The 57,671-nt window shown below is 70.6% G+C and carries 45 protein-coding genes and 1 pseudogene (1 of these 46 only partly in view); 30 read left to right on the top strand and 16 right to left on the bottom strand.

Annotated features, from left to right (window positions below; all coding sequences use genetic code 11):
• Positions 1-422, top strand: the final stretch of a protein-coding gene (locus tag ACH4YP_RS30840; RefSeq protein WP_361058064.1) for a hypothetical protein. The gene continues 589 nt to the left of window position 1, outside the view; 422 of the gene's 1,011 nt are visible here — the last part of the coding sequence; its start codon lies beyond the left edge, outside the window; its stop codon occupies positions 420-422.
• A gap of 76 nt (positions 423-498) precedes the next feature.
• On the opposite strand, the gene ACH4YP_RS30845 is transcribed toward ACH4YP_RS30840, so the two are convergent.
• The 5 genes and pseudogenes from ACH4YP_RS30845 to ACH4YP_RS30865 all read right to left on the bottom strand — a co-directional run bounded on the left by ACH4YP_RS30845 (position 499) and on the right by ACH4YP_RS30865 (position 6,659).
• Positions 499-2,010, bottom strand: a complete 1,512-nt coding sequence (locus tag ACH4YP_RS30845; RefSeq protein ID WP_398493893.1) for a phytoene desaturase family protein — start codon at positions 2,008-2,010, stop codon at positions 499-501.
• Positions 2,011-2,101: 91 nt separating this feature from the next.
• Positions 2,102-2,716 (bottom strand): DUF4126 domain-containing protein, encoded by a 615-nt coding sequence (locus ACH4YP_RS30850; protein ID WP_398493895.1) that lies wholly within the window; start codon positions 2,714-2,716, stop codon positions 2,102-2,104.
• Positions 2,717-3,088: 372 nt separating this feature from the next.
• The gene (locus ACH4YP_RS30855; protein ID WP_398493897.1) at positions 3,089-3,730 is read right to left on the bottom strand and encodes a TetR/AcrR family transcriptional regulator; all 642 of its coding nucleotides are present in this window, start codon (positions 3,728-3,730) and stop codon (positions 3,089-3,091) included.
• Between the two features lie 11 nt (positions 3,731-3,741).
• Positions 3,742-5,826 (bottom strand): YhgE/Pip family protein, encoded by a 2,085-nt coding sequence (locus tag ACH4YP_RS30860; RefSeq protein ID WP_398493899.1) that lies wholly within the window; start codon positions 5,824-5,826, stop codon positions 3,742-3,744.
• Positions 5,798-6,659: pseudogene (locus ACH4YP_RS30865) on the bottom strand (ATP-binding cassette domain-containing protein). The gene ACH4YP_RS30860 and the pseudogene ACH4YP_RS30865 overlap by 29 nt, the downstream one beginning before the upstream one ends.
• Before the next feature lie 180 nt (positions 6,660-6,839).
• Here ACH4YP_RS30865 and ACH4YP_RS30870 point away from each other — a divergent pair.
• The 3 genes from ACH4YP_RS30870 (at position 6,840) to ACH4YP_RS30880 (ending at position 9,486) form a co-directional block, all read left to right on the top strand.
• Positions 6,840-7,448 carry an SAV_6107 family HEPN domain-containing protein gene (locus tag ACH4YP_RS30870; protein ID WP_398493900.1) on the top strand — a complete coding sequence of 203 codons (609 nt, stop codon included), beginning with the start codon at positions 6,840-6,842 and terminating at the stop codon, positions 7,446-7,448.
• 519 nt (positions 7,449-7,967) lie between these two features.
• Positions 7,968-8,795, top strand: coding sequence for a class I SAM-dependent methyltransferase (locus ACH4YP_RS30875; protein WP_398493902.1), 828 nt, complete (start codon positions 7,968-7,970; stop codon positions 8,793-8,795).
• Positions 8,796-9,084: 289 nt separating this feature from the next.
• The gene (locus ACH4YP_RS30880) at positions 9,085-9,486 is read left to right on the top strand and encodes a DUF3040 domain-containing protein (RefSeq protein ID WP_361058079.1); all 402 of its coding nucleotides are present in this window, start codon (positions 9,085-9,087) and stop codon (positions 9,484-9,486) included.
• Between the two features lie 291 nt (positions 9,487-9,777).
• Here the strand turns inward: ACH4YP_RS30880 and ACH4YP_RS30885 are convergent, their stop codons facing one another.
• From ACH4YP_RS30885 to ACH4YP_RS30900, 4 genes are all read right to left on the bottom strand, one after another.
• Complete coding sequence (locus ACH4YP_RS30885; protein WP_398493904.1) at positions 9,778-12,189, bottom strand: DUF3488 and DUF4129 domain-containing transglutaminase family protein; 2,412 nt, start codon at positions 12,187-12,189, stop codon at positions 9,778-9,780.
• Positions 12,186-13,535 (bottom strand): DUF58 domain-containing protein, encoded by a 1,350-nt coding sequence (locus ACH4YP_RS30890; RefSeq protein WP_361058083.1) that lies wholly within the window; start codon positions 13,533-13,535, stop codon positions 12,186-12,188. The genes ACH4YP_RS30885 and ACH4YP_RS30890 overlap by 4 nt, the downstream gene beginning before the upstream one ends.
• Positions 13,535-14,572 carry a MoxR family ATPase gene (locus tag ACH4YP_RS30895; protein ID WP_361058085.1) on the bottom strand — a complete coding sequence of 346 codons (1,038 nt, stop codon included), beginning with the start codon at positions 14,570-14,572 and terminating at the stop codon, positions 13,535-13,537. Before ACH4YP_RS30895 ends, ACH4YP_RS30890 begins: the two co-directional genes overlap by 1 nt.
• Positions 14,573-14,776: 204 nt before the next feature.
• Complete coding sequence (locus ACH4YP_RS30900; protein WP_398493906.1) at positions 14,777-15,325, bottom strand: beta-class carbonic anhydrase; 549 nt, start codon at positions 15,323-15,325, stop codon at positions 14,777-14,779.
• 424 nt (positions 15,326-15,749) lie between these two features.
• Between ACH4YP_RS30900 and rsmH the strand changes: the two genes are divergently transcribed.
• The 16 genes from rsmH (at position 15,750) to ACH4YP_RS30980 (ending at position 33,805) form a co-directional block, all read left to right on the top strand.
• Positions 15,750-16,706 carry a 16S rRNA (cytosine(1402)-N(4))-methyltransferase RsmH gene (rsmH, locus tag ACH4YP_RS30905; protein WP_398493908.1) on the top strand — a complete coding sequence of 319 codons (957 nt, stop codon included), beginning with the start codon at positions 15,750-15,752 and terminating at the stop codon, positions 16,704-16,706.
• Between the two features lie 96 nt (positions 16,707-16,802).
• The gene (locus ACH4YP_RS30910) at positions 16,803-17,393 is read left to right on the top strand and encodes a hypothetical protein (protein WP_398493910.1); all 591 of its coding nucleotides are present in this window, start codon (positions 16,803-16,805) and stop codon (positions 17,391-17,393) included.
• A gap of 5 nt (positions 17,394-17,398) precedes the next feature.
• Positions 17,399-19,351: a penicillin-binding transpeptidase domain-containing protein gene (locus ACH4YP_RS30915; protein WP_398493912.1), complete on the top strand. Its 1,953-nt coding sequence runs from the start codon at positions 17,399-17,401 to the stop codon at positions 19,349-19,351.
• Positions 19,352-19,440: 89 nt separating this feature from the next.
• On the top strand, positions 19,441-21,129 hold the full coding sequence (locus ACH4YP_RS30920; protein WP_361058094.1) for a UDP-N-acetylmuramoyl-L-alanyl-D-glutamate--2,6-diaminopimelate ligase: 1,689 nt from the start codon (positions 19,441-19,443) through the stop codon (positions 21,127-21,129).
• Positions 21,130-21,133: 4 nt separating this feature from the next.
• Positions 21,134-22,546: a UDP-N-acetylmuramoyl-tripeptide--D-alanyl-D-alanine ligase gene (gene murF / locus ACH4YP_RS30925; protein ID WP_361058096.1), complete on the top strand. Its 1,413-nt coding sequence runs from the start codon at positions 21,134-21,136 to the stop codon at positions 22,544-22,546.
• The gene (gene mraY / locus ACH4YP_RS30930; protein WP_361058098.1) at positions 22,543-23,613 is read left to right on the top strand and encodes a phospho-N-acetylmuramoyl-pentapeptide-transferase; all 1,071 of its coding nucleotides are present in this window, start codon (positions 22,543-22,545) and stop codon (positions 23,611-23,613) included. The genes murF and mraY overlap by 4 nt, the downstream gene beginning before the upstream one ends.
• The gene (gene murD / locus ACH4YP_RS30935) at positions 23,595-25,034 is read left to right on the top strand and encodes a UDP-N-acetylmuramoyl-L-alanine--D-glutamate ligase (protein ID WP_361058100.1); all 1,440 of its coding nucleotides are present in this window, start codon (positions 23,595-23,597) and stop codon (positions 25,032-25,034) included. Before mraY ends, murD begins: the two co-directional genes overlap by 19 nt.
• Positions 25,035-25,224: 190 nt before the next feature.
• Positions 25,225-26,589 carry a putative lipid II flippase FtsW gene (gene ftsW, locus ACH4YP_RS30940; RefSeq protein WP_361058102.1) on the top strand — a complete coding sequence of 455 codons (1,365 nt, stop codon included), beginning with the start codon at positions 25,225-25,227 and terminating at the stop codon, positions 26,587-26,589.
• Positions 26,590-26,595: 6 nt separating this feature from the next.
• Positions 26,596-27,684: an undecaprenyldiphospho-muramoylpentapeptide beta-N-acetylglucosaminyltransferase gene (gene murG, locus ACH4YP_RS30945; RefSeq protein ID WP_266740692.1), complete on the top strand. Its 1,089-nt coding sequence runs from the start codon at positions 26,596-26,598 to the stop codon at positions 27,682-27,684.
• Between the two features lie 23 nt (positions 27,685-27,707).
• Entirely contained in the window at positions 27,708-28,502 is a 795-nt protein-coding gene (locus ACH4YP_RS30950) for an FtsQ-type POTRA domain-containing protein (RefSeq protein WP_361058105.1), read from the top strand.
• A 274-nt stretch (positions 28,503-28,776) separates the two neighbouring features.
• The gene (ftsZ, locus tag ACH4YP_RS30955) at positions 28,777-29,973 is read left to right on the top strand and encodes a cell division protein FtsZ (RefSeq protein ID WP_055612099.1); all 1,197 of its coding nucleotides are present in this window, start codon (positions 28,777-28,779) and stop codon (positions 29,971-29,973) included.
• Positions 29,970-30,707: a peptidoglycan editing factor PgeF gene (gene pgeF, locus ACH4YP_RS30960; RefSeq protein WP_361058107.1), complete on the top strand. Its 738-nt coding sequence runs from the start codon at positions 29,970-29,972 to the stop codon at positions 30,705-30,707. The genes ftsZ and pgeF overlap by 4 nt, the downstream gene beginning before the upstream one ends.
• Positions 30,708-30,713: 6 nt before the next feature.
• Positions 30,714-31,448 (top strand): YggS family pyridoxal phosphate-dependent enzyme, encoded by a 735-nt coding sequence (locus ACH4YP_RS30965; protein ID WP_398493916.1) that lies wholly within the window; start codon positions 30,714-30,716, stop codon positions 31,446-31,448.
• Positions 31,449-31,576: 128 nt separating this feature from the next.
• Complete coding sequence (locus tag ACH4YP_RS30970; RefSeq protein WP_361058111.1) at positions 31,577-32,218, top strand: cell division protein SepF; 642 nt, start codon at positions 31,577-31,579, stop codon at positions 32,216-32,218.
• A 50-nt stretch (positions 32,219-32,268) separates the two neighbouring features.
• The gene (locus ACH4YP_RS30975) at positions 32,269-32,553 is read left to right on the top strand and encodes a YggT family protein (protein ID WP_055612103.1); all 285 of its coding nucleotides are present in this window, start codon (positions 32,269-32,271) and stop codon (positions 32,551-32,553) included.
• 55 nt (positions 32,554-32,608) lie between these two features.
• Complete coding sequence (locus ACH4YP_RS30980) at positions 32,609-33,805, top strand: DivIVA domain-containing protein (protein WP_398493918.1); 1,197 nt, start codon at positions 32,609-32,611, stop codon at positions 33,803-33,805.
• Between the two features lie 171 nt (positions 33,806-33,976).
• Here the strand turns inward: ACH4YP_RS30980 and ileS are convergent, their stop codons facing one another.
• Complete coding sequence (gene ileS / locus ACH4YP_RS30985) at positions 33,977-37,138, bottom strand: isoleucine--tRNA ligase (protein WP_361062744.1); 3,162 nt, start codon at positions 37,136-37,138, stop codon at positions 33,977-33,979.
• 621 nt (positions 37,139-37,759) lie between these two features.
• On the opposite strand from ileS, the gene ACH4YP_RS30990 reads away from it, so the two are divergent.
• The 5 genes from ACH4YP_RS30990 (at position 37,760) to ACH4YP_RS31010 (ending at position 43,194) form a co-directional block, all read left to right on the top strand.
• Positions 37,760-39,076 carry a TraR/DksA family transcriptional regulator gene (locus ACH4YP_RS30990; RefSeq protein WP_398493920.1) on the top strand — a complete coding sequence of 439 codons (1,317 nt, stop codon included), beginning with the start codon at positions 37,760-37,762 and terminating at the stop codon, positions 39,074-39,076.
• 110 nt (positions 39,077-39,186) lie between these two features.
• The gene (gene lspA / locus ACH4YP_RS30995) at positions 39,187-39,861 is read left to right on the top strand and encodes a signal peptidase II (RefSeq protein WP_361062738.1); all 675 of its coding nucleotides are present in this window, start codon (positions 39,187-39,189) and stop codon (positions 39,859-39,861) included.
• Between the two features lie 103 nt (positions 39,862-39,964).
• Positions 39,965-40,909, top strand: a complete 945-nt coding sequence (locus ACH4YP_RS31000; protein WP_361062735.1) for an RluA family pseudouridine synthase — start codon at positions 39,965-39,967, stop codon at positions 40,907-40,909.
• Positions 40,906-41,376 carry a GNAT family N-acetyltransferase gene (locus tag ACH4YP_RS31005; protein ID WP_361062732.1) on the top strand — a complete coding sequence of 157 codons (471 nt, stop codon included), beginning with the start codon at positions 40,906-40,908 and terminating at the stop codon, positions 41,374-41,376. Before ACH4YP_RS31000 ends, ACH4YP_RS31005 begins: the two co-directional genes overlap by 4 nt.
• 231 nt (positions 41,377-41,607) lie before the next feature.
• Positions 41,608-43,194 carry a Na+/H+ antiporter gene (locus ACH4YP_RS31010; protein ID WP_361062729.1) on the top strand — a complete coding sequence of 529 codons (1,587 nt, stop codon included), beginning with the start codon at positions 41,608-41,610 and terminating at the stop codon, positions 43,192-43,194.
• Positions 43,195-43,373: 179 nt separating this feature from the next.
• On the opposite strand, the gene ACH4YP_RS31015 is transcribed toward ACH4YP_RS31010, so the two are convergent.
• Complete coding sequence (locus ACH4YP_RS31015) at positions 43,374-44,495, bottom strand: mechanosensitive ion channel domain-containing protein (RefSeq protein ID WP_361062726.1); 1,122 nt, start codon at positions 44,493-44,495, stop codon at positions 43,374-43,376.
• 123 nt (positions 44,496-44,618) lie between these two features.
• On the opposite strand from ACH4YP_RS31015, the gene ACH4YP_RS31020 reads away from it, so the two are divergent.
• Complete coding sequence (locus ACH4YP_RS31020; protein ID WP_361062723.1) at positions 44,619-45,188, top strand: dienelactone hydrolase family protein; 570 nt, start codon at positions 44,619-44,621, stop codon at positions 45,186-45,188.
• A gap of 79 nt (positions 45,189-45,267) precedes the next feature.
• Here ACH4YP_RS31020 and ACH4YP_RS31025 read toward each other — a convergent pair whose 3' ends face one another.
• The 4 genes from ACH4YP_RS31025 to ACH4YP_RS31040 all read right to left on the bottom strand — a co-directional run bounded on the left by ACH4YP_RS31025 (position 45,268) and on the right by ACH4YP_RS31040 (position 50,002).
• Positions 45,268-46,926, bottom strand: coding sequence for an alkaline phosphatase D family protein (locus tag ACH4YP_RS31025; RefSeq protein ID WP_398493923.1), 1,659 nt, complete (start codon positions 46,924-46,926; stop codon positions 45,268-45,270).
• Positions 46,927-47,050: 124 nt separating this feature from the next.
• The gene (locus ACH4YP_RS31030) at positions 47,051-47,851 is read right to left on the bottom strand and encodes a DsbA family protein (protein WP_398493924.1); all 801 of its coding nucleotides are present in this window, start codon (positions 47,849-47,851) and stop codon (positions 47,051-47,053) included.
• A gap of 46 nt (positions 47,852-47,897) precedes the next feature.
• Entirely contained in the window at positions 47,898-48,581 is a 684-nt protein-coding gene (locus ACH4YP_RS31035; protein ID WP_361062714.1) for a hypothetical protein, read from the bottom strand.
• A gap of 68 nt (positions 48,582-48,649) precedes the next feature.
• A complete protein-coding gene (locus tag ACH4YP_RS31040; protein ID WP_361062711.1) occupies positions 48,650-50,002 on the bottom strand; it encodes a DUF2252 domain-containing protein in 1,353 nt (450 codons plus the stop codon).
• A 249-nt stretch (positions 50,003-50,251) separates the two neighbouring features.
• Here ACH4YP_RS31040 and dnaE point away from each other — a divergent pair, with 249 nt between their 5' ends.
• Positions 50,252-53,791 carry a DNA polymerase III subunit alpha gene (gene dnaE, locus ACH4YP_RS31045; RefSeq protein WP_398493927.1) on the top strand — a complete coding sequence of 1,180 codons (3,540 nt, stop codon included), beginning with the start codon at positions 50,252-50,254 and terminating at the stop codon, positions 53,789-53,791.
• A gap of 146 nt (positions 53,792-53,937) precedes the next feature.
• On the opposite strand, the gene ACH4YP_RS31050 is transcribed toward dnaE, so the two are convergent.
• Positions 53,938-54,117 (bottom strand): hypothetical protein, encoded by a 180-nt coding sequence (locus tag ACH4YP_RS31050; RefSeq protein WP_361062705.1) that lies wholly within the window; start codon positions 54,115-54,117, stop codon positions 53,938-53,940.
• Positions 54,118-54,341: 224 nt separating this feature from the next.
• On the opposite strand from ACH4YP_RS31050, the gene ACH4YP_RS31055 reads away from it, so the two are divergent.
• From ACH4YP_RS31055 to ACH4YP_RS31065, 3 genes are all read left to right on the top strand, one after another.
• Positions 54,342-55,565: an NYN domain-containing protein gene (locus ACH4YP_RS31055; RefSeq protein ID WP_361062702.1), complete on the top strand. Its 1,224-nt coding sequence runs from the start codon at positions 54,342-54,344 to the stop codon at positions 55,563-55,565.
• 155 nt (positions 55,566-55,720) lie between these two features.
• Complete coding sequence (locus tag ACH4YP_RS31060; protein WP_361062699.1) at positions 55,721-56,752, top strand: ABC transporter ATP-binding protein; 1,032 nt, start codon at positions 55,721-55,723, stop codon at positions 56,750-56,752.
• Between the two features lie 70 nt (positions 56,753-56,822).
• On the top strand, positions 56,823-57,665 hold the full coding sequence (locus tag ACH4YP_RS31065) for an ABC transporter permease (RefSeq protein WP_361062696.1): 843 nt from the start codon (positions 56,823-56,825) through the stop codon (positions 57,663-57,665).
• Positions 57,666-57,671 lie beyond the last annotated feature (6 nt).

Genomic DNA, 57,671 nt, shown 5'->3' on the forward strand with positions numbered 1-57,671 from the left:
GACAGCAGGGCCAGGGACAGCAGGGCCAGGACCCGCAGAACTACGGGTACGACGGCTACTCCGGTTACGACCAGCAGCAGTACGGCTACGACGCCGGGCAGCAGCAGTACGCCGCCTACTCCGACCCGTACATCGGCACGCAGGCCTATGATGCCGCGTCGTACGGCCAGCCCTACGACGCCTCGCAGCAGCAGTACGCGCAGCAGGGCTACACCCAGGACCCGTACGCCACCAATGGCGGTTACGGCGGCGAGACCCCGGCCGGTGGTGTCTGGGTGCCGCAGCAGCGCAACACCGAGGACCCGTACGGCGGCGAACTCCCGCCGGAGCAGCAGTATCCGTACGACAGCAACGGGAATAACGGGAACAATGGCGGCAACGGACAGCAGGGCGGCGGGTACGACGAGCAGTACCGGTTCTGAGTCAGTACCGGTTCTCTGAGCGAGCCGGTGCCGGCCGGGGCTCAACGTGCCCCGGTCGCCGCCCCGTCACCGTCACTCACTGCGAGCCCCTGAAGTCCGGCCCCTCCACGACGAGTCCGGCGACCAGTGCGCCGGACATGCCCGCGTGCGGCAGTCCGCCGCCGGGGTGCGCCCAGCCGCCGACCGCGAACAGGCCCGGTATGCGGGTGCTGTTGGCGGGCCGCAGCAGCGTGCCGCCCACACCGGCCAGCGCGGGAGCGGGCACGGCGCCGCCCCCGGCACCGGTCTCCCGCTCCGTGTCCACGGGGGTGCGGACCTCGCGCCACAGCAGGCGCTCGCGCAGGCCCGGTACGGCCCGCTCGGCGGCCGTGACCATGCGGTCGGCGAAGGCGTCGGCGGCACCCTCGGCCGTCCAGTCGTGGTGCGCCAGGGACGGCACCGTCGCCGTGAGGACCACGGACTCGTGGTCGTCGTCCGGACGCAGCAGCGCGTCGTCCGGCCGGTCCACCCACACGGTGGGCCGCTCGGCCGGCTTGCCGGCCCCGAAGACGTTCCGCTCGTCGGCGGGGTCCGTCGTGTGCACCACCGTGCGGTGTACGGCGCCGGGCTCGCGCGGGCCGCGCAGGGCGAGGCAGACGACGACCTTTCCACAGGTCAGGGACGCGGGGTGCGACTCGGGCACGTCACCCTCGTACAGGCTGTCGCGACCCGTCAGGGCCTCCAGCAGCTCCGGCGGGCCGCCCACCACGAAGTCCGCCTCGGCGACCGTCCCGTCGCGCAGCTCCACGCCCGCGGCCCGGCCGTCCTTCTCCGTGACCGAGACGACCTCGGCGTCGAAGACGAACTCCACCCGGCGGGCCAGGCACCGCTCGTGCACGGCGCGCGCCAACTCCCGGATGCCGCCGCGCAGATACCAGGCGCCGAAGGCGTGCTCCATGTACGGCAGGACCGCCGCGCTCGCCGGGGCGGTGTGCGGATCGAGGCCGTACGCGAGCGCGTGGCTCTCCAGGAGGGTGGCGAGGCGCGGGTCGGCCAGCTCCCACGCGCCGACCTCCGCGAGGGTCCCTGCCGTGCGGGTGCGCAGCAGTCGGCGCTGCCGCGGCGCGGGGTAGGGCTCGCGCTCGGCCAGCACCTGCCAGTTCGGCCACAGCGGTTCCTCCAGGAGCGGGCGGCGCGTCCGGTCCCAGGCCTCGCGCGCCCGGACCAGGAAGTCGCCCCAGCGCTTGCCGGCGCCCGCCCCGAGGGCCTCGTCCAGGGCCGAGACGACCCCCGCGCGGGAGGCGTTGGGCAGCGAGACCTCCGTGCCGTCGGCGAAGACGTGCCGTGCCGCCGGGTCGACCTGGACCAGGTCGACGCAGGCCTCCAGGGGCTCCTTGCCCGTCTTGACGAACAGGTCGCGGTAGACCGCGGGCAGTTGGAGCAGCCCCGGGCCGGTGTCGAAGGCGAAGCCGTCACGCTCGAAGCGGCCCACCGCCCCGCCGTACGTCGCCGCGCGCTCGTACACCACCACCCGGTGGCCCGCGACGGCCAGCCGGGCGGCGGCCGCCATCGCGCCCATGCCTGCGCCGATCACCGCAATTCGTGCCATGCCAGGGACTTTATCGGCCGCCACTGACAGCCGGTCTCCGGGCCTGTGCGGCGGAGGCCGACCCCAGGGCCGGCCGGAGGTCGGTCCCGGGTCAGCCCGGTGGGCGTCCCACCCGTTCCGCGAGCCGTTTCTCCTCGCGGCGCTGGGCCCTGCGGCGCAGGAACCGTCTGATCCGCGAGACCAGGAAGTAGAGCACCACCAGACCGGTCACCAGCAGGACGGCCGCGATGATCGCCGCGGCCTGCGGGTTGAACATCGCGAAGGTGATGATCCCGGCGACCCCGAGATCCTCGGCGGTGCTCAGCACGAAGTTGCTGAACGGCTCCGGTGAGGTGTTGACCGCCATCCGCGTCCCGGCCTTGACGACGTGGCTGGCAAGCGCCGACGAGCCGCCGATCGCCCCGGCCGCCAGCTCGGACAGCGAACCGCTCTGCCCGGCGAGCAGCGCCGCGACGACGGCCCCGGACACCGGACGGATCACGGTGTGGACGCTGTCCCACACCGAGTCCACGTACGGGATCTTGTCGGCGACGGCCTCGCAGGCGAACAGGACACCCGCCGCGATGAGGACCTCGGGGCGCTGCAGCGACTCGGGCACCTCGTCGGTCAGCCCGGTCGCGCCGAAGAGGCCGAGGAGCAGCACCACCGCGTACGCGTTGACGCCGCTGGCCCAGCCGCTGGTGAAGACCAGGGGGAGTACGGACACGGAGGCGATCGTAACCAGTCGGCAACGGCGCGTCCTGGGCATGAGTGCGTACGGCTGAGTATCCGTACCTAGGGAGTGAGTTGAGTACGCGCGCGGATGGGTGCCGACCTGCGTGAACGAGAGAGTGGAGGCACGGAAAGGGGCGCGGCTCCGGTACCGCCGACACGGGGCGGCGGAACGGTGCAGCGCCCTTGTCCGCTCCTTCCGCCGAGAAACTCGGCGGGAGCGAGGCACGGGGGGACCCGGGGGAGACCGGAACGGGGGAACCAACGGGGAGTACGGGGAAACACGGGGGAGCACAAGAGGGGCGCCGGTCCGGCGTGGCCCGCGGGGGACGCGGCCACTTCGGACCGGCGCTCTACTTGTGCGCGATCACTTGCGTCCGAGTCCGTCCCCGCCGACCCTTCCCTGGAGCAGCCGGGACAGCGCCGAGTGGACGTCGTCCAGGGAGCGCTCCGGCTGGAACGCCTGCCAGTCCAGGGCTGCCACCAGCACCATGCCGACCAGCGCCGACGCCGTCAGCGGGGTGTCGATCTCGTCGCTCAGCTCGCCGTTCGCGATCCCGTCGCGCAGGACGTTCTCGACGACCGCGACGGCCTCCTGACGGACCACCATCAGGGTGGACTGCCAGGCCCGGTTGGTGCGCCACAGCTCCGCCACGTACAGCTGTGTGAAGGCCGGGTAGCGGTCGATGAAGACGAGGCCCGCCCGGATCATCGCGTCCAGTGCGTCGACCTTGCTGCCGCCGTCCCGGGCGGTCCCCTCCGCCGCCTCCCGGAGGGAGGCGGTGAGGAGTCCCACTCCGTGCCGGAGGAGCTCTTCGAAGAGGACGGACTTGCTCGCGAAGTTGTAGTAGACGGTGCCCTTGGCCACACCGGCCCGTTCGGCGATCTCGTCGACGGTCGTGGCCGAGAAGCCCTGTTCCGCGATGAGGGTCACCGCCGCCTCGTAGAGCTTCTGCCGGGTCGCCTGTCTCCGGCCGCCGCCGCTGTCCACCGTCCTGCTGCTTTCCATGGCTCCGATTGTCACAGGCTCAGCTCCGGGTGCAGCCGGTCGAGGGTCCACACCTGCCGTCGCCGCGCGGACACCGCGGTCAGCGCGAGGGCGCCGACGGTGAACGCGGCGAGGACCGCGCACGCCTGCCAGACCGGCCCGAGGCCGCCGCCCGTGATGAGCCTCCTGAGGGCGTCGACCACGTAACTCATCGGCATGAAGGGGTGGATCGCGTTGAAGAACCCCGGACTGGTCTGCACGGGATACGTGCCGCCCGCCGACGTCAGCTGCAGCATCAGGAAGGCGAGGACGAGGATCCGGCCGGCCGCTCCGAAGCGGGCGTTCAGCCACTGCACGATCGCCGCGAAGCAGGCCGTCACCAGGAACAGGAAGCCCACCGTCCCGGCCGTGCGTGCCATCTCCAGGCCGATTCCCCAGTGCAGTACGGACATCAGCGCGACCGTCTGGAGCGCCCCCAGGGCGGCCACCGGCAGCCAGCCCGCCAGCGCGATGCGCCAGGCGGAGGAGCCCGCCGCGAGTGCGCGCCGGTTGAGCGGCGGGATCAGCATGTAGGCCACCATCGCGCCCACCCACAGGGAGAGCGGAATGAAGTACGGGGCGAAACCGGTGCCGTAGTTGGGCGCCTTGTGCAGGTCCTTCGAGGCGAGCTGTACGGGGTCGGCCATGACCTCTGTGCGTTGGTCGCGGTCGCTCTTGTCGTAGTCGGGGATCCGGCCGGCGCCGTCGTGCAGTCCGCCGGCGAGCTTTCCCGAGCCGTCGACGAGCTTGTACATGCCCCCTTCGAGGTCGCCCGCGCCCGTACTGAGCTCGCCGACACCGCTGTCCAGGTCGGCCGCGCCCGACTTGGCTGTGCCGAGCCCCGTGTGCAGCGTCTTCGCCCCCTTGGCGACCTTTCCGGCCCCCTTGTTGAGCGCGTTGACCTTGGCGACGGTCGTGGCGAGGTCCTCGGAGAGGTGCGGCGAGCGGTCGGCCAGCGCCTGGGCCTGCTTCTCCAGGGCGGCCAGATGCCTGTCGAGCGTGTCCAGGTCGCCGTCCTGGCCGGCCACCAGCGTGTTGACGTCGTCGGCGACCTTCGCCACGTCGGCGGCGGCCTCCTTCGCCCTCTTCAGCTCGGGGCAGGCGGCGTCGGGCAGCGGCAGGGTCTCGCAGCGCGCCTTGTAGACGCCGTTCAGCGCGTCGGAGGCCGTGTGGGCGTCCTCGGCGGCCGTCGGGGCCGTCTTCACCAGCGTGTCGAGGTTGCGGCGGATCGCCGAGGCGGAGTCCGCGACGAGCTGAGCCGTGTCGCCGATCTCGTTCTCGTTGCCCTTCAGGAAGGGCCCCACCTTGTCCGCGACGCCGTTGACCTTGTCCGCGAGCGTCTGCGTCCCCTCCGAGACCTGCCGCGAACCGTCCTCCAGGTCGCCCGCGCCCTTGTCGAGCTTCTTCAGACCGGCGGAGAGCTTGCCGCTGCCCGCCTCCGCGTCCTTCAGGCCGTCCGCGAGGTCCTTCGAGCCCTTCTTGGCCTTCCCGATCCCGCCCTTGAGCGTGTCGGCCCCCTTCGCGGCCTTCGCGGTCTCCCCGTGGATGTCGGAGAACGAGACGAAGATCTTGTCGAGGAACGACCGCGACGCCTTGGTCGAGGCGGCCGTCCGTACCTCCGCGAAAACCGTCCGCGAGATCTGCCCGACGATGTAGTTGTTCGCGTCGTTCGTACGCACCTGGAGGGCGCCCGTCTCCGGCGAGTCGCCCGAGCTGGAGGCGATCCGCTCGCTGAAGTCGGACGGCATCGTCAGCGACAGGTAGTAACTGCCGTTCTCGACGCCCTCGCGGGCCTCGGCGGCGCTCACCTCGTGCCACTCGAAGGTCTTGCTCTCGCGCAGCCCCTTGGTGATCTCGTCACCCATCACGATCTTCTTGTCGGCGGCCGTCGCCCCCTTGTCGTCGTTGACGAGCGCCACGGGGACACGGTCGAGACGGCCGTACGGGTCCCAGAACGACCACAGGTAGAGGGCGCCGTACAGCAGGGGCAGCAACAGGAGCGCGACCAGGGCCGCGCGCGGGAGCCTTCCCCTGCCGAAGCGCCTGAGCTCAAGCGCGGCCAGCTTCGGCGAGCGCATCCGCGGTCTCCTTGTCTTCCGTGTCGTCTTGGTCGCCCTCGTCGCCCTCGTCGCCTTGGTCGCCTTGGTCGTCCTGGTCCTGCCAGTGCTTCTGGACCTTCCGGGTCTTCCGGCTTTCTTGGCGGGCCGGTCCGTCGGTCGGTCCCGTGGACACCACGACCGCGTCCTCGGGCGCCTCGCTGCACACCGCCACGACCGTGGTCCCGGCCTCGGTCAGCGAGCGCAACAGCGCCCAGACCTCGGCCCGTTCGGCCCCCGAGAGCTTCAGATCGGTGTCGTCGATGCCCAGCAGCCGGGGACGGCCGATCAGGGCGAGCGCCACGGACAGCCGCAGCGCTTCGACGCGTTCCAGGTCGCGCACCGCGGTCCGGGACCCCTTGGGCAGCGACTCCCGGTCGAGCCCGGCGGCGGCCAGCGCGCTGTCGACGCGCAGCCGCGCCTCCGTCACCCGCTCCGAGCGCGGCCGCAGCAGCCCGCGTACGGAACCGCCGAACCGCCGCTGGAGCAGGGCCCGTTCCCGAAGGTGCTCGGCGACGGACAGGGCGGGCTCCAGGTCGGTGACACCGGGTACGTGGGCCAGCGCGCTGAACCGGCGGACGGCCGCCATCTGCTTCGGCAGCTCCGAACTGCCCGACCCGCGCCTGCCCCTCGGTGGGCTTCATCCGCCCGGTGAGCGCGAGCAGCAGACACGTACGCCCCGAGCCCGACGGCCCCTCGATCGCGATCAGCGAGCCGGGCTCCGCGTCGACGCCGATACCGCGGAACGCCCACCCGCGGGGCCCCTTGAGCCCGAAGTCCTCGGCCCTTACGCCGAGTCCGTGCGGACCGTCCACAACTTCCCCCACTCTCCGGGCTCTTGAGTCGACCGGTTTTTGAACTGACTGGTCAGTGCAAAAGCTATACCGAACCTGTGATCGAAGCAAAAGCCCAGGTCAGAACGGATTGTCAGTGGCATACCTCACGATGGACACATACGGCCACAGAGCCGTCACACAGACGACAGGAGGTTCGTCATGGCCACCTACCACGCAGCCGCCGCCCGTCGGCGACGCGCCACCGGCCCTGCCCCCTCACTGACCGGCCCGCCGAGCGACGTGCACCCCGTGCTCCGCCGGGCCACGGCCCCGCCCGCCGCCCTCGACCTGCTCGCCCAGGCCCGTGCCGGACTGGACGAGGCAGCCCTGCTGGAAACGCCGAACGAGCGGTACGCCACGGCCCACCTCGCCGCCCTGCGCACCGCCGCCGCCGTGCTCGCCGCCCGCGGGCGCCCGGAGCCCAGCGCGAGGCGCCGGGCCAAGATCCGGAGCGCCTGGGAAGTGCTGCCCGAGATAGCACCCGAACTCGCCGAGTGGAGCGCGCTGTTCGCCGCCGGTGCCCGCCGCCGCGCCCGCGCCGAGGCCGGCATCCAGGGCGCGGCGACCATCCGCGACGCCGACGACCTGCTGCGCGACGTGGCGATGTTCCTCCGCCTCGTCGAGCGCATGCTGGTGCTCCAGCCGGTCCTGCCACAGCCACGGCAGGAGCGCGACCGGGAGCCCTACCAGGAGCCCGATCGCGGGGCACAGGACGTGCCGGACGTGCCGGACGTGCCGGACGTGCCGGACGTGCCGGACGCGGGATGAACGGCGTCCGGGACGGCGGCCGAGGCGCCGTCAGGGGCCTCCGGAGACCGTCCCTGTGGGCCTGTGCGGGCCTGTGCGGGCGTGCGGGCCCGTACGGGCCTGTGGGCCGGTGTGCGGCCCCGTGGCCGGTCGGGAGCACGGAGGGCCGCAGGGGCGGTGTCGGGGCGCCGGAGACCGCCCAGGTCGTCCGCCGCGGGCCGCCGTCCGGCGTGGCGCGGCTGCCCTCCGTGGCGCTCGCCGCCGGGCAGGTCGGTGCCGGGTGGGTCCGCAGGTCCCGCCGATTCGTCCGGCGGTTCGTCCGCCGGTTCGCCCGCCGTTTCGCCGCCGGTTCGCCCGCCAGGCGGGGCCGGAGACGGACCGCGTCCGGCGCGCGAGACGGAGGGCCGGTGACGGGGCGCGAGGCAATAAGGTTGGGACGCCTGCATCTCCCCGGCGCCGGACAGGGCGGGGGAGGTATCCCCATCGCCCCATCGCTCCGCCGTACGCAAGGGCGGCGGCCGTGCCGAGGAGTCAACTGCCGTGTCGGACCCGATGCGCCCGCCCGTCTCCCACCCCCGCCCTCAGCCGACATCGCTGCGCTCCGACCCCTCCCGCCCCCGCGCCTCTCTCCGTACCGCCGTGGTCTGGGACGTTGTGAAGGACGCCCTCGACCGCCGGGTCAAGGCAGCGGGCCGGGAGTCGCTGGACGTCCTCGACACGGGAGGCGGCAGCGGCAACTTCGCGGTGCCCGTCGCCCGCCTGGGCCACCGCGTCACCGTCGTCGACCCCAGCCCGAACGCGCTGTTCGCGCTGGAGCGCCGGGCCGCCGAGGCCGGCGTCGCCGACCGCGTCCAGGGAGTCCAGGGCGACGCCCACGGCCTCTTCGACGTCGTCGAGCGCGGCGGCTACGACGCGGTGCTCTGCCACGGCGTACTGGAGTACGTGGACGACCCCGCCGACGGTCTCCGCAACGCGGTCGGGGCACTGCGTCCCGAAGGCGTGCTCAGCCTGCTCGCCGCCGGGCTCGGTGGCGCGGTGCTCGCGCGCGCCCTCGCCGGGCACTTCACGGAGGCCCGGCACGCCCTCGGTGACCCGGACGGCCGCTGGGGCGAGGGTGATCCTGTGCCGCGGCGCTTCACGGCCGATCAGCTCACCGGTCTGGTCGAGGGCGCGGGCCTGCGCGTCGGTGCCGTGCACGGGGTACGGGTCTTCGCGGACCTGGTGCCCGGCGTCCTCGTGGACACCGAACCCGGGGCCCTGGACGCCCTGCTCAAGCTGGAGGCCGCAGCGGCCGAACTCGCCGCCTTCCACTCCGTGGCGACGCAGCTTCACGTGCTCGGTGAGACCCAGGAGTCCGCCGAGGCCTGAGCGGCCTTCCGTAAGAGCGGAGTAAGGACGCGCCGCTGATCAGGGGCGCGACGGCAGATGGAGTACGCCACAGGCCCCCCGATCGGGCGCTCGGAGCCGTATGATCGAGGGAGACCGTCCGGCATGACGGGCCGGTCGCTGGGGAATCTACGCCTCAGTGGATCGGAACGCCATGGCGGGTTCCGGTTGGCGAATTGGCGCAGAGGGGCGGGTTTCACGGGGGCGATTCCCTGCCTATCCTGAAGGGGACCCCCGGTCGCCCCGGCGACTGCACGATGAGGAGGACGCCGTGCCGCTCTCGGAGCACGAGCAGCGAATGCTCGAGCAGATGGAGCGAGCGCTGTACGCCGAAGATCCCAAGTTCGCGACAGCGCTTGAGGGAAGCGGGCTGCGTACGTACACCCGGCGACGGGTCTACCAGGCGGTCGCCGGCTTCCTCGTAGGTATCGCGCTCCTCATGGCCGGAATGGTCGCACAGCAGATCTGGGTCAGCGTGGTGGGTTTTCTCGTCATGCTGGGCTGCGCGGTGCTCGCCGTAACCGGTTGGCGCAAGGCCCCCAAGCCGGGTGAACAGCCCGCCGCGGGTGCGCCGGGCGCTCCGCAGGCCCGTAGTCAGGGCCGGCAGCGGCGCTCCATGATGGATCGCATCGAACAGCGCTGGCAGAAGCGCCGTGACGAAGGCGGCCAGTAGCCTCCGGGCCCGGGCCGACAGACGCACACACGTAAGGGGTGACCACCTTGGGGTGGCCGCCCCTTCAGCGTGCCCGGCCGCGGATTGGGACAGGCCCTGCCCCGGCCCCCCGCCGCCCTCGGCCTGCTCGCTGAGACGGGGATCGAGGCGGACTGAGCCGTAGCCAGAGCCTTGTCCCGCCGACGCGGCAGCAAAGAAAAGAGCACGCGAAACGGAAGCCGCGCGGCGAACGCGAAGGGGAGCCCACCCGACCCGGGTAGGCCCCCCTTTCCGGCTCCGAGCCGGACGGTCTCAGCCGCTGCTCTGCCCCGACGGGCGTCCCGACGGGCGGCGCACGGCCGCCGTCCAGCGGGCCATGGCCCGGGACTTCAGCGCGATCCAGCTGTCGGACGCCGCCCACGCCACCCGTACGGCCGAGCGCGGTGCGAGCAGTGCGCGCAGGCGCGTACCGCGGTCGACCGTGGCGTGCAGGCTCGCGGTCATCCGGCGTACGTCATCGGCGAGACCCGGGGTCGGCCGAGGACGCGGCGCGTACAGGACCTGCTCCACCGCGTCGGCGACCCGGTGGACGGAGGCAGCGGCCTCCGCTTCGAGATGCCCGATGCGGACGATCCGGGCCGCCGCCTTGCGGGGCGTCTGGGAGTCGTCCGGCGCGATACCGAAGTCCCACGCCGTGTCGGTCACCTCCTGCCAGGCCGCCAGGGTGGCGGCCGCGGCGTCCGCCTCGGTGCGCCCGTGCGAGCCGAGCCGCACGGACCGGGCCCGCATCCGCCACAGCATCGGCAGCAGCGGCACCGCGAGCAGGGCGAGCCCGGCCAGGGTGAACCCGAGGATCGCGAACCACGGCGGTCCGTCGTCCGTGGCTCCGAACGCCGCCTGCGGCGACTCGCTGCCGCAGGGCTGCTCCAGCTTCTTCTCCGCCGCCGTGCAGCTCTCGCTGCTCGACGGTTCGGCGGACGGCGCCGAGGACGAGGAGCGCGAGGGAAGGTCCGGGTTGGGGAGCGCGTTGCCCGGGGTGTCCGTGCGGGTGTACTCCGGGACCGTGCCCCGGTTCGGGGTCGGCTCGAAGCGGGTCCAGCCCACACCCTCGAAGTACAGCTCGGGCCAGGCGTGCGCGTCCCGCAGGCCCACCGAGTTCGTGCCGTCGGCCTGCGGCGAACCAGGCGTGAAGCCCACCGCGACGCGGGCCGGGATGCCCAGGGTGCGGGCCATCGAGGCCATCGCGAAGGAGAAGTGGACGCAGAAGCCCTCCTTGTCCCTCAGGAAGCGCGCTATGGCCTGCGAGCCACTGCCGACCTGCACCTCCGTGTCGTAGGTGAAGCCGCCGTTCAGGGCGAACCAGTCCTGGAGCTTCACCGCGCGCTCGTAGTTGTTGGCCGAGCCGACCGTGACCGCGCGTGCCGTCTCCGCCACTATCGGCGGCAGCGACCCGGGGACCTTGGTGAACTCGCGCTTCAGCGCCGCGGGCGCCTCCGGCGCGTCGGCGAGCTGCTCCGCGGTCGGCTGCACGATCAGGCTCTTGACCGTGTACTCCAGGCCGCGCGTGGTCTGCCCGTGGTCGCCGACGAGCGTGCGGCCCACGGGCTCGTACCGCCACTTGCCGCCGATCCCCACCGCGCTGGCGGGGTAGGGCATGGGCAGCCAGTCCTGTGCGTACCAGTCCGCCGCGGAGATCCTGGTCTGGATCTCGGTGCGCCGGACGTCGTCGCTGAGGCCCGGCGGTGTCGGGAACGACCCGGGGACGTCGTCGACATGGCGCTTGGCCGGCTTCCACGCCGTGCCGTCGAACTCGTCGAGCGAGACGATCCGCAGATAGAGATCCTGCGTCTCCTCGGAGTTGGTGCGGTACGACATGACCTCGCGGTCCTCGTCCACGTTCAGGCTGTCGCGGAGCGAGACCAGCGGGTTCACCGCGGAGATCGTGCCGCCACCGCCGGAGCCCGTGCCGACACCGGTCCCGGTGCCGTCCAGCAGACCGCCGTCGAGCGCGGGCAGGGCGAGCGGCACCACCAGCGCGATGCCGAGTGCCACGGCGCCGATGCGCCGCCCTGTGCGGATCGGCGCGACCGCGCCCGCCGAGGCGTCCGTCCCCGGAGTCCGGGGTCCGCCGCCGAAGACGCGGCCCCACTGCGAGAGCCGGTCACGTCCCTCGGCCAGCAGCAGCACCAGATAGCCGGCCGCCGCCAGCACGAACCACAGCCAGCTCGCGCCACCGCCCTCCGAGAGACCCGCGGCGACCGAGTACAGCGCGAGCAGCGGCAGTCCGGCCGGGGCCGCGCTGCGGAACGTCACCGCGAGGGCGTCCACCGCGAGCCCGATCACCACGACCCCGCCGACCAGCATCAGCCGGATACCGGGAGACAGCGGAGCCGGGATCGAGTACCGCCCGACATCGTCCCCGCCGGCCTGCAGCAGCTCCCCGAGGTGCCGGAACGCCTCCGGGCCGGGCACGAGCCCGACGATGGCCTGCTCGCGGGCGAAGAACAGTGTCAGCAGTGTCAGCGTCACGAGCGCCTGAACCGCGATCGTCACAGCCCGCGCCAGGGGCACCCGCCGGGTCGCCGCGCCCACCGCGGTCTGCACCCCGAGCAGGAACGCCGCCTGAAGGATCCAGGTCGCCGGATCGACCAGCGGCAGCAGCGCGCCGGCCGCCATCAGTGTCGCCGCCACGGCGCACAGCGCTAGTCGCGCGCGCCCGCTCATGAGCCACCGCCCCCTGCCGTACTTCCCGTCGACGCGACCCCGTTGCGCTGTTGGTCCGCCTCCCGCCACAGGTCGGCCAGGCCGATGCCCGGCGGCACGGCCAGGGCGGTCCAGCCCGCCTCGCGCAGCATCCGTAGCCGCTCCTCGCTCTGTTCGTCGGCCGCGCCGTGCACCCACGTCTCGCTGTCCAGCAGGAAGGCCACGGCTCCGCCGCTGCGCTGACGCATCTTGGCGAGCACGGTCGCCTGCTCCTCGTCCAGGTCGCCGAGGAAGGCCACCAGCAGCCCCTCGTTGCCACCGCGCAGCACGTCGTACGCCCGTGACAGGCCCGTACCGTCGGAGTGGTCGACCACCGCGAGGGTGTCCATCATCAGTCCGGCGGCGTCCGCGGACTCCTGGCTGGCTCCGGCGAATCCGTCGGCGCTCTCGCCGGGCACCGAGGTGCCGGTGTCGGTCAACAGCCGTACCGAAAAGCCCCGTTCGAGCATGTGCACCAGCGTCGACGCCGTGCCCGACACCGCCCATTCGAAGGCAGAGTCCGGGCCCGCGCCGTCGTAGGCGATGCCCCGGGTGTCGAGGAGCACCGTGCAGCGGGACCGCTGCGGCTGCTCCTCGCGGCGCACCATCAACTCGCCGTAGCGCGCGGTCAGACGCCAGTGGACCCGGCGCAGATCGTCGCCGTAGCGATAGCCGCGGGGTATCACGTCGTCCTCGCCGGCCAGGGCCAGCGAGCGCTGCCGCCCGTCGCCGTACCCCTTCGCCTCGCCCGTCAGCCGCACCGGCGGCAGCGCCTCCACGCGCGGGATGACGGTCAGGGTGTCGTACGTCGAGAAGGAGCGGGTCAGTTCGCACATCCCGAACGGGTCGCTGAGCCGCAGCTGCAGGGGACCCAGTGGATAGCGGCCGCGCAGGTCCGAGCGCACTCGGTAGGACACCTCGCGACGGCCGCCCGCCTCGACCCGGTCCAGTACGAACCGGGGCCGCGGCCCCAGCACGTACGGAACCCGGTCCTGGAGCATCAGCAGGCCGGTGGGCAGCCGGGAGACGTTGTCCATCCGCAGATGGACCCGTGCCTCGGACCCCGAGGGCACCCGCCCGGGGGACAGGCGCCGGCTGCCGGCGACCCGGTAGCGCGTGCGGTACAGCACGGTCGCGCAGACCAGTGGCAGCACGGCGAGCAGCAGCCCCACCCGGAGCAGATCGCTCTGCCCCAGGACGTACGCGCAGATCGCGGCCGCGATGCCGGCGGCCAGGAAGGACCGCCCGCGCGTGGTGAGACCGGCGAGTGCCGTACGCAGCCCGCCCTTGTCGTCCTCGGCCTGCGCCGGCATCCCCCCGGTGGTCATCACAGCCTCCGGGGCGGCTGCGAGCCGAAGGCGGACGAGCCCCGGCCCATCGCCAGACCGCCCGGCGACTGGGGCGCCGCGGGCACGGGCGTGCGCTGGAGGATCTCCAGGACGACCTGCTCGGCCGTACGACGGTTCAACTGCGCCTGGGCGGTGGGCAGCAGCCGGTGTGCCAGGACGGCCACCGCGAGGGCCTGGATGTCGTCCGGCAGCGCGTACTCCCGGCCGCTGAGGGCAGCGGACGCCTTGGCCGCGCGCAGCAGGTGCAGCGTGGCACGCGGCGAGGCGCCGAGTCTCAGGTCCGGGTGGTTGCGGGTGGCGGCGACCAGGTCCACGGCGTACCGCCGCACCGGGTCGGCGACGTGGACGTTGCGGACCGCGTCGATGAGCTTGACGATCTCGTGCGCGTGCGCCACCGGCTGGAGGTCGTCCAGGGGGGACGCACCGCCGTGGATGTCCAGCATCTGCAGCTCGGCCTCCGCGCTGGGATAGCCGATGGAGACCCGGGCCATGAAACGGTCGCGCTGCGCCTCCGGCAGCGGGTAGGTGCCCTCCATCTCGACCGGGTTCTGTGTGGCCACCACCATGAACGGGCTGGGCAGCTCGTAGGTCGTGCCGTCGATCGTGACCTGGCGCTCCTCCATGGACTCCAGGAGCGCCGACTGTGTCTTGGGCGACGCGCGGTTGATCTCGTCACCGATCACGATCTGCGCGAAGATCGCACCCGGTTTGAACTCGAAGTCCCTGCGCTGCTGATCCCAGATGGACACACCTGTGATGTCCGAGGGCAGCAGGTCGGGCGTGAACTGAATACGTCGCACTGAGCAGTCGATGGACCGCGCCAGTGCCTTGGCCAGCATGGTCTTGCCGACGCCGGGGACATCCTCGATCAGAAGATGCCCCTCGGCGAGCAGTACGGTCAGCGAAAGCCGTACGACCTCAGGCTTGCCCTCGATCACTTCCTCCACCGAACTGCGGACTCTCTCCACAGTGGCGGTCAGATCTGTAAGGCTCGCTCGATCGTCATAGGTCGTCACCCGGCCCTCCTCGGCCCGTTCTTTCCCGGGCCGACGCTCTGCGATGCGGACCGGCCCACCCCGAAACACGGACACCACGCGCGAGTGGTCCCGCGTGACGCCACACCCGCATTCTTGTTGCCGTTACCTGTTCGTGTCACTCGCCTGTGGATAACTGGCCGCGATATGTCACGGCCTGGGGTCTTTGAGAGGGTCCAACTCGCGTCAGGTGGGGTCTATCTCACGCAGCAGGCCCGTCTTCACATCGAACACGAAACCACGTACGTCGTCCGTGTGCAGAAGGAATGGAGAGGTGCGCACCCGCTGCATGGACTGCCGCACGTCCTGTTCGACGTCCCGGAAGGCCTCCACGGCCCACGCCGGGCGCTGGCCGACCTCCATCTCCAGGTCGTGCCGGAAGTCCTCGGTGAGGGACTCCAGGCCGCAGCCGGTGTGGTGGATCAGTACGACACTGCGGGTGCCGAGCGCGCGCTGGCTGATGGTGAGGGAGCGGATCACGTCGTCGGTGACCACGCCGCCCGCGTTGCGGACGGTGTGGCAGTCGCCGAGCTCCAGGCCCAGCGCGTCGTGCAGGTCGAGGCGGGCGTCCATGCATGCCACGACCGCGACACGCAGCACGGGACGGGCGTCCATGCCGGGGTCGGTGAACGCGGCGGCGTACCGCTCGTTCGCCTCTACGAGGCGGTCGGTGACGGTGCCGCCGTTGGCTATGGCGTCTCCGGGCTCTGTGGGAACGGATGCGGAAGTCGTCATATCTATAACGGTAGTGGTCACACGCTGTCCGGGCCTGCTGTGAGAGGGGACAAAGAACATCAATGAGCGTTGTTGTGAGGTAACCCACAAGGGTGGATCGACTACGCCCGTACGGGTGGAAAAACCCGGTTTGGCGCTTCATCCGGGCCGAGAGTCGCGACGCGCAGGCCGGTTCGTTGACCGCGGGAGACCGTGGACTAAAGTGACGCGAAGTCGGGAGGCGGACACCCTCCCTGCTGGACTGCTGTCCCCCGGAGGACCGGTGACGAGCCGGGACCTCCCCACGTGCGCGGCGCGTACGTACGGCTCGGCCTCCTCCCGCTCCCGGTCGGCTGACGCTTCCGGCGCCGGCAGGCCTCCCCTTCACGGAGCGGGCGGGGACCCGGCGGTGCGTGCGCGCCGTGCCGGACCTGAGAGGGCCCCCTTGACCCAGAGCCGACATGTCCCGGTGATGCTCCAGCGATGCCTGGACATGTTGGCACCCGCGCTGGAGCGGCCGGGAGCGGTCGTCGTCGACTGCACGCTCGGCCTCGGCGGCCACAGCGAGGCCCTGCTCGCCCGCTTCCCCGAGGCCCGCCTCGTCGCCCTCGACCGCGACAAGGAGGCGCTGCGCCTCTCCGGGGACCGGCTCGCCCCCTTCGGCGACCGGGCCACCCTGGTTCACGCGGTCTACGACGAACTCCCCGACGTGCTCGACCGACTGGACCTCCCGCGCGTCCAGGGCGTCCTCTTCGACCTCGGCGTCTCCTCCATGCAGCTCGACGAGGCCGAACGCGGCTTCGCGTACGCCCAGGACGCCCCGCTCGACATGCGCATGGACCAGACGACAGGCATCAGCGCGGCCGAGGTCCTCAACACCTACCCGCCCGGTGAACTCGTCCGGATCCTGCGGGCGTACGGCGAGGAGAAGCAGGCCAAGCGGATCGTGTCCGCGGTCGTGCGCGAACGCGACAAGGATCCCTTCAGCAACAGCGCGCGGCTCGTCGAGCTGATCCGCGACTCCCTGCCGCAGGCCGCCAAGCGCACCGGCGGCAACCCCGCCAAGCGAACCTTCCAGGCGCTGCGCATCGAGGTCAACGGCGAACTCACCGTCCTGGAGAGGGCGATCCCCGCTGCCGTGAAGTCACTCGCCGTCGGCGGCCGGATCGCCGTGCTGTCCTACCACTCCCTGGAGGACCGGCTGGTCAAGCAGGTGTTCGCGGCGGGAGCCGCCAACACCGCGCCGCCCGGCCTGCCGGTCGTCCCCGAGCGCTACCAGCCCCGGCTCAAGCTTCTGACGCGCGGTGCCGAACTCCCCACCGAGGAAGAGGTCGCGGAGAACCGGCGTGCCGCCCCCGCGCGGCTGCGCGGGGCGCAGCGCGTCAGGGAGGACACCGAGTGACGGGAGGGTGCGTGAGTTGGACAACCGAACTCACCGGACGCGTGGGTCGCAGGCCCGGACCCACCAGCCGAGAACGCCGGCTCAGCGGGAGGGCGAGTGAGTAACAGACCCGAACTGAGAGGGCGGGCGGCCCGGCTCGCGCGACTCTTCCCGACAGGCCCCGGACAGGCCGCCCGTACGCCGTTCGTGCTCCTGGTCGTGATGCTGCTCGGCGGCGGCCTGATCGGACTCCTGGTCCTGAACTCCGCGCTCAGCGAAGGGTCGTTCCAGCTCGACGACCTCCAGCGGGACACCAAGAGCCTCACCGACGAGGAGCAGGCGCTCCAGCGGGACGTGGACGCCTACTCGGCTCCCGACGCCCTCCAGCGCCGCGCCCAAGAGCTGGGCATGGTGCCCGGCGGCGACCCGGCCTTCCTCAACCCCGACGGCAGCGTCCGCGGTGTTCCCAGCGCGGCCGCCGAGCAGTCGTCCGTGTCGGTCCCCGTGATCCGCCCGCCCGAGGTGCTCCTCCCCGCGCCGTCCCCGACGCCCACCGGGAGCCAGGGACCCGCCGGGCCCCCGACGCCCGCCGAGACCCCGGCGCCCACCACGTCCGCCGTGCCCACCGCGGCGCCCGAGCCGCTCGCGGAGACGGGCACCGAGCCGTCCCCCCAGCCCACGCAGCCCGCTACGAATCCCGGCAGGTGACGGAAGTGTCCGACAGGGAACCCCCGCGCCGTCGGGTGCCCTCGCCCGCCCGGCCCGTACGGCCCGGCAGCCAGCGGCGGCCGGGGCCGGGCGCACGCCCCGCCCGCCGCCCGGCTCCCTCCCGGGGCCAGGGCTCGCGCGTCATCCGGCTCGGCAGTCCTCGCCCGCGGCTGCGCCTGGTCAGCCTCGCCCTGGCCCTCGTACTGATCGCCTTCGTCGTCCGGCTCCTCCAGGTGCAGGCCGTCGACGCGAGCGAGTACACCGCCAAGGCCGAGAAGAACCGGTACCTCAGCCGGACCCTGGCCGCCGAGCGCGGCGGGATCACCGACCGTAACGGCGTCGACCTGGCGATCAGCGTGGACGCCAACGACATCACCGCCGACCCCACGCTGTTCACGCGGAAGGCGACGAAGACCGGCGACGCCCCCGAGCGGGCCGCCGCCCTGCTCGGTCCGATCCTCGACAAGGACCCCGACGAACTCGCCGCGAAGCTCCGGACCAAGAACACCCGGTACGTCGTGCTCGCCCGGCGCCAGACCCCCCAGGTCTGGACGCAGATCAAGGACCTGAAGAGCACGCTCGCCGACAAGGCGGGCGAGGACGGGTCGGAGGTGAACGTCCTGGCGGGCGTCCTCCAGGAGCCCAGCAGCAAGCGGGTCTATCCGAACGGCGAGCTCGGCGCCGGGATACTGGGCTGGGTCAACGCCGACGGCAAGGGCGGCGGCGGCATCGAGCAGCAGCTGAACAAGGAGCTGTCGGGCAAGGACGGCGAGATCCGCTACGCCCAGTCCGGCGGCCGGCAGGTGCCGACCGCGGGCTCCACCGAGAAGCCCGCCGTGGCCGGTTCCGAGGTCGAGTTGACCATCGACCGCGACATCCAGTGGGCCGCCCAGAACGCCATCGCCGAGCAGGTGAAGGAGTCCAAGGCGGACCGCGGGTACGTGATAGTGCAGGACAACAGGACCGGCGAGATCCTCGCGATGGCCAACTCGCCCGGCTTCGACCCGAACGACCTCTCCAAGGCCGACGGGAACGCCCTGCACAACTGGGGCCTCGAAGACGCCTACGAGCCCGGCTCGACCGCCAAGGTCATGTCGATGGCCGCCGTCCTGGAGGAGAACGCCGCCACGTCCGCGACGCACGTGACCGTGCCCAACCGGCTGCACCGCGGCGACCGGCTCTTCCGCGACGACATCGACCACCCGACCTGGTACCTGACGCTCAACGGCGTCCTCGCCAAGTCCAGCAACATCGGCACCATCCTGGCGACCGGCCAGCTGGGCAAGACACAGCAGGAGGCCAACCAGGTCCTCTACTCATATCTGCGCAAGTTCGGGATCGGCGACTACACAGGTCTCGGCTTCCCCGGCGAGACGAGGGGCATCCTCGCGCCCGCCGGCCAGTGGTCGACCTCCCAGCAGTACACGATTCCTTTCGGCCAGGGCGTGTCGATCAACGCGATGCAGGCGGCCTCCGTCTACTCGACGATCGCCAACGGCGGCGTACGGATCGAACCGACGCTGGTCCGCGGCACGAAGGGGCCCGACGGTCGCTTCACCCCGGCCGCCAAGCCCAAGGAGACACGGGTCGTCAGCGAGAAGACGGCGAAGACCCTGGCACAGATGCTGGAGTCCGTCGTGGACGACCGGGAGGGTACGGGCACCAAGGCGCGTATCCCCGGCTACCGCGTCGCGGGCAAGACCGGCACGGCCAACCGTGTGGATCCGGCCACCGGCCGCTACCACGGCTATACCTCTTCCTTCGCCGGATTCGCGCCCGCGGACAACTCCAGGGTGACCGTCTACTGCGCCATCCAGAACGCCACCGAGGGCAGCTACTTCGGCGGTCAGATCTGCGGGCCCGTCTACAAGGAGGTCCTGGAGTTCGCGCTGAAGACCCTTCAGGTACCGCCCACGGGGGCCCGGACCGCCAGACTTCCCGTCACTTTCACCCCCTGACCAGACCCGACCAGCCCGGGCCGGGCCTTCATCGGCACCGACCGGAACGCCATGCTCCAGCACCCCGGATCACCGACCAGGAACAGCTCGTGACAACGATCACTCCCGACCCCGGGAACCACGGCACGCCGCACACTCCGCCACGCCCCTCGCTTCGCTCCGGCGGGGGTGTGCCCGGTACGCTCACCGCCGTGCCACACGCTGATCAGTCCCAAACCACCCAGAAGGGCGTTCCTGTGACATATCCGGGGCCGCCGCGACCGGTTCAGAATTCCGCCACACCCCTCGCGGAGCTCGTGGCAGTGGTCGCCGATCAGATGGCGGCTCCGGCGCCGCAGGGCGCGCAGGGCGCCGTCGAGGTCACGGGCATCACCCATGACTCGCGCGCCGTGCGCCCCGGCGACCTGTACGCCGCGCTGCCCGGCGCCCGGATGCACGGCGCCGACTTCGTGACGCAGGCGGCGGGCCTCGGCGCCGCCGCCGTGCTGACCGACCCGACCGGGGCCGAGCGCGCGACGGCCACCGGTCTGCCGGTCCTCGTCGTCGGCGACCCGCGCCGGACGATGGGCGAACTGGCCGCCTCGATCTACGGCCACCCGGGTCCCGACCTGCTCCAGATCGGCATCACCGGCACGTCCGGCAAGACCACCACCGCGTACCTCGTCGAGGGCGGCCTGAAGACGGTCCGCAGCACCGGCCTCATCGGCACCGTGGAGATGCGCATCGGCGACGAGCGCATCAAGTCGGAGCGCACGACCCCCGAAGCGACCGATCTCCAGGCGCTGTTCGCCGTCATGCGCGAGCGCGGCGTCGACGCGGTCGCCATGGAGGTCTCCAGCCACGCGCTGGTCCTCGGCCGGGTCGACGGCTGCATCTTCGACATCGCGGTCTTCACCAACCTCAGCCCGGAGCACATGGAGTTCCACTCCGACATGGAGGACTACTTCCGGGCCAAGGCACAGCTGTTCACGCCGGAGCGCAGCAGGCTCGGCGTGGTCAACCTCGACGACGAGTACGGACGCAAGCTCGTCAAGGAGGCCACCGTTCCCGTGGTGACGTTCTCCGCGGAGGGCCACCCGGACGCCGACTGGCGGGCCGAGGAGGTCCAGGTCGGCCCGATGGACTCGGTCTTCGTCGCGGTCGGCCCCAAGGGCGAGCGCGTCAACGCCAAGTCGCCGCTCGCGGGCCCCTTCAACGTCGCCAACACGCTCGCCGCGATCGTCTCCCTCGCCGTCGCCGGGCTCGACCCGCAGACCGCCGCGGACGGCATCGCCGCCGTACCGGGCGTGCCGGGCCGGCTGGAGCGCGTGGACGCCGGACAGCCGTACCTCGCGGTGGTCGACTACGCGCACAAGACCGACGCCGTGGAGTCCGTGCTGCGGGCCCTGCGCAAGGTCACCGAGGGCCGACTGCACATCGTCCTCGGCTGTGGCGGGGACCGGGACAAGACCAAGCGGATGCCCATGGGCGCCGCCGCGGCCCGGCTCGCCGACACCGCCGTACTGACATCGGACAACCCCCGCTCCGAGGACCCCCTCGCGATCCTCGCCACGATGCTCGCGGGCGCCGCCGAGGTGCCCGCGTACGAGCGCGGAGAGGTCCAGGTCTTCGAGGACCGGGCCGCCGCGATCGTCGCGGCCGTCGCCCGCGCACAGCCGGGCGACACGGTGCTGGTCGCGGGCAAGGGCCATGAGCAGGGCCAGGACATCGCCGGAGTGGTCCGTCCCTTCGACGACCGCCAGGTGCTTCGCGAAGCTATCCAGAAGACCCAGGGATGAACTTGTGATCGCCCTCTCTCTCGCCGAGATCGCCTCAGTCGTCGGCGGGCAGACACACGACATACCGGATCCGTCGGTCCAGGTCACCGGACGGGTCGTCAGGGACTCCCGTGAGGTGGAGCCAGGCAGCCTCTTCGTCGCCTTCGTGGGCGAGCGCGTGGACGGCCACGACTTCGCGGCGAGCGTCGTCGAGGCGGGCGCGGCGGCCGTGCTGGCGTCACGGCCCGTCGGCGTGCCCGCGATCGTCGTGGACGACGTCCAGACGGCCCTGGGCGCCCTCGCACGCCATGTCGTCGAACGGCTCGGCGCGACCCTCGTGGCCCTCACCGGCTCCGCGGGCAAGACCAGCACGAAGGACCTGATCGCCCAGGTGCTTCAGCGCAAGGCGCCGACGGTCTACACGCCGGGCTCGCTCAACAACGAGATCGGGCTGCCGCTCACCGCCCTCAGCGCCACCGAGGAGACCCGGTTCCTGGTCCTGGAGATGGGGGCCCGCGGTATCGGCCACATCCGGTACCTCACGGGTCTGACGCCCCCGAAGGTCGGCCTCGTCCTGAACGTCGGCACCGCTCACATCGGCGAGTTCGGCGGTCGCGAGCAAATCGCCCAGGCAAAGGGCGAGTTGGTGGAGGGCCTGCCCCCGGCAGAGGCGGGCGGCGTCGCGATCCTGAACGCCGACGACCCCCTCGTGCGAGCCATGGCCTCGCGGACGAAAGCACGCGTGATCCTCTTCGGAGAGTCCGGCGAAGCGGACGTACGGGCCGAGAACGTGACGCTCACGGAGAGCGGACAGCCCTCGTTCAGCCTTCACACACCCTCCGGGTGCAGCGACGTGACCATGCGCCTGTACGGTGAGCATCACGTGTCGAACGCGCTCGCCGCGGCCGCCGTCGCCCATGAGCTGGGCATGTCCGCAGACGAGATCGCCACCGCGCTCTCCGAGGCGGGCACCCTCTCCCGCTGGCGGATGGAGGTCACCGAGCGCCCGGACGGCGTGACGGTCGTCAACGACGCCTACAACGCGAACCCCGAGTCCATGCGAGCCGCCCTGCGCGCGCTCGCGGCCATGGGCAAGGGGCGGCGGACCTGGGCGGTGCTCGGTCAGATGGCCGAGCTCGGGGACGAGGCGCTCGCCGAGCACGACGCGGTCGGACGGCTCGCCGTCCGGCTCAATGTCGGCAAGCTCGTCGCGGTCGGGGGCAGGGAAGCGTCCTGGCTGCAACTGGGCGCATATAACGAGGGTTCGTGGGGTGAGGAGTCGGTGCACGTGTCCGACACACAGGCGGCGATCGACCTGTTGCGCAGTCAACTGCGCCCGGGAGACGTCGTACTCGTGAAGGCGTCACGGTCGGTCGGCCTGGAGCGGGTGGCTCAGGCGCTGGTCGAGGGCACCGAGGGTGAGGTTGCCGTCCGATGAACCAGATCCTCTTCGCAGGAGTCATCGGCCTCTTCCTGACTCTCGTGGGCACCCCGTTGCTGATCAAGCTGCTGGCCCGCAAGGGCTACGGGCAGTACATCCGCGACGACGGCCCGCGCGAGCACCACGCCAAGCGCGGTACGCCGACCATGGGCGGTATCGCCTTCATCCTGGCCACGCTCCTGGCGTACTTCCTCAGCAAGGTGATCACCGGCAAGCCGCCGACGTTCTCCGGAGTGCTGGTGCTCGGCCTGATGACGGGCATGGGCCTGGTCGGCTTCCTCGACGACTACATCAAGATCGTCAAGCGACGTTCGCTCGGTCTGCGGGCCAAGGCGAAGCTGGCCGGCCAACTGATCGTCGGCATCACCTTCGCGGTGCTCTCGCTGCAGTTCGCGGACAACCTCAACAACACCCCCGCCTCCACCCGGCTCTCCTTCGTGCAGGACTTCGGCTGGTCCATCGGACCGGTGCTGTTCGTGGTCTGGGCGCTGTTCATGATCCTCGCGATGTCGAACGGCGTGAACCTCACGGACGGCCTCGACGGACTCGCCACCGGCGCCTCCGTGATGGTCTTCGGCGCCTATACGTTCATCGGCGTCTGGCAGTTCCAGGAGTCCTGTGCCAACGCGCAGACCCTCATGTACCCGGCCGCCTGCTACGAAGTACGGGATCCGCTCGACCTCGCCGTCGTCGCCTCGGCCCTGATGGGCGCCTGCTTCGGCTTCCTGTGGTGGAACACCTCGCCCGCCAAGATCTTCATGGGTGACACCGGTTCGCTGGCCCTCGGCGGCGCGCTCGCCGGCCTCGCGATCTGCTCCCGCACGGAGCTCCTCGTCGCGCTCCTCGGCGGCCTCTTCGTCCTGATCACCATGTCCGTCGTCATCCAGGTCGGCTCGTTCCGCCTCACCGGCAAGCGCGTCTTCCGAATGGCACCGCTCCAGCACCACTTCGAACTCAAGGGGTGGTCCGAAGTCCTTGTGGTGGTCCGCTTCTGGATCATCCAGGGCATGTGCGTGATCGTCGGACTCGGCCTCTTCTACGCGGGATGGGCAGCCCAGAAGTGACCACTGCGCCCGACTGGCAGAGCATGAACATCACCGTCGCCGGTCTCGGCGTGAGCGGCATCAGCGCCGCCCGCGCCCTGGCCGGCCTCGGCGCGTCGGTCACGGTCGTCGACGGGGGCTCCTCGGAGGCCCACCGGGAGAAGGCCGCCTCCCTTGAGGGGGAAGGCATTTCGGTACGTCTCGCGGACGCCGAGACGCTTCCCGAGGGCACCGACCTCGTGGTCACCTCGCCGGGCTGGAAGCCGGGCAGCCCCCTCTTCCGGGCAGCCGCCGAGGCGGGCGTGGACGTCGTCGGCGACGTGGAGATCGCCTGGCGCCTGCGGGGCCCCGACGCCGCCCCCTGGCTGGCCGTCACGGGCACCAACGGCAAGACCACCACGACGCGGATGCTCGCCTCGATCCTGGCCGCCGCGGGCCTTCGTACGGCCGCCGTGGGCAACATCGGCACCCCGATCGTCGACGTGGTCCAGGAAGGCGACGACGCCTACGACGTACTGGCCGTCGAGCTGTCCAGCTACCAGCTCCACTGGGCACCCTCGCTGCGCGCCCACTCCGCCGCCGTCCTGAACCTCGCCCCGGACCACCTCGACTGGCACGGCTCCATGGAGGCGTACGCCGCCGACAAGGGGCGTGTCTACGAGGGCAATCGGGTCGCCTGCGTCTACAACATGGCCGACAAGGCCACCGAGGACCTGGTGCGCGGGGCGGACGTCGAGGAGGGCTGCCGGGCGGTCGGCTTCACGCTCGGCACCCCGGGCCCGTCCCAACTCGGCGTCGTGGAGGGCATCCTGGTCGACCGCGCCTTCGTCGAGGACCGGCACAAGCAGGCCCAGGAACTCGCCGAGGTCGCGGACGTCGACCCGCCCGCCCCGCACAACATCGCCAACGCCCTTGCGGCGGCGGCCCTGGCCCGCGCCTTCGGGGTGCCCGCCGCGGCCGTACGGGACGGCCTACGGGCCTTCAGGCCCGACGCCCACCGCATCCAGCACGTGGCCGACGTGGACCGGGTCGCCTACATCGACGACTCCAAGGCCACCAACACACATGCGGCGGAAGCCTCTTTGGCGGCGTACGAGTCGATCGTGTGGATCGCCGGCGGGCTCGCCAAGGGCGCGACCTTCGACGAGCTGGTCGCCAAGTCGGCAAAGCGACTGCGGGGCGTCGTCCTGTTCGGCGCCGACCGGGCCCTCATCCGTGAAGCGCTCGCGCGACACGCGCCGGAAGTACCCGTGGTCGACCTCGACCGGACCGACACTGGTGCGATGCTCGCGGCGGTTCGCGAGGCCGCACGGCTCTCGGAGCCGGGAGACACTGTCCTGCTGGCGCCTGCCTGTGCGTCCATGGACATGTTCACCAACTACAACGAGCGCGGCGACGCTTTCGCGGAGGCGGTTCGCGAACTCGGCGCCGTCGACGGCTGACCCGGGTCCGCCTCGCCCGGCGGCGCCGGGCACACCTGGGAGGGACGCGTGACACGGATCCGGCTGGGGCCTCGTCGGTTGCTTTCCGCCGGTGGCACGGCACTGTGCCGTGCCGTCCCGCCCTCGGGGCCCGAACGGCCCGAGGGGATCCCCGGCGGGACGCCCTCCCACGGCTTGGCAGGTGCCGCCGATGTCCAGTAGCCGTACCGGGCGTCCTCCCGTCCAGCGCGCCCCCCGCCGGCCCGCCGGCCCACGCCCCCCTCGGGACAACCCCGTAGGACGCCTCCACACGCGCGTACGGCGTGCCTGGGACCGGCCGCTGACCGCCTACTACCTGATCCTCGGCGGCAGCCTGCTGATCACCGTGCTCGGACTGGTGATGGTGTACTCCGCCTCGCAGATCACCGCGCTCCAGCTGTCGCTGCCCGGGTCGTACTTCTTCCGCAAGCAGTTCTTCGCCGCCGTGCTCGGCGGCCTGCTGCTGTTCGCCGCCTCACGGATGCCGTCCAGGCTGCACCGGGCGCTGGCCTACCCGATACTGCTCGGCTCGGTCTTCCTGATGATCCTCGTCCAGGTGCCGGGGATAGGAGTCGCGGTCAACGGCAACCAGAACTGGATCTCGGTCGGCGGCCCCTTCCAGCTCCAGCCCAGCGAGTTCGGCAAGCTCGCCCTCGTCCTGTGGGGCGCCGACCTGCTCGCCCGCAAGCAGGACAAGCGGCTGCTGGCGCAGTGGAAGCACATGCTGGTGCCGCTCGTTCCGGTGGCCTTCATGCTGCTCGGGTTGATCATGCTCGGCGGAGACATGGGCACGGCGATCATCCTCACCGCGATCCTGTTCGGACTGCTGTGGCTCGCGGGGGCGCCCACGCGGCTCTTCGGGGGCGTCCTCGCCGTCGCCCTGACCATCGGCTTCCTTCTCATCAGGACCAGCCCGAACCGCATGGCCCGCCTCTCCTGCCTGGGAGCCACCGAACCCCAGTCGGGCCCCGTCGACTGCTGGCAGGCCGTGCACGGCATCTACGCCCTCGCCAACGGCGGGCTCTTCGGCTCCGGCCTCGGCGCCAGTGTGGAGAAATGGGGGCAACTGCCCGAAGCCCACACCGACTTCATCTTCGCCATCACCGGGGAGGAACTGGGCCTCGCGGGGACGCTGTCGGTGCTCGCCCTCTTCGCGGCCCTAGGCTATGCGGGTATCCGCGTGGCCGGACGCACGGAGGACCCCTTCGTGAGGTATGCCGCGGGAGGCGTGACCACCTGGATCACGGCCCAGGCCGTGATCAACATCGGTGCGGTGCTCGGCCTGCTGCCGATCGCCGGCGTCCCTCTCCCGCTGTTCTCCTACGGGGGATCCGCCCTGCTTCCGACCATGTTCGCCATCGGGCTCCTCATCGCCTTCGCACGTGAGGATCCCGCCGCGCGGGCGGCACTCGCGATGCGGCAACCCCGCTTTGGCAGAAAGCGGGCTGCGGTGAGAGGCTCCGCAGGGGCCGCGGGGCCTCGGAGATGGAACACGATGCGACGGCGCGCCGCGGCGCGTTCGTCCGGAGAGCGGTGAATTTCGGTGCATGTCGTACTCGCCGGTGGGGGGACCGCCGGCCACATCGAGCCCGCGCTCGCCCTCGCGGACGCCCTGCGCAGGCAGGACCCGACCGTGGGTATCACGGCCCTGGGCACGGAGCGCGGACTCGAGACCCGACTCGTACCAGAGCGAGGCTATGAACTCGCGCTGATCCCCGCGGTGCCGCTGCCGCGCAAGCCCACCCCCGAGCTGATCACCGTCCCCGGACGGCTGCGTGGCACGATCAAGGCGGCCGAGCAGATCCTCGAACGCACCAAGGCCGACGCGGTCGTCGGCTTCGGGGGCTATGTCGCCCTGCCCGCCTACCTCGCGGCCAAGCGCCTCGGCGTGCCGATCGTGATCCACGAGGCCAACGCCCGCCCCGGCCTCGCCAACAAGATCGGTTCGCGGTACGCCGCCCGGGTCGCCGTCTCCACGCCGGACAGCAAGCTGCGCGACGCCCGCTACATCGGCATCCCGCTGCGCCGCTCGATCGCCACGCTCGACCGGGCCGCCGTACGCCCGCAGGCGCGCGCCGCGTTCGGGCTCGACCCCGCCCTGCCGACCCTGCTGGTCTCCGGCGGCTCGCAGGGCGCCCGCCGCCTCAACGAGGTGGTCCAGCAGGCCGCCCCGTACCTCCAGCAGGCCGGTATCCAGATCCTGCACGCGGTCGGCCCGAAGAACGAACTGCCGCAGGTCCACCAGATGCCGGGGATGCCCCCGTACATCCCGGTACCGTACGTGGACCGGATGGACCTCGCGTACGCGGCGGCCGACATGATGCTCTGCCGTGCGGGCGCGATGACCGTCGCCGAACTCTCCGCCGTCGGGCTCCCCGCCGTCTACGTCCCGCTGCCCATCGGCAACGGCGAACAGCGGCTCAACGCCCAGCCGGTGGTCAAGGCCGGCGGCGGACTGCTGATCGACGACGCGGAACTGACACCGCAGTGGGTGCAGAGCAACGTCCTGCCCGTGCTCGCCGATCCGCACCGGCTGTTCGAGATGTCCCGCGCCGCCTCCGAGTTCGGCCGCCGGGACGCCGACGACCTGCTCGTCGGGATGGTGTACGAGGCGATCGCGTCACGCCGTTAGCGCGTGGCAGAAGGCAGGGGAGCGTGGCCGGACCGACCACCGCCGAACGCGGCGAACGGCAAGCCCGACAGGATCCGGACTCCGGCCCGCCCCGGCCACCCCTTCTCAGGAGGCTCCCGAAGCCTCGTAGGCTCATCATTCCGGTCGTTTGCCTCGCACTGCTCGCCGCGGGCTGTCTCTGGGTGCTCTACGGCTCGCAGTGGCTGCGCGTGGAGCGCGTATCGGCTTCCGGGACGCGGGTCCTGACGCCCGATCAGGTCGTCGAGGCGGCCGACGTTCCGGTCGGATCGCCGTTGATTTCAGTCGACACCGATGTGATTGAGGCAAGACTCCGCCGGAAATTGCCCCGAATTGACTCGGTTGACGTCGTCCGTTCCTGGCCCCATGGAATCGGGCTGAAAGTGATCGAACGCACTCCGGTTCTCATTGCCGAAAAGGGCGGAAAGTTCGTCGAAGTGGACGCCAAGGGCGTGCGATATGCCACGGTTTCGCGCGCCCCGAAGGGCGTTCCCGCACTGGAATTGGCGGTCTCCCGGTCCGCGGGCCTGCGCCGTTTCGGGACCGGCCGGCTGATCGGTGAGGCGGTGCGCGTCGCGGGTTCCCTTCCGGCCGCGGTCGCGCGTGACACCCAGGTCGTCAAGGTCCGTTCGTACGACTCCATCTCGCTGGAGTTGAGCGGCAACCGGACCGTCCTGTGGGGAAGTGGCGAGAAGAGCGGCGTCAAGGCCCGTACGCTCGGCGCTCTCATGAAAGCCGCTCCAGAGGCGCGGCACTTCGATGTCAGCGTTCCCACCGCCCCTGCGTCATCGGGGAGTTGACGCCCATCCGCGCAGGCCAGCACCCTGGTTGGGCAGCGCTACGGCTGATCACATAGGGTGAAAAGAAAAACGGGAGGTTCGGCGTGTTCGTTGAACGTGCGCCACTTGTCGACTTAGTGTCCTGTTCGGAAGAGTCCAAGGAACAGACACACTGGTAACCCTAAACTTCAACGTTAGGGTTCGGGTCGGCGTTCGGACCGTCCCATTCGGCATCAGTCGTCGGATCACGCGCATGTGAGGCGACGACACGTAATCGAGGCGAGAGGCCTTCGACGTGGCAGCACCGCAGAACTACCTCGCAGTCATCAAAGTCATCGGTGTCGGCGGCGGTGGTGTCAATGCCATCAACCGGATGATCGAGGTCGGTCTCAAGGGTGTCGAGTTCATCGCCATCAACACCGACGCCCAGGCGCTGTTGATGAGCGACGCCGACGTCAAGCTCGACGTCGGCCGCGAACTCACCCGCGGACTCGGCGCCGGAGCCAACCCGGCCGTCGGTCGCAAGGCGGCGGAGGACCACCGCGAGGAGATCGAGGAGGTCCTCAAGGGGGCCGACATGGTCTTCGTGACAGCCGGCGAGGGTGGCGGCACCGGCACCGGCGGCGCACCCGTCGTGGCCAACATCGCCCGCTCGCTCGGCGCGCTCACCATCGGCGTGGTCACGCGTCCGTTCACCTTCGAGGGACGGCGCCGCGCCAACCAGGCCGAGGACGGCATCGCGGAACTCCGCGAAGAGGTCGACACCCTCATCGTCATCCCCAACGACCGGCTGCTGTCCATCTCGGACCGCCAGGTCTCGGTCCTCGACGCCTTCAAGTCGGCGGATCAGGTCCTGCTCTCCGGTGTTCAGGGCATCACCGACCTCATCACCACGCCCGGTCTGATCAACCTCGACTTCGCCGACGTCAAGTCCGTGATGTCCGAGGCGGGTTCGGCGCTCATGGGCATCGGCTCGGCCCGCGGCGACGACCGCGCGGTGGCCGCGGCCGAGATGGCGATCTCCTCGCCGCTCCTGGAGGCGTCCATCGACGGCGCCCGAGGCGTACTGCTCTCCATCTCCGGCGGCTCCGACCTCGGCCTGTTCGAGATCAACGAGGCCGCCCAGCTGGTGAGCGAGGCCGCGCACCCCGAGGCCAACATCATCTTCGGCGCGGTCATCGACGACGCGCTCGGCGACGAGGTCCGGGTCACGGTCATCGCGGCCGGCTTCGACGGCGGACAGCCCCCGTCCAAGCGGGACACCGTCCTCGGCTCGTCCTCCGCCAAGCGTGACGAGCCCACACCGGCCCGGTCGGGCGACAGCCGCCCGTCCTTCGGCTCGCTGGGCAGCGTCACGCCGAAGGAGGCCCCGGAGCCCACCCCGGAGCCGGTGAGCAACGAACTGCCGTCGGTCTCCCCGCCGGTCCCGCCGTCGCGCACGTACTCGGACAGCGCGGCCGAAGAGCTGGACGTGCCGGACTTTCTCAAGTGATAGGACAGCGCTCCGCAGTGGGCACCGCGAGCGGCGCGCACTTCGCCTTCACCGACCGGTGGGGCGGGGTGAGCGCCGTTCCGTACGAGGAGCTCAACCTCGGCGGAGCGGTCGGCGACGACCCCGGCTCCGTACGAGCCAACCGGGAGCTGGCCGCCAAGTCGCTCGGCCTCGACCCGGACCTGGTCGTCTGGATGAACCAGGTGCACGGGCCCGACGTCGCCGTCGTCGACGAGCCGTGGGGAGACCGTCCGGTGCCGAAGGTGGACGCCGTGGTCACCAGGCGCCGGGGCCTCGCGCTCGCGGTGCTCACCGCGGACTGCACGCCCGTACTGCTCGCCGACCCCGTCGCCGGTGTCGTGGCCGGTGCCCACGCGGGACGGCCCGGCATGGTCGCCGGTGTCGTACCCGCCGCGGTCGCGGCCATGGTCGAACTCGGCGCCGAGCCCGCCAGGATCGTCGCCCGCACCGGCCCCGCCGTCTGCGGCCGCTGCTACGAAGTACCGGACACGATGCGCGCCGAGGTCGCCGCCGTCGAGCCCGCGGCGTACGCCGAGACGAGCTGGGGCACGCCGGCGGTCGACGTGACCGCGGGGGTGCACGCGCAACTGGAGAGGCTCGGGGTGCGTGACCGGGAGCAGTCGCCGGTGTGCACGCTGGAGTCCGATGATCACTTCTCGTACCGCCGAGACCGCACCACGGGTCGGCTCGCGGGCTATGTGTGGCTGGACTGATGGGGCATGACGGACCGTAAGGCTCAACTCGCCGGAAACCTGGCGAAAGTGGAGGAGCGTATCGCGGCGGCATGTGTGGCCGCCGGGCGCAAGCGCGAAGAAGTGACCCTGATCGTGGTCACCAAGACCTATCCGGCCGACGATGTGCGGATCCTGTCGGAACTCGGTGTGCGCCACGTCGCCGAGAACCGCGACCAGGACGCGGCGCCCAAGGCCGCGGCCTGCTCCGATCTGCCCCTCTCCTGGCACTTCGTCGGTCAGTTGCAGACCAACAAGGTGCGTTCCGTGGTCGGTTACGCGGATGTCGTGCAGTCCGTCGACCGGGCCCGGCTCGTCACCGCCCTGTCGAAGGAGGCGGTGCGGCAGGACCGCGAGCTGGGGTGCCTCATCCAGGTCGCGCTCGACACGGAGGAATCCACGGCGGGAAAGGGTGGACTCGGCGAGCGTGGTGGTGTAAGGCCTGACGGTATCGAGGAGTTGGGCGGCCTCGTGGCCGAGGCCCCCGGGCTGAGGCTCGACGGACTGATGATCGTCGCCCCGCTCACCGGACCGTACGAGGGGCGTGAACTGGCGGCGTTCGAGCGGCTGATGGATTTGTCGACTGACCTGCGCAGCGCCCATCCGGCTGCGAACATGGTCTCGGCAGGGATGAGTGCGGACCTCGAACAGGCCGTGGCGGCCGGAGCGACACATGTGCGCGTCGGTACTGCGGTACTCGGAGTCCGCCCCAGGCTCGGGTAACGTCGCCAAGAAGTCGGACCACAGCAGAAAATATGGTCATTACCACCATAGGTGGGCATAACGACCTCGTGGATCGCGGGCACTTGGCAACAGTCAGCCGATCCACCACAGAGCGGAGGACTCAGAGCATGGCCGGCGCGATGCGCAAGATGGCGGTCTACCTCGGCCTCGTGGAGGACGATGGGTACGACGGCAGGGGCTTCGACCCCGACGACGACTTCGAGCCCGAGCTTGACCCGGAGCCCGAGCGGGACCGTCGACGGCACGAGCCGTCGCATCAATCACACCAGCCGCATCAGTCTCAACGGGACGAATCGGTACGAGTGGTGCATCCCCCCGTACAGCGCGATCCCGTGTCACATTCCGCTTCGCTCACCGCGGAATCCGGGCGTCCGGCGCGAATCGCCCCCGTGGCGTCCATCACACAAGAACGTCAAAGCCTGGAGAAGAACGCACCGGTGATCATGCCCAAGGTCGTGTCGGAACGAGAGCCGTACAGGATCACCACACTGCACCCCCGGACCTACAACGAGGCCCGTACCATCGGGGAACACTTCCGTGAGGGCACCCCGGTGATCATGAATCTGACCGAGATGGATGACACAGACGCGAAGCGACTTGTCGACTTTGCGGCCGGTTTGGTGTTTGGTCTTCACGGGAGCATCGAGCGGGTGACGCAGAAGGTGTTCCTGTTGTCGCCTGCTAACGTCGATGTCACGGCGGAGGACAAGGCTCGCATCGCAGAGGGCGGGTTCTTCAACCAGAGCTGAGACGCAGGACCGGACAAGGCACGGAAACAGGGGAGAGGGAAGCACGGATCATGAGCGTGGTTGCGCAGGTTCTCTACGTCGCGCTGATGTGTTTCCTCATCGTGCTGATCTTCCGACTGGTCATGGACTATGTCTTCCAGTTCGCCCGCTCATGGCAACCCGGCAAGGCAATGGTGGTCGTTCTGGAGGCCACCTACACTGTCACTGATCCACCGCTCAAGCTTCTGCGGCGGTTCATCCCGCCGCTGCGTCTCGGGGGCGTGGCGCTCGACCTGTCCTTCTTCGTACTGATGATCATCGTCTACATCCTGATCTCCGTTGTGAGCCGGCTGTGAACGATACGGTCTTGCCGAACGCCGACGATGCCGACGACTACGTTGAGGTGAAGAGATGCCGTTGACCCCCGAGGACGTGCGGAACAAGCAGTTCACGACCGTCCGCCTCCGAGAAGGCTATGACGAGGACGAGGTCGATGCCTTCCTCGATGAGGTCGAAGCCGAACTGACCCGCCTGCTCCGCGAGAACGAGGACCTGCGCGCCAAGCTGGCCGCCGCCACACGCGCCGCCGCGCAGAACCAGCAGCAGGGCATGCGCAAGCCGCCCGAACAGCAGGATCCGCAGCAACAGCAGGGACCCCCGCAGGGCATGCGCGGTCCCGGTGCTCCCGTGCCCGCCGGCATATCGGGTCCGCCGCAGCAGCAGATGGGCGGCCCCATGGGCGGCCCGCCCCAGCTGCCGAGCGGTGCGCCGCAGTTGCCCGCGGGCCCCAGTGCCCAGGGTGGCCAGCAGGGTCCCGGCCCGATGGGTCAGGGTCCGATGGGCCAGGGCCCCATGGGTCAGGGCCCCGGTCAGATGCAGCAGCAGCAGATGCAGGGTCAGATGCAGCAGCAGATGCCCCAGCAGATGGGCGGCCCGATGGGCGGTCCCATGGGTGGCGGCCCGATGGGTGGTCCCATGGGTGGCCCGCAGATGGGTCAGCCCGGTCAGGGCCCCGGTGGCGACAGCGCCGCCCGCGTGCTCTCGCTGGCGCAGCAGACCGCCGACCAGGCGATCGCCGAGGCCCGTTCCGAGGCCAACAAGATCGTCGGCGAGGCCCGCAGCCGCGCCGAGGGTCTGGAGCGCGACGCCCGTGCCAAGGCCGACGCTCTTGAGCGGGACGCGCAGGAGAAGCACCGCGTCGCGATGGGCTCCCTGGAGTCCGCCCGCGCCACGCTGGAGCGCAAGGTCGAGGACCTGCGCGGCTTCGAGCGCGAGTACCGCACGCGTCTGAAGTCCTACCTGGAGTCGCAGCTGCGTCAGCTGGAGACCCAGGCCGACGACTCGCTGGCTCCGCCGCGTGCTCCGGCCGCCGCGTCGCTTCCGTCGTCGCCGAGCCCGTCCATGGCTCCGGCCGGGGCGAGCGCGCCGTCCTACGGTGGCCAGCAGATGGGTGGCCCGGCTCCGGTCCCGCCGTCCTACGGTGGCCAGCAGCAGATGTCGCCGGCCATGACCCAGCCGATGGCGCCGGTCCGGCCGCAGGGCCCCTCGCCCATGCAGCAGGCTCCCTCGCCGATGCGTGGCTTCCTGATCGACGAGGACGACAACTGACGGCCTCCCGTACGCCTTAGGCGTCGGCAGCGTTCAGGGCGGAGCCCCGGATAACCATCCGGGGCTCCGCCCTTTTGCGTGCGTGCGTGTGCGCCGGCACGCAACGTCGAAGGCCCGGTCCCGCCAAGGATGTTGGCGGGACCGGGCCTTCGAGGCTGTTGCTCGCTGTTGCTACGCCTTGCGGAGGCGGAACGCCAGCGACAGGGACTCGTCCGTGAACGGGGCGCCGTACGCGTCGTCCGCCGCCTCGCCCTGGGCGAAGTCCGTGGCGAGGACCTCGTCGGCGATCAGGGCGGAGTGCTCGGTGAGTGCCGCGGTCACGTTCGGGTCCGTGGACGTCCAGCGCAGGGCGATCCGGTCGGCCACGTCCAGGCCGCTGTTCTTGCGGGCCTCCTGGATCAGGCGGATCGCGTCACGGGCCAGGCCGGCCTGACGCAGCTCCTCGGTGATCTCCAGGTCGAGGGCGACCGTCGCGCCGGAGTCCGAGGCGACGGACCAGCCCTCACGCGGGGTCTCCGTGATGATCACCTCGTCCGGGGCGAGGGTGATGGTCTCGCCGTCGACCTGCACCGACGCCGTGCCCTCGCGCAGGGCCAGGGACAGCGCGGCCGCGTCGGCCTCGGCGACGGCCTTGGCCACCGCCTGGACGCCCTTGCCGAACCGCTTGCCGAGCGCACGGAAGTTGGCCTTGGCCGTCGTGTCGACCAGCGAGCCGCCCACCTCCGAGAGGGACGCGAGCGAGCTCACGTTCAGCTCTTCCGTGATCTGCGCGTGCAGTTCACGGTCGAGGGCCGCGAACCCGGTCGCCGCCACCAGCGCGCGGGACAGCGGCTGACGCGTCTTCACACCCGACTCCGCGCGCGTGGCACGGCCCAGCTCCACGAGACGGCGTACGAGCACCATCTGCCTGGACAGCTCCGGGTCGATGACGGACAGGTCCGCCTCCGGCCAGGACGTCAGGTGTACGGACTCGGGGGCGCCCGGGGTCACGGGCACCACCAGGTCCTGCCAGACCCGCTCGGTGATGAACGGGGTCAGCGGGGCCATCAGGCGCGTGACCGTCTCGACGACCTCGTGCAGGGTACGCAGCGCCGCCTTGTCGCCCTGCCAGAAGCGGCGACGCGAGCGGCGTACGTACCAGTTGGACAGGTCGTCGACGAACGCCGAGAGGAGCTTTCCGGCGCGCTGGGTGTCGTACGCCTCCAGAGCCTGCGTCACCTGGTCGGTGAGCGCGTGGAGTTCGGAGAGCAGCCAGCGGTCCAGGACCGGGCGGTCCGCCGGGGCCGGGTCGGCCTCGCTGGGCGCCCAGTTGGACGTGCGCGCGTACAGGGCCTGGAAGGCGACCGTGTTCCAGTACGTGAGGAGCGTCTTGCGGACGACCTCCTGGATCGTGCCGTGGCCGACGCGGCGGGCTGCCCAGGGGGAGCCGCCGGCCGCCATGAACCAGCGGACCGCGTCGGCGCCGTGCTGGTCCATCAGCGGGATCGGCTGCAGGGTGTTGCCCAGGTGCTTGGACATCTTGCGGCCGTCCTCGGCGAGGATGTGCCCGAGGCACACCACGTTCTCGTACGACGACTTGTCGAAGACGAGCGTGCCGATCGCCATCAGCGTGTAGAACCAGCCACGCGTCTGGTCGATGGCCTCGCTGATGAACTGCGCCGGGTAGCGGGACTCGAAGAGTTCCTTGTTCTTGTGCGGGTAGCCCCACTGCGCGAACGGCATCGAACCCGAGTCGTACCAGGCGTCGATGACCTCAGGCACGCGCGTGGCCGTCTTCTCGCACTGGGGGCACGCGAAGGTGACCTCGTCGATGAACGGACGGTGCGGGTCGAGGTCCGACTGGTCCGCGCCCGTCAGCTCGGAGAGCTCGGCGCGGGAGCCGACGACCGTGAGGTGGTCGTCCTCGCAGCGCCAGATCGGCAGCGGGGTGCCCCAGTAGCGGTTGCGGGACAGCGCCCAGTCGATGTTGTTGTTCAGCCAGTCGCCGTACCGGCCGGTCTTGACCGAGTCCGGGTACCAGTTGGTCTTCTCGTTCTCCTGGAGGAGGCGGTCCTTGATGGCGGTGGTGCGGATGTACCAGGACGGCTGCGCGTAGTAGAGGAGCGCGGTGTGGCAGCGCCAGCAGTGCGGGTAGCTGTGCTCGTACGGGATGTGCCTGAAGAGCAGGCCGCGCTGCTGGAGGTCCTCGGTGAGCTTTTCGTCGGCCTTCTTGAAGAAGACGCCGCCGACCAGGGGGACGCCCTCCTCGAACGTGCCGTCGGGGCGGACCGGGTTCACCACGGGCAGGCCGTACTCGCGGCAGACCTTGAGGTCGTCCTCGCCGAAGGCGGGGGACTGGTGGACCAGACCCGTGCCGTCCTCGGTCGTGACGTACTCCGCGTTCACCACGTAGTGGGCGGGCTCGTCCTTCGGGAACTCGACCAGCTCGAACGGACGTTGATATGTCCAGCGCTCCATCTCGGCGCCGGTGAAGGACTGGCCGGTGGTCTCCCAGCCCTCGCCGAGTGCCTTCTCGACGAGCGGCTCGGCGACGACGAGCTTCTCCTGGCCGTCCGTCGCGACGACGTACGTCACGTCGGGGTGCGCGGCGACCGCCGTGTTGGACACCAGGGTCCACGGGGTCGTCGTCCACACCAGGAGCGCGGCCTCGCCCGCGAGGGGACCGGAGGTGAGCGGGAAACGGACGAACACCGAGGGGTCGACGACCGTCTCGTAGCCCTGCGCCAGCTCGTGGTCGGAGAGGCCCGTGCCGCAGCGCGGACACCAGGGGGCGACGCGGTGGTCCTGGACCAGCAGGCCCTTGCCGAAGATCTCCTTGAGCGACCACCACACGGACTCGATGTACTCGGGGTCCATCGTGCGGTACGGGTCGTTCAGGTCGGTCCAGTAACCCATGCGGGTCGTGAGCTCTTCGAAGGCGTCGGTGTGGCGGGTCACGGACTCGCGGCACTTGGCGTTGAACTCGGCGATGCCGTACGCCTCGATGTCCTTCTTGCCGTTGAAGCCGAGCTCCTTCTCGACCTCCAGCTCCACGGGGAGGCCGTGGCAGTCCCAGCCGGCCTTGCGGGCCACGTGGTAGCCGCGCATGGTGCGGAAGCGCGGGAAGACGTCCTTGAAGACGCGCGCCTCGATGTGGTGGGCGCCGGGCATGCCGTTGGCCGTGGGCGGGCCCTCGTAGAACACCCACTCCGGGCGGCCCTCGGACTGCTCCAGGGCCTTGGCGAAGATCTTCTGCTCGCGCCAGAAGTCGAGCACGGCGTGCTCAAGGGCGGGCAGGTCGACCTGGGCGGGCACCTGGCGGTACTGCGGCTGTGTACTCGGCTGCGTGTTCAACGAGCTTCCTCCGGCGGACTTTCTGCCTTCCGTCCGGAGGGACGAGAGCTGTGTTGTCACCTGCGCCGTGTGCGGCGCGCTCCCGCGGTACCACCCTCCTTGGCTCTCCGCCGCTTCCTGCGCGCCGGTGAGCCCCCTCATTGGGGTCGCGATGCCGGGTCTACCGGCCGCGGTCTTTCGTGCCTCTCGGCTGCGGCCTTCTTCCGGCGGCTCCGGGGTGATCTTCACGTCGCGCTTGCCCCCGGGCTCGCACCGTCCCCGGGTCGCTCCTGGCTGCGTACGCCGCTACTCGTCCCCATCCACGCTTCTCGCTCCGCCCAGTGTACGGCGCCGGGCGGACAGCGGCCGACCGGTTTTCCCGGGCCCTCGGGCGAGCGACGGCGGGAGCGGGGAAGGGGTGCGGACTGACCCGAATGCCGAGGCGGCCGTGTTCGCATCCTGGGACGGCCGACTCGGCGGATTACCCGGCGGGGAGCTGGGCACAACGCTTGCAGGCTCGCCGCGCGGTACGGGCGGGGCTGGCGAATCGGGCGGCGTGCCCCGTTGCCGCGGGACTCAAGTCGATTTATCGTCCCAGCACGATTCGCGAGCAAGATCACAATATGTGAAGGGGCCGCGGCCATGGTGGCGAAGAAGACCGCCGTACAGCAGTCGGCGTCCGGCAGATCCATGGGGGCGGAGCGTTCCGCGAAGGGCGCGGCGAAGCAGGGCGGGGCCAAGAAGACGGTCGGCGGCACGAGGACGGCCGGCACGGGGACGGCCGGCACGAAGGCGGCCGGTCGGAAAACGGTCGCCACGAAGACGGCCGTCGGGAAAACGGCCGCCACGGAGGAAGCCGCCACGGAGGAAGCCGCCACGGAGGAAGCCGCCACGGAGGTGGGCGCTACGAAGGTGGGCGCTACGAAAACGGCCGCTGTGAAGAAGGCCGCGGCGAAGAGGGACGCCGTGGGGACCGCTCCTCCGGAGAAGGGTGTTTCGGAAACGGCCACCAAGAAGGCGGCCACGAAGAAGGCGGTCGCCAAGAAAGCGGTCGCCAAGAAGTCGGCCGCTTCGAAAGTCGCCGCCAAGGAGTCGGCCACCAAGAAAGTGGCTGCTCCGAAGAGGGCCGGCGCGGGGGCGGCCGTGTCGAAGAGGGCCGCCCCGGCGGCTGCCTCTACGGAGGGGGCGGTCGCGGCGGAGACCTCCGCGGAGGGGGACATCGCCGAAACGGCTGCTACGAAGAGGGCCGGTACCAGGAAGGCCTCCGCCAAGAAGGCGGCCGGCAAGGCGGTTCCTGCGAAGAAGGCCGCCAGGAGGAGTGCTGCCGGCAAGGGGGCGAGTGAGGCGGGCGTCTCCGCCGCAGAGGCCTCGCGGAAGGCGGGCAGGAAGGTCACACGTACGGCCAAGAAAGCGGTCGCTGCGGCGGCCGAGGGTGCGGCGGAGGCCGCGAAGACGACGGGAGCCACGACGGTGGTTGCGAAGAAGACTCCTGGCACGGCCACGGCCACGGCGGCGAGCAAAGCCGGCGCGGTCCCCAAGGCGCGACTCGCCGCGGCGGAGCCCGGCGAGCTCGCGGTACGCCCCGGTGAGGACCCCTGGACCCCCGAGGAGGTCGCGGAGGCACGCACGGGGCTGATGTCGGAGTCCCTGCGGCTGCGCGCCGAGATCACGCACTCCGAGGAGTCCCTGGCGGGCCTGATGCGCGACTCCGGGGACGGCGCGGGCGACGACCAGGCCGACACCGGCACCAAGAACATCACGCGCGAGAGCGAGATGGCCCTCGCGGCCAACGCCAGGGAGATGCTGGAGCAGGACGAGCGCGCCCTCGAACGCCTGGACGCGGGCACGTACGGGCTCTGCGAGAGCTGTGGCAACCCCATCGGGAAGGCCCGCATGCAGGCCTTCCCGCGTGCCACTCTGTGCGTCGAGTGCAAGCAGAAGCAGGAGCGCCGTTACTGATCGGCCAATGATCCGATACTGATCGGCCCGGTGCGCCTCCTGAGCACATGGGCGCGGTGGGCCGTGCCGTACTCTCGTCCTCAGTCAGGCACCTAGGTTGAGGGACTCACGTGGCAGAGGCGGAGCGGATCATCGGTACGCCGGATATCCCGGAGGCGGCTGGCGCCGAGCCGGAGCAGACCGACCAGAGCGCGGCGGCGGGCGAGCGGTCCGATGCACAGGGGGCGCAGGACCCGGCCGGGAGCCAGGGCTCCGACTCCGGTGCCGAGGAAGCGGCGGCCCCGGCCGAACCCCCCAAGGGCAAACGCCGGATCGCCGTGCTGTTCACGGTCGCCGTCCTCGCGTACGCGCTGGACCTGATCAGCAAGATGATCGTGGTCGCGAAGCTGGAGCACCACGAGCCGATCGAGATCATCGGGGACTGGCTGAGGTTCGAGGCGATCCGCAACGCGGGCGCGGCCTTCGGTATCGGCGAGGCGTTCACGGTCATCTTCACGGTGATCGCCGCGGCCGTGATCGTGGTGATCGTCCGGCTCGCCCGCAAGCTCTACAGCCTCCCCTGGGCGATCGCGCTGGGCCTGCTGCTCGGCGGTGCGCTCGGCAACCTCACCGACCGGATCTTCCGTACGCCGGGCGTCTTCGAGGGCGCGGTCGTCGACTTCATCGCCCCCAAGCACTTCGCGGTCTTCAACCTCGCCGACTCCGCGATCGTCTGCGGCGGCATCCTGATCGTGCTGCTGTCCTTCCGCGGGCTCGACCCGGACGGCACCGTCCACAAGGACTGAGGGCCGAGGGCCAACGGCTGGGGACCGGCCCACGGGGCCGTCGGGGGGCACTGTTGTTCGGGCTCTGGTCAGGGGTGTCGGACCTGTCCGGCATACTCGACGGGTGAGCACCAGTCCCGAGATCCGTACCCTGCCCGTGCCCGACGGCCTGGAGGGCGAGCGTGTCGACGCCGCCATCTCCCGCATGTTCGGCTTCTCCCGCACGAAGGCCGCCGAGCTTGCCGCGGCGGGGAAGGTCACGGTCGACGGCTCGGTGGTCGGTAAGTCCGAGCGGGTGCACGGCGGCGCCTGGCTGGAGGTCGAGATGCCGCAGGCGCCGGCGCCCGTGCAGGTCGTCGCCGAGCCCGTCGAGGGCATGGAGATCGTGCACGACGACGACGACGTGGTCGTGATCGTCAAGCCGGTCGGGGTCGCCGCGCATCCCAGCCCCGGCTGGTCGGGTCCGACCGTCATCGGCGGGCTCGCCGCCGCCGGGTACCGGATCTCGACCTCGGGCGCCTCGGAGCGCCAGGGCATCGTGCACCGCCTGGACGTGGGCACCTCGGGCCTGATGGTGGTCGCCAAGTCGGAGTACGCGTACACGTCGCTGAAGCGCCAGTTCAAGGAGCGCACGGTCGACAAGCGCTACCACGCGCTCGTTCAGGGGCACCCGGACCCGACCAGCGGCACGATCGACGCCCCCATCGGCCGGCACCCGAACCACGACTACAAGTGGGCGGTCACGGCCGAGGGCAAGCCCTCCGTGACGCACTACGACCTGATCGAGGCGTTCCGCGCGGCCTCGCTGCTCGACATCAAGCTGGAGACCGGGCGCACGCACCAGATCCGCGTCCACATGTCGGCCCACCGGCACCCCTGCGTCGGCGATCTGACGTACGGCGCGGACCCGACGCTCTCCAAGCGGCTCGGGCTCACCCGGCAGTGGCTGCAGGCCGTGAAGCTCGGCTTCGAGCACCCCGGGGACGGCCAGTGGGTCGAGTTCGAGAGCGGCTACGCCGACGACCTGCAGCTGGCGCTGGACCGCGTCCGGGAGGAAAGCTACGCATGAGCCCGCCGTCCTACGCGGTGCGCGTGGCCGAGGACCTCGCCGACCGCGAGGCATGCTTCGTGGTGCGCAAGGAGGTCTTCGTCGTCGAGCAGGGGGTCCCTCAGGACCTCGAGCACGACGCGTACGACGCCGATGCCGTGCACGTGGTCGCCGTGCGTGAGGACGGGCTGCCGTTCGGCGCGGGGCGGCTGCTGTACGGCGAGGTGGCGGCCGCCAAGACCGGCGGTGAGCCCGGTGTCGGGTCCCTGGGGCGGCTCGCCGTCCTCAAGGCCGCGCGGGGGCTCGGTGTCGGCGTCGCGCTCGTGCGGGGCATCGAGGACGCGGCACGCGCGCGTGGGCTGACGGCGGTGGATCTGCACGCGCAGACGCACGCGCTCGGGTTTTACGAGCGGCTGGGGTATGTGGCTTACGGGCCGGAGTTCCTCGATGCGGGGATCGCGCATCTGGCGATGCGGCGAGGGCTTTAGGGCGGCTGGGGTCCGGTTGAGGGTTTGACTGCGGGGTGGTGGGGGCTGGTCGCGCCCACGCGGCGGAGCCGCATATGTACGCAGCCCCGCGCCCCTGAAAGATTGCGCAGTTCCCCACGCCCCTCAAAGGGGCGCGTCTGTTGCTCGGCGTTTGAAATGACGGGCGGGTTCAGTGGCACGCTTGGGGTCTGGCCTGTCTTGATCGTCTAGACCCAGTCCGGAGCGCTGACCGTGGATCAGTTGGCCCTGTTGTTCGTGATGTTGCTCGGGGCTGTGCTGAGCGTCCCGTTGGGGGACCGGCTCGGGCTTCCCTCCCCGGTGCTGATGACGCTGCTCGGAATCGTGCTGGCCGTCCTCGACTTCGTACCGAACGTGGACATCCCGCCCGAGCTGATCCTGCCCGCGCTGCTGCCGCCGCTGCTGTACGCCGCCGTACGACGTACCTCCTGGCGGCAGTTCACGGCCAACAAACGGCCGATCTTCCTGCTCGCCGTGGCGCTGGTGTTCGTCACGACCGCAGTGGTGGCCGTGGTCGCCCACGCGATCGTGCCCGGGCTGCCGATCGCCGCCGCCGTGGCACTCGGCGCGCTGGTGGCGCCGCCCGACCCGGTCGCGGCGACCGCCGTCGCGGGCAAGCTCGGGCTGCCGCGCCGACTGGTGTCGATCCTGGAGGGCGAGGGGCTGTTCAACGACGTGACGGCCATCGTGCTGTACCACGTCGCCATTGCCGCAGCCGTCAGCGGCAGTTTCTCGCTGCCGAGCGCCGCGCTCGACTTCCTGCTGTCCGCCGTCGTCGCCGTGGCGATGGGCTTCGGGCTCGGGTGGGGCACGAACCGGCTGTTGGACTACCTCGGGGACCCGACGCTGCAGATCGGGCTGACCCTGATCGTGCCGTACGCCTCCTACGTGCTCGCCGAGGAGCTGCACGGGTCCGGGGTGCTGGCGGTGCTCACCACGGCGTTGTTCCTGGCGGAGTACGCGAACGACGCCGACGACGTGATGACGCGGCTCGCCGGGCACACGTTCTGGGACATCGTCGACACGTTGGTCACCGGGGTGGCGTTCGGGCTCATCGGGCTTGAGCTGCACAACGCGATCAGGACGGCTTCCGGGCGGTGGGGGGAGATGCTCGGGTGGGCCGCCGCGATCGTGGGGGTCGTCGTGTTCGTACGGCTGGCGTATCTGCTGCCCGCGACCTGGCTGACGAAGCGGTTGCACGCGAAGCGGGACCACGACGAGGACATTCCGACGAGCTGGCGGGAGACCGTCGTCATGTGGTGGGCCGGGATGCGCGGAGTGGCCTCCGTCGCCCTCGCGCTGGCCATTCCGCTGGAGACGGACAGCGGGGCGCCGTTTCCCGACCGGGACGAGATGGTGTTCATCGCGTTCGGGGTGATCATGGCGACGCTCGTGGTGCAGGGGCTGAGTCTGCCGTGGCTGGTCCGCAGGCTGGGCGTTCGGGCCGACACGGATCGGGAGCAGGAGTTCGAGAAGACGCTGGCCCTGCGGGCGGCCAAGGCGGCGAAGCGGCGGCTGCGGGAGATCGAGGCGGTCGAGGAACTGCCGGACGAGTTGTCCGAGCAGCTGTTGCGGCGGGCCTTCGACATCGGGTTCCGGATCAGTCCCGACATGGGGGAGGACGAGCGGCGGGAGGGGCACGAGCATCGGGTGCGGCGCATCAAGCGGGTGCGGCGGATTCAGGGGGAGATGCTGTCCGCGGCTCGGCATGAGGTGTTGGCCGCGCGGAGTGAGGCCGGGGCCGATCCCGAGGTGGTGGACCGGGTGCTGCGGCATCTGGATGTGCGGAGCCTTCGGTGATGCTTGGGGGAGGGGGCTTTCCTGCCCGCTCCGCCCGTTTCAACCCCGCCTGCATGGTGAGGGTTTCCCGCCAGGGCTCGTGTCCGTCGGCGGGTGTGCGTCAGTTGTGGCTGAGCGCGCCGTTCCCCGCGCCCCTATAGGGCGCCCCCGTGCGGCCTGCCTCATCGGTCGCCGGGGCTTTAGCCCCGGCCCGTCCTCGGGGGTTCCACCGCTCGGCCCCGTGTCGTTCTCGGGGGGCGGGCGTCGTTGCCGTTCGGGTGGGAGTTCGGTGGGAGGGCCGCGTCGGCCGTGTTGACGCGGGGCAGGGCGTAGGGGTGGTGGGCGGTCAGCCAGCGGACCATCTGTTCGCGGACGGTGACGCGGACCGTCCAGACGTCGTCGGCGTCCTTCGCGGTGACCAGGGCGCGCACCTCGATGGTGCTGGGGGTGGCGTCCGTGACGGCGAGGCCGTAGTCGCGGCCGTCCCAGGCGGGGCACTCGCGGAGGATGTCACGGAGCTTGTCGCGCATCTCCTCGACGGGCGCGCTGTGGTCCACGTGGAAGAAGACCGTGCCGGTCATCTGCACGCCGCCGCGGGACCAGTTCTCGAACGGCTGGGACGTGAAGTACGAGACCGGCATGGTGATCCGGCGCTCGTCCCAGGTGCGGACGGTCAGGAACGTCAGGGTGATCTCGTCGACCGTGCCCCACTCGCCGTCCACCACGACCGTGTCGCCGATGCGCACCATGTCGCCGAAGGCGATCTGCAGCCCGGCGAACATGTTACTGAGCGTGGACTGCGCGGCCACACCGGCGACGATGCCGAGGATGCCGGCCGAGGCGAGCAGTGAGGCGCCGGCCGCGCGCATCGCGGGGAACGTCAGCAGCATCGCGGCGACCGCGACCACACCGACGACCGCCGACACCACACGCTGGATCAGCGTCACCTGCGTACGGACGCGGCGGACCCGGGCCGGATCGCGGTGGGCGTTGGCGTAGCGGGAGTACGACGAGTCGACGATCGCCGTCGCGATACGGACCACCAGCCAGGCCGTGGAGCCGATGAGGACCAGCGTCAGGATCTGGCCGATCCCGGCGGAGTGTTCGACGGCGATCTCGGCCCGGTCGTACGACCCTCTCAGCAGCGCCGCGCACATCACGACCTGCAGTGGCAGGCGGCAGCGGCGCAGCAGGCCCCACAGAGGGACCCCCTGGTGGCGTTGGACGGCACGCTTCAGCAGCAGGTCGGCGATCCAGCCGACCAGCAGCGTCAGTACGAGCGAGCCGCCGACGACGATCAGCGGGCGCAGCACGTTCTCCATGCCCTCGACCGTAACCGGCCAGGGGCCGTCATGAACATGTGGTCTCGGCCCCATCGCCCGCCGGGGCGCTGTCCGGACCGGACCGGGCCGGGCATTGTCGGTGGCGGCTGGCACCATGGGTTCATGAACATCATGCTCTTCCATTCGACCTACGGGCTGCGGCCCGCGGTGCGTGACGCGGCGGACCGGCTGCGTGCGGCGGGACACGAGGTGTGGACGCCCGATCTCTTCGAGGGGCGCATCTTCGAGACCGTCGAGGAGGGCAGGGCCTTCAAGGACGAGCTCGGCAGGGAGGAGCTCCTGAAGCGCGCGGTCATGGCGGCGGCTCCGTACTCGGACCGGGGGATCGTGTACGCCGGGTTCTCGCTCGGCGCGGCGACCGCCCAGACCCTCGCGCTCGGCGACAGCAAGGCCCGCGGGCTGCTGCTCCTGCACGGCACGTCCGACCTCGCGCCGAACGCCTCGGTGGACGACCTGCCGGTCCAGCTGCACGTCGCGGAGCCGGACGCCTTCGAGCCCGACGACTGGCTGAGCGCCTGGTATCTCCAGATGGGGAAGGCGGGCGCCGACGTGGAGATCTACAGATACGCGGGGGCCGGGCACCTCTACACCGACCCCGGTCTGCCGGACTACGACAAGGAGGCCGCCGAGGCCACCTGGCAGGTGGCGCTCGGCTTCCTCGACAGTCTGTAGCGCCCGCCGACCACGACAGTCTGTGGTCCCTGCCGACTGCGACAGTCTGTAGCCCGTCGGCGACGGACTCCGTGCCGGATCAGACCGGGTCGTACACCCGCTCCACCTTCTGCGTGCCGCTGCGCGTGCGGTACGAACGGGCCCAGGAGACCGTCGCGTTGGCGGACGTGCGGCTGGACAGCACGTAGTAGTCCATCTGCGCCCGCTCGGCGGTCAGGTCCAGGACGCCGTAGCCGTGGCGGTCCGTGTCGACCCAGTGGACGTGCCGGTTGGCGGCCCGGATCAGCGGCGAGGCGAGGGCGGAGACCGTGCCCTCCGGGACCTTGACGAGGTCGTCGAGGTTGTCGGAGGTCACCGACGTGACGACGAACTCGGTGGCGGCGGACGCCGACAGCGGATATGTACCGGCGTTGTACGGCACGTCGTTGGCCCAGGCCATGTGGATGTCGCCGGTGAGGAAGACCGTGTTGCGGATCGCGTTGTCCCGCAGATGCGTGAGCAGTTCGCGGCGGTCGTCGGTGTAGCCGTCCCACTGGTCGGTGTTGAGGGCGAGGCCCTCCTTGGGCAGGCCGAGCAGCTCGGCGAGCGGTTTCAGGAGTTCGGCGGAGAGCGAGCCGAGGGCGAACGGCGCGATCATGACGGAGTTGGCGACCAGCCGCCAACTGGTGTCGGAGGACTTCAGCCCCGCCTTCAGCCAGTCGAGCTGGGCCCGGCCGGTGAGCGTACGGTCCGGGTCGTCGACCGAGCCGTTGCCGACCTTCACCTGCTGCGAGCGGTACGAGCGCAGGTCGAGCAGCGAGAGGTCGGCCAGCCTGCCGAAGCGCAGCCGCCGGTAGGTGGTCCCCTCGATCGCGGGCCGCACCGGCATCCACTCGAAGTAGGCCTGCTTGGCGGCCGACTGGCGGGCGGACCAGGTGCCCTCCGCGCCCTCGGTGTGGTTCTCGGCACCTCCCGACCAGGTGTCGTTGGCGAACTCGTGGTCGTCCCAGATGGCTATCACCGGGGCCGCGGCGTGCAGGGCCTGAAGGTCGGGGTCGGTCTTGTAACGGCCGTGCCGGGTGCGGTAGTCGGCGAGGGTGACGATCTCGTGCGTGGGGGCGTGCGGGCGTACGACGGTGTCGCGCGTCCCGTACTCACCGGTGCCGTACTCGTAGATGTAGTCGCCCAGATGCAGCCAGGCGTCCAGGTCGCCGCGCGCGGCCAGATGCCGGTAGGCGGAGAAGTAGCCGGCCTCCCAGTTGGCGCAGGACACCACGCCGAAGCGCATCCCGGCCACGGCCGCGTCGTGGGCCGGGGCGGTGCGGGTGCGGGCGGCCGGTGAGTCCGTGCCGCCGCTGGAGAAGCGGAACCAGTAGGCCGTGGCGGGCTGCAGACCGCGGATGTCGGCCTTGACGGTGTGGTCGGAGGCGGCGGTCGCGGTGGTGGAGCCCTTCGCGACGACGTTCGTGAACGCCTTGTCCGTGGCCACCGTCCAGCCGACCTCGACGTCGGGGCCGAGCCCGGAGCCGGGTGTCGCCGCGGCCGTGGGCGTCACCCGGGTCCACAGCAGGACGCCGTCCGGCAGCGGGTCACCGGAGGCGACGCCGTGCGGGAACGCGGGGGCCTCGGCGGCACGGGCCGGCAGCGCGGCGGCGAGCGGGGCTCCGAGCACGGCGGTGGCCGCGGCCGCCTTGACCACCGTACGGCGGCGCGGGGCGGGGGAGTCGGGGCTGGAGTGGGATCTGAGTCGACTGGTCACGGCCGATCAGATTACTGACGGGTAGTGCTTTCGGTAAGGCAGAAGACGCGAAGGGCGGGCGAACTCGCAAGAGTTCGCCCGCCCTTGTGCCGTGCGTAACCTGCGCTGTCCGAGCTACCGTGCGTTACTTGGTGACGCCCGCGGCCTTGAGCGACTTCTCCCAGTCGGCGACCGTGCTCGGGTTCGTGATCTTCTTGTCGTTGATCTTGATGGTCGGCGTCGAGTCGACACCCTTGGCGTCGTCGAAGGTCTTGCTCATCTTCATCGCCCAGGCGTCGTACGTGCCCTTCTCGACGGCGGCCTGGAACTTCTTGTTGTCCTTGAGCGCGTCCACCGTGTCCGCCACCTTGATCAGGTAGCTGTCCTTGGAGAACTCGTCCTTCGTCTCCTCGGGGTGGTACTTCGTCGAGTACAGCGCGGTCTTGTAGTCCAGGAACGCGTCGGTGCTCACGTTCAGCGCGGCGCCGAGCGCGCTGAGCGCGTTCTTCGAGCCGTCGCCGCCGAGGTTGCCGTCGAGGAAGGTGCCGAGGGTGAAGGACAGCTTGTAGTCGCCGTCCGTCATGCCCTTGTTGACGGTCTCGCCGACGGTCTGCTCGAAGGAGGCGCAGGCCGGGCAGCGCGCGTCCTCGTAGAGGTGGACCGTGTTCTTGGTCTTGGAGTCGCCGACGACGATGCTCGTGCCGTTCGTGCCGCTGGTGTTGGCGGGGGCGACGACCTTCGCGTCGGCGGCCGCGTCCCACTTCGAGGGCTCGTTGTTCTGTACGACGGCGTAGCCGATGCCGCCGGCTATCGCGAGCACCGCGACGATCGAACCGGCGACGATGACCTGCCGCCTGACCTTGTCGCGCTTGGCCTGACGCTCGCGCTCGACGCGCAGCCGCTCACGGGCCGCCGACTTCGAGGCCTGGCTGTTCCGCTTGCTCATGATGGTGTTCTCCGTGGTGGTGACAGGTGAATGGGGACTGGCGTGCTCAGGCGAAAACGGCCGAGCACGGCGGTCCACGCCGTCCCAGGGAGTGCACGAAGAGACGCGTACGCGTGGCGGCGACCCGGCGCGTGGGGCGCGGCAGCCGGCGTACGGGAGTGCAGTGGACGGTCACCGCGGCGACCGCGGTCAGCAGGGGCCGGAACGTGGCGGCGGCCACCGCGTCCAGGAGCTGGGCCAGGGCCCGCTCGCCGCGCCGCAGCCAGGCGGCCGCGAGCAGACCCACGCCGATGTGCGCGCCGAGCAGCAGCCAGGCGGCGGCCGGATCGGCGTTCGCGAGCAGGGCCGCGGCGGGCTGGGTCTCGCCGCCGGTGACCCGCGCCAGCGGGGTGCCGACCTCGCCGCCGCACAGCATGTCGAAACCGACCGAGCGGAGCGGGCCCGCGACCGGGCCGCCCGCCCTGCCGTAACAGGCGTGCTGGCCGGCGGTGAACAGCGTGTCGGCGGCCAGCTCCAGCGGGATCAGCAGGGCGGCGATCCGCCCGAAGCCGCGCTCACGGCCCGCCAGCGCGTACGCGACGACAAAGACGGCACCCGCGATCACGGCCACGGTGGTCAGCGGCAGCGGGACCTGGGACAGCAGCACGTGCGACGCGGTGCTGAGCGTCACGACGAGTGCCGTGAACAGCGCCGCGCGCACGGCTCTGAGCTGGGTCCCGGATATGTCCATAGCGGAGGAGAGTGTCCCACGTACTCCTGTAAGAGGTCCCTAAAGGGTTCCTGTGCGTTGTGTGATGTCTACAGACCGGGAATCCGGCCGTTACGGAAAAGGTCCACGAAGATCTGGTGGTCGGTACGCGCCCGTGCGCCGTACTCATGCGCGAAGTCGACAAGGAGGTCGCCGAAGCTGTCCTCGTCGCCCGCGATCGCCGCGTCGATGGCGCGCTCGGTGGAGAACGGCACCAGCTCCGAGTGGCCGCTCTCGTCGTCCGCCGCCGCGTGCATGGTGGCGGTGGACCGGCCGAGGTCCGCGACGACCGCCGCGATCTCCTCCGGGTCGTCGATGTCGCCCCAGTCCAGGTCCACCGCGTACGGCGAGACCTCGGCGACGAGCTGGCCCGCGCCGTCCAGCTCGGTCCAGCCCAGCCACGGGTCGGCGTGTGCCTGGAGGGCGCGCTGGGAGATCACCGTGCGGTGGCCCTCGTGCTGGAAGTAGTCACGGATCGAGGAGTCCGTGATGTGCCGGGAGACGGCCGGGGTCTGGGCCTGCTTGATGTAGATCACCACATCGTTCTCCAGGGCGTCGGTGGCGCCCTCCAGAAGGATGTTGTACGAGGGCAGCCCCGCCGAGCCGATGCCGATGCCGCGGCGGCCCACGACGTCCTTCACCCGGTACGAGTCCGGGCGGGACAGGGACGCCTCCGGCAGCGTCTCCAGGTAGCCGTCGAAGGCCGCGAGGACCTTGTAGCGCGTGGCCGCGTCCAGCTCGATGGAGCCGCCGCCCGGCGCGAAGCGGCGCTCGAAGTCGCGGATCTCGGTCATCGATTCGAGCAGCCCGAAGCGGGTCAGCGAGCGGGCGTCACGCAGGGCGTCCAGGAGCGGGCCCTGCGCGGTGTCCAGCGTGAAGGGCGGCACCTCGTCGCTCTTTGCGCCCGTCGCGAGGGCGTGGATCCGCTCGCGGTAGGCGGCCGCGTACGTCCGGACGAGGTCGGTGATCTGCTCGTCGCTCAGCGCCTTCGCGTAGCCGATCAGGGCCACGGAGGCCGCGAGGCGCTTGAGGTCCCAGGTGAAGGGGCCGACGTACGCCTCGTCGAAGTCGTTCACGTTGAAGATCAGGCGCCCCTGGGCGTCCATGTACGTGCCGAAGTTCTCCGCGTGCAGGTCGCCGTGGATCCACACGCGCGAGGTGCGCTCGTCCAGGTACGGTCCACTCAGAATCCTCCCACCACCCCGCCCGGCGTTCTCCTGCTCCAGGTCGTGGTAGAAGAGGCCGGCCGTGCCGCGGTAGAAGGCGAACGCGGAGGCCGCCATCTTCCGGAACTTCACGCGGAACGCGGCCGGGTCGGCGGCCAGCAGTTCGCCGAAGGCGGTGTCGAATACGGCGAGGATCTGTTCGCCGCGTTGCTCGGCGCTGAGCTGCGGAACCGACATCGCTTGGTGCCTCCTGGTGCAAGGTGGTGCATGACAAATGGGACGGAATGTGCCGTCCGCCGGAGCGGATGCCTCCGTCATCTTCCAACGGACGAAGGTACGCGGGAGTGCCCGTTCTCCCCTCACGAAGGTACGGGGCAGACCGCTCCGAGTGTCAGTGCTCCGGCATAGACTTCGACGCTGTCCCCCGGACTGTGCGCAGCCTGTTGGGGAGCTCGTCGACGCCAGTTCTTCTTGGAGGCCGAAGCCGTGTCAAAACCGCCGTTCACGCACCTGCATGTCCACACCCAGTACTCGCTGCTGGACGGTGCCGCGCGGCTGAAGGACATGTTCGACGCGTGCAACGAGATGGGGATGTCCCATATCGCGATGTCGGACCACGGCAATCTGCATGGGGCGTACGACTTCTTCCATACGGCGAAGAAGGCGGGGGTGACGCCGATCATCGGCATCGAGGCGTACGTCGCCCCGGAGTCGCGGCGCAACAAGCGGAAGATCAAGTGGGGTCAGCCGCACCAGAAGCGTGACGACGTGTCCGGCTCGGGTGGTTACACCCACAAGACGATCTGGGCCGCCAACAGGACGGGCCTGCACAACCTGTTCAAGCTCTCCTCGGACGCGTACGCGGAGGGCTGGCTGCAGAAGTGGCCCCGGATGGACAAGGAGACGATCTCCCAGTGGTCCGAGGGGCTGATCGCCTCCACGGGGTGCCCCTCCGGTGAGTTGCAGACGCGGCTGCGTCTGGGCCAGTTCGACGAGGCGGTGAAGGCGGCTTCGGAGTACCAGGACATCTTCGGCAAGGACCGGTACTTCCTGGAGCTGATGGACCACGGCATCGAGATCGAGAGCCGGGTCCGTGACGACCTGCTGCGGGTCGGCAAGAAGCTGGGCATCCCGCCACTGGTGACGAACGACTCGCACTACACGTACGCGCACGAGGCGACCGCGCACGACGCGCTGCTCTGCATCCAGACCGGCAAGAACCTCTCCGACCCGGACCGCTTCCGCTTCGACGGCACCGGTTACTACCTGAAGTCGACGGACGAGATGTACGCCGTCGACTCCTCGGACGCCTGGCAGGAAGGGTGTGCGAACACCCTCCTGGTGGCCGAGCAGATCGACACGACGGGCATGTTCGAGGCGAAGAACCTCATGCCGAAGTTCGACATCCCCGACGGCTTCACCGAGGTCACCTGGTTCCAGGAGGAGGTGCGCCGCGGAATGGAGCGCCGCTTCCCCGCCGGCGTCCCCGACGACCGCCAGAAGCAGGCCGAGTACGAGATGGACGTCATCATCCAGATGGGGTTCCCGGGGTACTTCCTCGTCGTCGCCGACTTCATCATGTGGGCCAAGAAGCAGGGCATCGCGGTCGGCCCCGGGCGTGGCTCCGCGGCCGGTTCGATCGTGTCGTACGCCATGGGCATCACCGACCTCGACCCGATCCCGCACGGTCTGATCTTCGAGCGGTTCCTGAACCCCGAGCGCGTCTCCATGCCCGACGTCGACATCGACTTCGACGAGCGTCGGCGCGTCGAGGTGATCCGGTATGTGACGGAGAAGTACGGGGCCGACAAGGTCGCCATGATCGGCACGTACGGAAAGATCAAGGCGAAGAACGCGATTAAGGACTCGGCGCGTGTGCTGGGTTATCCGTACGCGATGGGTGACCGGCTCACCAAGGCCATGCCCGCCGACGTCCTCGGCAAGGGCATCGACCTGAACGGCATCACCGATCCCAAGCACCCGCGCTACGGCGAGGCCGGTGAGATCCGCGGGATGTACGAGAACGAGCCGGACGTGAAGAAGGTCATCGACACCGCGAAGGGCGTCGAGGGTCTGGTCCGGCAGATGGGTGTGCACGCGGCCGGCGTGATCATGTCCAGCGAGCCCATCGTCGACCACGCCCCGGTCTGGGTGCGGCACACCGACAACGTCACGATCACGCAGTGGGACTACCCGCAGTGCGAGTCGCTCGGCCTGCTCAAGATGGACTTCCTGGGCCTGCGCAACCTCACGATCATGGACGACGCCATCAAGATGGTGAAGGCCAACAAGGGCATCGACCTGGAGATGCTCGCCCTCCCGCTGGACGACCCCAAGACCTTCGAACTGCTCTGCCGCGGTGACACTCTGGGCGTCTTCCAGTTCGACGGCGGCCCGATGCGCTCGCTTCTCCGCCAGATGCAGCCCGACAACTTCGAGGACATCTCCGCCGTCTCGGCCCTCTACCGGCCGGGCCCGATGGGCATGAACTCGCACATCAACTACGCGGAGCGCAAGAACAAGCGCCAGGAGATCACGCCGATCCACAAGGAGCTGGAGGAGCCGCTCGAGGAGGTCCTCGCGGTCACCTACGGCCTGATCGTCTACCAGGAGCAGGTCCAGAAGGCCGCCCAGATCATCGCCGGGTACTCGCTCGGCGAGGCCGACATCCTGCGCCGCGTGATGGGCAAGAAGAAGCCCGAGGAACTGGCGAAGAACTTCGTCCTCTACCAGGCGGGCGCCCGGAAGAACGGCTACAGCGACGAGGCGATCCAGGCCCTGTGGGACGTGCTGGTCCCCTTCGCCGGTTACGCCTTCAACAAGGCCCACTCGGCCGCGTACGGACTGGTGTCGTACTGGACCGGTTATCTCAAGGCGAACTACCCGGCCGAGTACATGGCCGCGCTGCTCACCTCGGTCAAGGACGACAAGGACAAGTCGGCGGTCTACCTCAACGAGTGCCGGCGCATGAAGATCAAGGTGCTGCCGCCGAACGTCAACGAGTCCGAGCAGAACTTCGCCGCGCAGGGTGACGACGTGATCCTGTTCGGCCTCTCGGCCGTCCGCAACGTTGGTACGAACGTCGTGGAGTCGATCATCCGCAGCCGCAAGGCCAAGGGGAAGTACGGCTCGTTCCCCGACTATCTCGACAAGGTCGAGGCGGCCGCGTGCAACAAGCGCACCACGGAGTCGCTGATCAAGGCCGGCGCCTTCGACACGATGGGGCACACCCGCAAGGGCCTCACCGCGCACTTCGAGCCGATGATCGACAACGTGGTCGCGGTCAAGCGCAAGGAGGCCGAGGGCCAGTTCGACCTCTTCGGCGGGATGGGCGAGGACGACAGCAGCGAGCCCGGCTTCGGGCTCGACGTCGAGTTCACCACCGACGAGTGGGACAAGGCCTACCTGCTCGCCCAGGAGCGGGAGATGCTCGGCCTGTACGTCTCCGACCACCCGCTCTTCGGCCTGGAGCACGTGCTGTCCGACAAGGCCGACGCGGGCATCAACCAGCTCACCGGCGGCGAGCACGGGGACGGAGCGGTCGTCACCATCGGCGGGATCATTTCCGGCCTGCAGCGCAAGATGACCAAGCAGGGCAACGCCTGGGCCATCGCCACCGTCGAGGACCTGGCGGGGTCGATCGAGTGCATGTTCTTCCCGGCGACCTATCAGCTGGTGTCGACCCAACTGGTCGAGGACGCGGTGGTGTTCGTCAAGGGGCGTCTCGACAAGCGCGAGGACGTGCCCCGGCTCGTCGCGATGGAACTCCAGGTCCCGGACCTGTCGAACGCGGGCACCAACGCGCCCGTGATCCTCACCATCCCGGCGCTGAAGGTCACCCCGCCGATGATCAGCAGGCTCGGCGAGATCCTCAGCCACCACAAGGGCGAGAGCGAGGTGCGGATCAGGCTCCAGGGCCCGAGCAAGACCACGGTGCTGCGGCTCGACCGGCACCGGGTGAAGCCGGACCCCGCGCTCTTCGGTGACTTGAAAGTGCTGCTCGGGCCGTCCTGCCTGGCGGGCTGAACCAGCGGGCCGACGTGCGAGGCGGCCTGAACCGGTAGGCGAGGTACAAGAGGGGCGCATCCGTCGCGGATGCGCCCCTCGTCGTGTGCCTGGGCCTCAGCAGCCCTCAGAGCCCTCAACAGGCCTCAACAGGCCTGGCGCGGGCCTCAGTTGTGGCCGAAGCGCTTCTGATGCTTGCGGGCGACGTCGGCGGGGCTGCCCTGGGCCTGCGACATCGGCGACTGCTGCGCCTCCGCCGAGGACCGGTCCGCCTGCTCCTTCGCGCGCTCGGCCTGCGAGGAGCGGTCCTGCTGCCCGCCCTGCTTGCGGTTCTTGTTCTTGGCCATGGAGATCTGCCTCCTACGGGGGTTCTCGGGGCCAGGGCCGGGACCAGACTCACATAGCGCGACAACAATCGCATTTCGGAGAATTACCGTGCGTAATAAGCCCTGTCGGTGAGTGATCCGCCGATCCGCCACGCCGAAGATCGAGTTCCGGCCGTTAACCTCCGCAGGGTCGGGCAGACTCGAAGGAAGCCCGAAGCAAACCTCCCGGAAAGAGGGTGGATCGCGTGGACCGCTGCATTGTCCTGGTGGACGCCGGGTACCTGCTCGGGGCTGCTGCCAGTCTCCTCGCCGGGGATTCCTCCCGCTCCCGGATCACCGTCGACCACGCCGCCCTCATCCAGGGCCTGCGCGAGCGCGCCGAGTCCGACACGGAACGGCCCCTGTTGCGCATCTACTGGTTCGACGGCGCCCCCGACCGCGTACCGCAGCCCGAGCACCGCAGACTGCGGGTGATGCCGCGGGTCACGGTGCGCCTGGGCGCGCTGACCCGTAGCGACGGGCGCTGGGCGCAGAAGGGCGTGGACGCCGCCATGCACGCCGAGCTCACGGAGCTGGCGCGCAACCGGGCCTGCTCCGACGTCGTGCTCGTCACCGGGGACGGGGATCTGCTGCCCGGCATGATGGCCGCGAAGGAGCACGGGGTCGCCGTGCACCTGTGGGCCGTGCAGGCCGCCGACGGCGACTACAACCAGTCCGAGGATCTTGTCGCCGAGGCCGACGAGCGGCGGGTCCTCGACCGCATCTGGATCACCAAGGCCGTACAGGCCAAGGACCTCGGCGGGGTCTGCGCACCGCCGCCCGTGCCGCGGCCCGAGATCGCCGCGATCCTCTCCGCGCCGCTGCCCGAGTCCGCGCTGTCCTCCGCGGGGGAGCGGCCCTCGCGGGACGCCGGGCACGCGCCGCAGGCCGCGCCCAGTGAGAACGGCACGGAGGAGAGGGCGCCGGCCGCCAAGGGGGGCGTTCCGACGCCGAAGGACCTGGCCGCGTTGCGGGCGCCCGGGGCGCATGCGCATCCGCAGCCCGCCAACGCGACGCTTCGGTGGTCCTCCGACAAGGGGTGGGTCGACCGGCCCGGTACCGCCGCGGAGTCCGCGGAGGCCGCGCTGCTGCCCACGCTCGCGCAACTCACGTCGGCCGAGCAGCGGTGGGCCGATCGTGAGGAGGACATCACGACGGTGGGCGGGGACCCGTACGAGGTCGGACAGGTGTTCGCGCGGCGGTGGATGGGGCGGCTGTCGGACCAGGCCCAGCTGCCGAAGCTGTCGACGATGTATCCCCGGGTGCCGCATCGCATCGACGGGGAGCTGTTGCGGTACGCGGCGCGGTTCGGGCTGCTCGCCCACAAGGACGATCAGATCGACGAGCATGACCGGTACGCGATTCGGGCGGGCTTCTGGCGCGAGATCGATGTGCGGACCGCGGCCGAGCACGCTCCCGCGGGGGAGTAGGAGGTCGGCTCGGGTCGGCTTGCCGCTGACCTGAGGGGCGTGTGTTGTCCGTGAGGCTGCTCGCGCCGTTCCTCGCGCCCCTGACAGGGCCGATATCGGGCGTATGCCCGCCCCGGGCGTCGTCGGAGGGGCGGGACCCCGTACCCTCAGTCCTCGTGAGTACGCGCACCGCACAGGGAGTCCGGAACGGGCACGGCGGGGATGTCGTGTGCGCGGTGCGGGATCTGACGAAGACCTATCCGGCGGTGCGCGGGCGGCGCGGAGCACCCGGGACGCCCGAGGTGCGGGCCACCGACGGGGTGCGGCTCGACATCCGGCGAGGTGAGATCTTCGGGCTGCTCGGGCCGAACGGAGCGGGCAAGACCACCCTCGTACGGCAGCTGACGGGGCTGATGCGCCCCGATCGCGGCAGCGTCGAGATCCTCGGGCACGACATCGTGCGCCATCCCGAGCGGGCGGCGCGGATCCTGGCGTACCTGGGGCAGGAGTCCACCGCGCTCGACGAGCTGACCGTGTCGCTCGCCGCGGAGACCACCGGGCGGCTGCGCGGGCTCGACATACGCAGCGCCCGGGCCGAGCGGGACGCGGTCCTGGAGGAGCTGGGGCTCACCGCGCTCGCCGCGCGGCCCCTCAAGAAGCTGTCCGGCGGGCAGCGGCGGCTCGCCTGCTTCGCCACCACGCTCGTCGGCGCGCGGCCGTTCCTCGTCCTCGACGAGCCGACCACCGGCATGGACCCCGTCGCCCGCCGCGCCGTCTGGGGCGCCGTCGACCGGCGCCGGGTCGAGCACGCCACGACCGTCCTGCTGGTCACCCACAACGTCATCGAGGCGGAGACGGTCCTCGACCGCGTCGCCGTCCTCGACCGGGGCCGGGTCATCGCCTGCGACACCCCCTCCGGGCTGAAGGAACAGGTCGCCGGCGAGGTGCGCCTCGAACTCGTCTGGCGCGAGCGCGCGCCCCTCGACGTGCCCGAGGTCGCCGCCCTGCGCGACCGGGCCGTAGAGTCGGGCCGTCGCTGGTCGCTGCGGCTCGCCCCCGAGGAGGCCCGCGCGGCCGTGGCGGCCGTCACCGGCGGCGCCGCCTTCGCGGCCCTGGACGACTTCACGCTCGCCACGCCCAGCCTGGAGGACGTGTACCTGGCACTGGGCGGCAGCGCGGGAAACGTACGGGGGTTGGTCAAGGCATGAGCGTGCGGGCCTCCACAGCCGTACGGAACAGGTACAGGACGACAGCCGAAGCGAACAGGAGCCGCTCGACGTGAGTGTCGTACCCGCCGAGGTCCTGCCCGGCGCAGCCCGTGCGGACACCGACCGGGCCGTGGACGCCGAGGAAGGTGTCCGTGCCGTGGCCGGGCTCGGGCCGCGCGCGCGGCTGTGGCCGGCCCTGGCCGCCGTCTACCGGGCGCAGCTCTCCCGGGCCCGGGTGGCCCGGATCCCGCTGCTGTTCGTGGCGACCTTCCAGTCCGTCGGGATCATGGTCCTGATGCGCGGGGTCGTGGACGGCGGGGACGAGGCGCATGCCGTGGTGGCCGGCTCGTCGGTCCTCGTGGTCGCGTTCGTCGCGCTCAATCTGCTCGCCCAGTACTTCGGCCAGCTGCGCGCCAGCGGCGGCCTCGACCACTACGCGACGCTGCCCGTGCCGCCCGCCGCCGTCGTGCTCGGCGCGGCCGCCGCGTATGCCTCCTTCACCGTGCCAGGGACCCTCGTCACCGCCGTGGTCGGCTGCATGCTCTTCGGGCTGCCGTTCACCCACCTGTGGATCCTCATCGCCGTCGTCCCGCTCGCGGGCGCCGCGCTCGCCGGCCTCGGGGCGGCGCTCGGACTGCTCGCCCCGCGGCCCGAACTCGCCACGCTGCTCGGACAGTTGGGCATGTCCGCCGCGCTGCTGCTCGGGGTGCTGCCGCCGGACCGGCTGCCGATGGTCGTCCAGTACGCGCGTGACCTGCTGCCTTCCACGTACGGCGTCGAGGCCTTCGGGCTGACCTTCGGGGCGGATCCCGACTGGGGGGTCGTCCTGCTCGACCTCGCCGTGTGCGCGGGCGTCGGCGTCGCCTCGCTGGCCGTCGCGACCTGGGCCTACCGCCGGGCGGCCGTCCGGTGACGCGGC

The sequence above is a fragment of the Streptomyces sp. NPDC020747 genome (genome assembly GCF_044334695.1).
Lineage (GTDB): Bacteria > Actinomycetota > Actinomycetes > Streptomycetales > Streptomycetaceae > Streptomyces.

What these genes read in the sequence shown, in the direction of transcription:
- ftsW (WP_361058102.1), top strand. Translation starts at nt 25,225, where the DNA reads ATGTCCAGTAGCCGTACCGGGCGTCCTCCCGTCCAGCGCGCCCCCCGC.
- ACH4YP_RS30890 (WP_361058083.1), bottom strand. Translation starts at nt 13,535, where the DNA reads ATGACCACCGGGGGGATGCCGGCGCAGGCCGAGGACGACAAGGGCGGG.
- ACH4YP_RS30855 (WP_398493897.1), bottom strand. Translation starts at nt 3,730, where the DNA reads ATGGAAAGCAGCAGGACGGTGGACAGCGGCGGCGGCCGGAGACAGGCG.
- ACH4YP_RS30900 (WP_398493906.1), bottom strand. Translation starts at nt 15,325, where the DNA reads ATGACGACTTCCGCATCCGTTCCCACAGAGCCCGGAGACGCCATAGCC.
- mraY (WP_361058098.1), top strand. Translation starts at nt 22,543, where the DNA reads ATGAACCAGATCCTCTTCGCAGGAGTCATCGGCCTCTTCCTGACTCTC.
- ACH4YP_RS30860 (WP_398493899.1), bottom strand. Translation starts at nt 5,826, where the DNA reads ATGCGCTCGCCGAAGCTGGCCGCGCTTGAGCTCAGGCGCTTCGGCAGG.
- ACH4YP_RS31015 (WP_361062726.1), bottom strand. Translation starts at nt 44,495, where the DNA reads ATGGAGAACGTGCTGCGCCCGCTGATCGTCGTCGGCGGCTCGCTCGTA.
- ACH4YP_RS31050 (WP_361062705.1), bottom strand. Translation starts at nt 54,117, where the DNA reads ATGGCCAAGAACAAGAACCGCAAGCAGGGCGGGCAGCAGGACCGCTCC.
- ACH4YP_RS31040 (WP_361062711.1), bottom strand. Translation starts at nt 50,002, where the DNA reads ATGTCGGTTCCGCAGCTCAGCGCCGAGCAACGCGGCGAACAGATCCTC.
- ACH4YP_RS30965 (WP_398493916.1), top strand. Translation starts at nt 30,714, where the DNA reads ATGACGGACCGTAAGGCTCAACTCGCCGGAAACCTGGCGAAAGTGGAG.
- ACH4YP_RS30975 (WP_055612103.1), top strand. Translation starts at nt 32,269, where the DNA reads ATGAGCGTGGTTGCGCAGGTTCTCTACGTCGCGCTGATGTGTTTCCTC.
- ACH4YP_RS30885 (WP_398493904.1), bottom strand. Translation starts at nt 12,189, where the DNA reads ATGAGCGGGCGCGCGCGACTAGCGCTGTGCGCCGTGGCGGCGACACTG.
- murD (WP_361058100.1), top strand. Translation starts at nt 23,595, where the DNA reads ATGGGCAGCCCAGAAGTGACCACTGCGCCCGACTGGCAGAGCATGAAC.
- ACH4YP_RS30845 (WP_398493893.1), bottom strand. Translation starts at nt 2,010, where the DNA reads ATGGCACGAATTGCGGTGATCGGCGCAGGCATGGGCGCGATGGCGGCC.
- ACH4YP_RS31030 (WP_398493924.1), bottom strand. Translation starts at nt 47,851, where the DNA reads ATGAGCAAGCGGAACAGCCAGGCCTCGAAGTCGGCGGCCCGTGAGCGG.
- ACH4YP_RS31020 (WP_361062723.1), top strand. Translation starts at nt 44,619, where the DNA reads ATGAACATCATGCTCTTCCATTCGACCTACGGGCTGCGGCCCGCGGTG.
- ACH4YP_RS30980 (WP_398493918.1), top strand. Translation starts at nt 32,609, where the DNA reads ATGCCGTTGACCCCCGAGGACGTGCGGAACAAGCAGTTCACGACCGTC.
- ACH4YP_RS30990 (WP_398493920.1), top strand. Translation starts at nt 37,760, where the DNA reads ATGGTGGCGAAGAAGACCGCCGTACAGCAGTCGGCGTCCGGCAGATCC.
- ACH4YP_RS30970 (WP_361058111.1), top strand. Translation starts at nt 31,577, where the DNA reads ATGGCCGGCGCGATGCGCAAGATGGCGGTCTACCTCGGCCTCGTGGAG.
- ACH4YP_RS31005 (WP_361062732.1), top strand. Translation starts at nt 40,906, where the DNA reads ATGAGCCCGCCGTCCTACGCGGTGCGCGTGGCCGAGGACCTCGCCGAC.
- ACH4YP_RS30870 (WP_398493900.1), top strand. Translation starts at nt 6,840, where the DNA reads ATGGCCACCTACCACGCAGCCGCCGCCCGTCGGCGACGCGCCACCGGC.
- ACH4YP_RS31035 (WP_361062714.1), bottom strand. Translation starts at nt 48,581, where the DNA reads ATGGACATATCCGGGACCCAGCTCAGAGCCGTGCGCGCGGCGCTGTTC.